Origin of the sequence: Demequina sp., from assembly GCF_047975725.1 — a bacterium.
In the GTDB taxonomy this organism is placed as follows: Bacteria; Actinomycetota; Actinomycetes; order Actinomycetales; family Demequinaceae; genus Demequina.
On record NZ_JBKEED010000013.1, the window covers coordinates 1 to 57,671 of the forward strand.

47 protein-coding genes, 1 tRNA gene and 1 pseudogene (1 of these 49 running past the window's edge) are annotated in these 57,671 nt (G+C 66.9%); 12 read left to right on the top strand and 37 right to left on the bottom strand.

Annotated elements, in window-relative coordinates:
* Window positions 1-2,309: pseudogene (locus tag ACK5NO_RS04500) on the top strand (hypothetical protein); the annotation flags it as partial.
* 242 nt (window positions 2,310-2,551) lie between these two features.
* Here the strand turns inward: ACK5NO_RS04500 and ACK5NO_RS04505 are convergent.
* On the bottom strand, window positions 2,552-3,403 hold the full coding sequence (locus ACK5NO_RS04505) for a L,D-transpeptidase family protein (RefSeq protein ID WP_416811477.1): 852 nt from the start codon (window positions 3,401-3,403) through the stop codon (window positions 2,552-2,554).
* Window positions 3,404-3,525: 122 nt separating this feature from the next.
* On the opposite strand from ACK5NO_RS04505, the gene ACK5NO_RS04510 reads away from it, so the two are divergent.
* Window positions 3,526-5,007: an NAD-dependent succinate-semialdehyde dehydrogenase gene (locus ACK5NO_RS04510; RefSeq protein WP_416811478.1), complete on the top strand. Its 1,482-nt coding sequence runs from the start codon at window positions 3,526-3,528 to the stop codon at window positions 5,005-5,007.
* Between the two features lie 30 nt (window positions 5,008-5,037).
* On the opposite strand, the gene ACK5NO_RS04515 is transcribed toward ACK5NO_RS04510, so the two are convergent.
* Together ACK5NO_RS04515 and ACK5NO_RS04520 are read right to left on the bottom strand one after the other, a co-directional pair.
* Complete coding sequence (locus tag ACK5NO_RS04515) at window positions 5,038-6,054, bottom strand: family 43 glycosylhydrolase (protein ID WP_416811479.1); 1,017 nt, start codon at window positions 6,052-6,054, stop codon at window positions 5,038-5,040.
* 118 nt (window positions 6,055-6,172) lie between these two features.
* Window positions 6,173-7,282 carry a tocopherol cyclase family protein gene (locus ACK5NO_RS04520; protein WP_416811480.1) on the bottom strand — a complete coding sequence of 370 codons (1,110 nt, stop codon included), beginning with the start codon at window positions 7,280-7,282 and terminating at the stop codon, window positions 6,173-6,175.
* A gap of 6 nt (window positions 7,283-7,288) precedes the next feature.
* On the opposite strand from ACK5NO_RS04520, the gene ACK5NO_RS04525 reads away from it, so the two are divergent.
* Window positions 7,289-7,516, top strand: coding sequence for an RNA-binding S4 domain-containing protein (locus ACK5NO_RS04525; RefSeq protein WP_416811481.1), 228 nt, complete (start codon window positions 7,289-7,291; stop codon window positions 7,514-7,516).
* 108 nt (window positions 7,517-7,624) lie between these two features.
* Here ACK5NO_RS04525 and ACK5NO_RS04530 read toward each other — a convergent pair.
* From ACK5NO_RS04530 to tmk, 4 genes are all read right to left on the bottom strand, one after another.
* Window positions 7,625-7,700 (bottom strand) — tRNA-Thr (locus tag ACK5NO_RS04530).
* 46 nt (window positions 7,701-7,746) lie between these two features.
* Window positions 7,747-9,285 carry an alpha/beta hydrolase gene (locus ACK5NO_RS04535; protein WP_416811482.1) on the bottom strand — a complete coding sequence of 513 codons (1,539 nt, stop codon included), beginning with the start codon at window positions 9,283-9,285 and terminating at the stop codon, window positions 7,747-7,749.
* Between the two features lie 107 nt (window positions 9,286-9,392).
* A complete protein-coding gene (locus tag ACK5NO_RS04540; RefSeq protein ID WP_416811483.1) occupies window positions 9,393-10,535 on the bottom strand; it encodes a DNA polymerase III subunit delta' in 1,143 nt (380 codons plus the stop codon).
* Window positions 10,532-11,272 (bottom strand): dTMP kinase, encoded by a 741-nt coding sequence (gene tmk / locus ACK5NO_RS04545; RefSeq protein WP_416811484.1) that lies wholly within the window; start codon window positions 11,270-11,272, stop codon window positions 10,532-10,534. Before tmk ends, ACK5NO_RS04540 begins: the two co-directional genes overlap by 4 nt.
* Window positions 11,273-11,432: 160 nt before the next feature.
* Here tmk and ACK5NO_RS04550 point away from each other — a divergent pair, with 160 nt between their 5' ends.
* The gene (locus ACK5NO_RS04550; protein WP_416811485.1) at window positions 11,433-12,113 is read left to right on the top strand and encodes an SGNH/GDSL hydrolase family protein; all 681 of its coding nucleotides are present in this window, start codon (window positions 11,433-11,435) and stop codon (window positions 12,111-12,113) included.
* A gap of 327 nt (window positions 12,114-12,440) precedes the next feature.
* On the opposite strand, the gene ACK5NO_RS04555 is transcribed toward ACK5NO_RS04550, so the two are convergent.
* The 4 genes from ACK5NO_RS04555 to topA form a co-directional block, all read right to left on the bottom strand.
* Window positions 12,441-13,433, bottom strand: coding sequence for a Gfo/Idh/MocA family protein (locus ACK5NO_RS04555; RefSeq protein ID WP_416811486.1), 993 nt, complete (start codon window positions 13,431-13,433; stop codon window positions 12,441-12,443).
* 46 nt (window positions 13,434-13,479) lie between these two features.
* Entirely contained in the window at window positions 13,480-14,838 is a 1,359-nt protein-coding gene (locus ACK5NO_RS04560) for a hypothetical protein (RefSeq protein WP_416811487.1), read from the bottom strand.
* On the bottom strand, window positions 14,835-15,368 hold the full coding sequence (locus ACK5NO_RS04565) for a SigE family RNA polymerase sigma factor (RefSeq protein ID WP_416811488.1): 534 nt from the start codon (window positions 15,366-15,368) through the stop codon (window positions 14,835-14,837). The genes ACK5NO_RS04560 and ACK5NO_RS04565 overlap by 4 nt, the downstream gene beginning before the upstream one ends.
* 165 nt (window positions 15,369-15,533) lie before the next feature.
* On the bottom strand, window positions 15,534-18,188 hold the full coding sequence (topA, locus tag ACK5NO_RS04570) for a type I DNA topoisomerase (protein WP_416811489.1): 2,655 nt from the start codon (window positions 18,186-18,188) through the stop codon (window positions 15,534-15,536).
* Between the two features lie 243 nt (window positions 18,189-18,431).
* On the opposite strand from topA, the gene ACK5NO_RS04575 reads away from it, so the two are divergent.
* On the top strand, window positions 18,432-19,265 hold the full coding sequence (locus ACK5NO_RS04575) for an inositol monophosphatase family protein (protein WP_416811490.1): 834 nt from the start codon (window positions 18,432-18,434) through the stop codon (window positions 19,263-19,265).
* 378 nt (window positions 19,266-19,643) lie between these two features.
* Here the strand turns inward: ACK5NO_RS04575 and ACK5NO_RS04580 are convergent, their stop codons facing one another.
* From ACK5NO_RS04580 to ACK5NO_RS04645, 14 genes are all read right to left on the bottom strand, one after another.
* Window positions 19,644-20,348 (bottom strand): hypothetical protein, encoded by a 705-nt coding sequence (locus ACK5NO_RS04580; protein ID WP_416811491.1) that lies wholly within the window; start codon window positions 20,346-20,348, stop codon window positions 19,644-19,646.
* A 280-nt stretch (window positions 20,349-20,628) separates the two neighbouring features.
* Window positions 20,629-22,224 (bottom strand): methyltransferase, encoded by a 1,596-nt coding sequence (locus tag ACK5NO_RS04585; protein WP_416811492.1) that lies wholly within the window; start codon window positions 22,222-22,224, stop codon window positions 20,629-20,631.
* 109 nt (window positions 22,225-22,333) lie between these two features.
* Entirely contained in the window at window positions 22,334-23,740 is a 1,407-nt protein-coding gene (locus tag ACK5NO_RS04590; RefSeq protein ID WP_416811493.1) for a M20/M25/M40 family metallo-hydrolase, read from the bottom strand.
* Entirely contained in the window at window positions 23,737-25,158 is a 1,422-nt protein-coding gene (locus ACK5NO_RS04595) for an MFS transporter (RefSeq protein WP_416811494.1), read from the bottom strand. Before ACK5NO_RS04595 ends, ACK5NO_RS04590 begins: the two co-directional genes overlap by 4 nt.
* 265 nt (window positions 25,159-25,423) lie before the next feature.
* Complete coding sequence (locus ACK5NO_RS04600) at window positions 25,424-25,894, bottom strand: hypothetical protein (protein WP_416811495.1); 471 nt, start codon at window positions 25,892-25,894, stop codon at window positions 25,424-25,426.
* Between the two features lie 325 nt (window positions 25,895-26,219).
* Window positions 26,220-28,157: an ATP-dependent nuclease gene (locus ACK5NO_RS04605; protein WP_416811496.1), complete on the bottom strand. Its 1,938-nt coding sequence runs from the start codon at window positions 28,155-28,157 to the stop codon at window positions 26,220-26,222.
* A gap of 72 nt (window positions 28,158-28,229) precedes the next feature.
* Window positions 28,230-29,849, bottom strand: a complete 1,620-nt coding sequence (locus ACK5NO_RS04610) for a DNA methyltransferase (RefSeq protein ID WP_416811497.1) — start codon at window positions 29,847-29,849, stop codon at window positions 28,230-28,232.
* Window positions 29,807-31,009, bottom strand: coding sequence for a type IIL restriction-modification enzyme MmeI (locus ACK5NO_RS04615; protein WP_416811498.1), 1,203 nt, complete (start codon window positions 31,007-31,009; stop codon window positions 29,807-29,809). Before ACK5NO_RS04615 ends, ACK5NO_RS04610 begins: the two co-directional genes overlap by 43 nt.
* Before the next feature lie 166 nt (window positions 31,010-31,175).
* Window positions 31,176-32,069, bottom strand: coding sequence for a hypothetical protein (locus ACK5NO_RS04620; protein WP_416811499.1), 894 nt, complete (start codon window positions 32,067-32,069; stop codon window positions 31,176-31,178).
* A gap of 49 nt (window positions 32,070-32,118) precedes the next feature.
* Window positions 32,119-32,940 carry a hypothetical protein gene (locus ACK5NO_RS04625; protein ID WP_416811500.1) on the bottom strand — a complete coding sequence of 274 codons (822 nt, stop codon included), beginning with the start codon at window positions 32,938-32,940 and terminating at the stop codon, window positions 32,119-32,121.
* Window positions 32,941-33,315: 375 nt separating this feature from the next.
* Complete coding sequence (locus ACK5NO_RS04630; protein ID WP_416811501.1) at window positions 33,316-33,756, bottom strand: hypothetical protein; 441 nt, start codon at window positions 33,754-33,756, stop codon at window positions 33,316-33,318.
* Window positions 33,753-34,208: a hypothetical protein gene (locus tag ACK5NO_RS04635; RefSeq protein ID WP_416811502.1), complete on the bottom strand. Its 456-nt coding sequence runs from the start codon at window positions 34,206-34,208 to the stop codon at window positions 33,753-33,755. Before ACK5NO_RS04635 ends, ACK5NO_RS04630 begins: the two co-directional genes overlap by 4 nt.
* Complete coding sequence (locus tag ACK5NO_RS04640) at window positions 34,195-34,671, bottom strand: hypothetical protein (RefSeq protein ID WP_416811503.1); 477 nt, start codon at window positions 34,669-34,671, stop codon at window positions 34,195-34,197. Before ACK5NO_RS04640 ends, ACK5NO_RS04635 begins: the two co-directional genes overlap by 14 nt.
* Window positions 34,671-35,111 carry a hypothetical protein gene (locus tag ACK5NO_RS04645; RefSeq protein ID WP_416811504.1) on the bottom strand — a complete coding sequence of 147 codons (441 nt, stop codon included), beginning with the start codon at window positions 35,109-35,111 and terminating at the stop codon, window positions 34,671-34,673. The genes ACK5NO_RS04640 and ACK5NO_RS04645 overlap by 1 nt, the downstream gene beginning before the upstream one ends.
* Before the next feature lie 3,377 nt (window positions 35,112-38,488).
* Between ACK5NO_RS04645 and ACK5NO_RS04650 the strand changes: the two genes are divergently transcribed.
* From ACK5NO_RS04650 to ACK5NO_RS04670, 5 genes are all read left to right on the top strand, one after another.
* Window positions 38,489-38,779 (top strand): hypothetical protein, encoded by a 291-nt coding sequence (locus ACK5NO_RS04650; RefSeq protein WP_416811505.1) that lies wholly within the window; start codon window positions 38,489-38,491, stop codon window positions 38,777-38,779.
* Window positions 38,780-38,940: 161 nt separating this feature from the next.
* Window positions 38,941-39,432 carry a hypothetical protein gene (locus tag ACK5NO_RS04655; protein WP_416811506.1) on the top strand — a complete coding sequence of 164 codons (492 nt, stop codon included), beginning with the start codon at window positions 38,941-38,943 and terminating at the stop codon, window positions 39,430-39,432.
* A 178-nt stretch (window positions 39,433-39,610) separates the two neighbouring features.
* On the top strand, window positions 39,611-40,558 hold the full coding sequence (locus ACK5NO_RS04660) for a peptidoglycan-binding domain-containing protein (protein ID WP_416811507.1): 948 nt from the start codon (window positions 39,611-39,613) through the stop codon (window positions 40,556-40,558).
* A 47-nt stretch (window positions 40,559-40,605) separates the two neighbouring features.
* A complete protein-coding gene (locus ACK5NO_RS04665; RefSeq protein ID WP_416811540.1) occupies window positions 40,606-41,196 on the top strand; it encodes an ABC transporter ATP-binding protein in 591 nt (196 codons plus the stop codon).
* A gap of 119 nt (window positions 41,197-41,315) precedes the next feature.
* Window positions 41,316-42,305, top strand: coding sequence for a hypothetical protein (locus ACK5NO_RS04670; protein WP_416811508.1), 990 nt, complete (start codon window positions 41,316-41,318; stop codon window positions 42,303-42,305).
* A gap of 583 nt (window positions 42,306-42,888) precedes the next feature.
* Here the strand turns inward: ACK5NO_RS04670 and ACK5NO_RS04675 are convergent.
* From ACK5NO_RS04675 to ACK5NO_RS04705, 7 genes are all read right to left on the bottom strand, one after another.
* Complete coding sequence (locus tag ACK5NO_RS04675; protein ID WP_416811509.1) at window positions 42,889-43,437, bottom strand: hypothetical protein; 549 nt, start codon at window positions 43,435-43,437, stop codon at window positions 42,889-42,891.
* Window positions 43,430-43,681, bottom strand: coding sequence for a hypothetical protein (locus tag ACK5NO_RS04680; RefSeq protein ID WP_416811510.1), 252 nt, complete (start codon window positions 43,679-43,681; stop codon window positions 43,430-43,432). The genes ACK5NO_RS04675 and ACK5NO_RS04680 overlap by 8 nt, the downstream gene beginning before the upstream one ends.
* On the bottom strand, window positions 43,681-45,765 hold the full coding sequence (locus ACK5NO_RS04685) for a hypothetical protein (protein ID WP_416811511.1): 2,085 nt from the start codon (window positions 45,763-45,765) through the stop codon (window positions 43,681-43,683). The genes ACK5NO_RS04680 and ACK5NO_RS04685 overlap by 1 nt, the downstream gene beginning before the upstream one ends.
* A gap of 151 nt (window positions 45,766-45,916) precedes the next feature.
* Window positions 45,917-47,695, bottom strand: a complete 1,779-nt coding sequence (locus ACK5NO_RS04690; protein ID WP_416811512.1) for a hypothetical protein — start codon at window positions 47,693-47,695, stop codon at window positions 45,917-45,919.
* The gene (locus ACK5NO_RS04695) at window positions 47,688-49,253 is read right to left on the bottom strand and encodes a hypothetical protein (RefSeq protein ID WP_416811513.1); all 1,566 of its coding nucleotides are present in this window, start codon (window positions 49,251-49,253) and stop codon (window positions 47,688-47,690) included. Before ACK5NO_RS04695 ends, ACK5NO_RS04690 begins: the two co-directional genes overlap by 8 nt.
* A gap of 9 nt (window positions 49,254-49,262) precedes the next feature.
* Window positions 49,263-49,451 (bottom strand): hypothetical protein, encoded by a 189-nt coding sequence (locus ACK5NO_RS04700; RefSeq protein ID WP_416811541.1) that lies wholly within the window; start codon window positions 49,449-49,451, stop codon window positions 49,263-49,265.
* 163 nt (window positions 49,452-49,614) lie between these two features.
* Window positions 49,615-51,909 carry a sodium-translocating pyrophosphatase gene (locus tag ACK5NO_RS04705; RefSeq protein ID WP_416811514.1) on the bottom strand — a complete coding sequence of 765 codons (2,295 nt, stop codon included), beginning with the start codon at window positions 51,907-51,909 and terminating at the stop codon, window positions 49,615-49,617.
* A 178-nt stretch (window positions 51,910-52,087) separates the two neighbouring features.
* On the opposite strand from ACK5NO_RS04705, the gene ACK5NO_RS04710 reads away from it, so the two are divergent.
* The gene (locus ACK5NO_RS04710; protein ID WP_416811515.1) at window positions 52,088-52,648 is read left to right on the top strand and encodes a sigma-70 family RNA polymerase sigma factor; all 561 of its coding nucleotides are present in this window, start codon (window positions 52,088-52,090) and stop codon (window positions 52,646-52,648) included.
* Window positions 52,645-54,489 (top strand): hypothetical protein, encoded by a 1,845-nt coding sequence (locus tag ACK5NO_RS04715; RefSeq protein WP_416811516.1) that lies wholly within the window; start codon window positions 52,645-52,647, stop codon window positions 54,487-54,489. The genes ACK5NO_RS04710 and ACK5NO_RS04715 overlap by 4 nt, the downstream gene beginning before the upstream one ends.
* A 244-nt stretch (window positions 54,490-54,733) precedes the next feature.
* On the opposite strand, the gene ACK5NO_RS04720 is transcribed toward ACK5NO_RS04715, so the two are convergent.
* The 5 genes from ACK5NO_RS04720 to ACK5NO_RS04740 form a co-directional block, all read right to left on the bottom strand.
* Complete coding sequence (locus tag ACK5NO_RS04720) at window positions 54,734-55,084, bottom strand: pilus assembly protein TadG-related protein (protein ID WP_416811517.1); 351 nt, start codon at window positions 55,082-55,084, stop codon at window positions 54,734-54,736.
* Window positions 55,081-55,383 (bottom strand): hypothetical protein, encoded by a 303-nt coding sequence (locus ACK5NO_RS04725; protein ID WP_416811518.1) that lies wholly within the window; start codon window positions 55,381-55,383, stop codon window positions 55,081-55,083. The genes ACK5NO_RS04720 and ACK5NO_RS04725 overlap by 4 nt, the downstream gene beginning before the upstream one ends.
* Before the next feature lie 23 nt (window positions 55,384-55,406).
* Window positions 55,407-55,574, bottom strand: coding sequence for a DUF4244 domain-containing protein (locus ACK5NO_RS04730; protein WP_416811519.1), 168 nt, complete (start codon window positions 55,572-55,574; stop codon window positions 55,407-55,409).
* A gap of 188 nt (window positions 55,575-55,762) precedes the next feature.
* Window positions 55,763-56,758, bottom strand: a complete 996-nt coding sequence (locus ACK5NO_RS04735) for a type II secretion system F family protein (protein ID WP_416811520.1) — start codon at window positions 56,756-56,758, stop codon at window positions 55,763-55,765.
* A protein-coding gene (locus ACK5NO_RS04740; RefSeq protein ID WP_416811521.1) for a TadA family conjugal transfer-associated ATPase crosses the window boundary here: on the bottom strand, window positions 56,755-57,671 show its 3' portion. 148 nt of this gene lie beyond the right edge of the window; 917 of the gene's 1,065 nt are visible here — the last part of the coding sequence; its start codon lies beyond the right edge, outside the window; it ends in the stop codon at window positions 56,755-56,757. The genes ACK5NO_RS04735 and ACK5NO_RS04740 overlap by 4 nt, the downstream gene beginning before the upstream one ends.

The following is a 57,671-nucleotide window of genomic DNA, read 5'->3' on the forward strand; positions in this document are numbered from 1 at the left end:
ACTTCATCTACGAAGGCACTGACGGCGACGAGGTCAACGAGTACTGCGCCAACCTGGTCCCCGACCAGTGCGGCGAAGTGCGCCAATTCCAAACAGACCGCTACGTGCTGAACTCCGACGAGGACATCGCCCTCTACGAGCGCATCAAGGCCGACGGCCTCAAGGGCTGGCCTGACATGCCCAACGAGGACGCCTCCATCTGGGACGGCTGGACCTTCTACATCCAGACGGTCGCAGAAGAATGCCCGCCACCGGACGTGTGTACCAACCTCGATGGGGACCAGACTGAGGTGCCCGAAGGTTGGACCGAGGTTGACGGCTACTGCTCCACCACCGTGTACGTGTGCTGGGAGATCCAGAAGAAGGTGAACCCCAGCCTGTTCTTCGGGCACAGCCAGCGCAGCGCCGTGTGGGGGCTGCCCACGTTCCCGCAGAACTTCGTCTTCCAAGGCGACGACAAGCAAGAGGTGATTGACCACTGCCTGGACATCGTCCCGCAGTGCGACACCTACTTGCAGTACCAAGTCGACCGCTACCTGCTGGATTCCACGGCAGACATCGAGCGCCTCGAGCGCATCAAGGCCAATGGCCTCCAGGGTGGAGGCTCCGGCTACAACCACGACGGGCCTATCTACGACGGGTGGCATGTCTACCTGCAGGTGGCCGGTGATGCTTGCCCAAAAGTCCCTGTCTGCGTCCTGGGGGCGCATGGGATCTTGTTCATTTCTCAGGTCCCCGCTGGCACTGAGCTAGGCGAGGGTCAATACCTGCCCCTCGACAACGGCTGGTGCTACGACGCTAAGTCTGGCAACACTGAGGTCTGTCACGCGGAGGAGGACGGCACGTTCACGTACGTCCCCACCGCATGGTGGACGGCCTATCGCACCGCGGCCAACCCCACGTGGACCCTCGGGTTCCCCTCTAGCCCCCACTTTGGGCACGAGGCGGACATCTTTGGGACCGTCACCGTGGGCGACACCGTGGTGATCGAGGGCCAAAACCTCGAAGGCACAGGCCAAGAACGGCTCGACAACGACTGCTACGTCCCCGTCAACGTCTGCTGGCTCGACCAGCAGGCGGAGGGCGGCCCGGCGTGGGTAGCCAAGGAGATCGACGTCGCTGCTCTTTCTGACAGTGACGTGCTGTGGACCGGGTTCCCGCAGGACTGCTTCAGCGTTCAGGGCGAGGTGGACATCTGCCACGCCACGGGCGATGACGGTGATCAATATGCGCGGCTTACCGTGATGTGGCAGGCCGTGTGGGACAGCGAGGCTGGCGAGAACGGTGACTGGGTGTTCCAGTTCACCGGTCACAACAGCCACGACGGTGACTTGTTCCCGCCGATCTCCGGCGTCGAGTACGGGATTCCGTACGCGTTCGCCGGGGCCGGCCCTGGGATCGAGATCTTCACCGAGGAGATGTGGGCGGACTTCTTGAAGTTCGACTGCATGACCCCGGTCGAGCCCACCAAGGCCCCCACGTCTACCCCGCTCACCTGCGAGGACCCCGAGGGCAGCCTGACCTACTCCGCCACCGTGGGAACCCGCCACGACGGCCTGCTGTTCTACCTGCAGAAGGTCGGTGACGATGGCGTGCCGGAGGTGTTCGGCCCGTTCAACGCTCACGATGTCGTGAACATCAGCAAGGACGGCCTGTCGCCAGGCACGTACCGAGTCTGGGCGGGTCCGGCAGCGCTGGACCTCACGGCGGCCACCATGTCGGTCGCAGATACCTCGCTGGTCGAGGTGGACCCGTACGAGTTCTACACGCACGAGTTCGTCATCACCGCCGCAGAGGAAGAGTGCGCGGACATTGAGCCCACGACAGTCGAGGCCGTATGTGAGGCGGGGGTGCCCCTGCTGAACTACAACGTGGTCCTCAACGACCCGCTGGGCGAAGTGACGCCGGAGCAAATCCGGATCTCCTTCTCCCGCACCATCGATGGCCAGGAATTCACCTGGTCCGCCGATCCCATCGCCGTGGAACCTGGCAGCACAGGTCCATGGACAGGGACGATGTACTGGCCCGGATACGAGGAGAACGAGGCCGGCGAGGCGATCGCCTTCCCCGGCTGGGAGCTCCTCGCTGACGGCACCTGGGAATCGGTGGGCAACGATCTGCTGGGCTGGACGCGTGGGGGCGCGACCATCACAGTCCAGCTGAACCCGACGACGGAGATCACCGGAACGGCCTACCCGGCCGCGACGTCGGCTTGCGAGCCAATCTCTGACTCGGTTCTGGGAGCCCCACCGCTCCCGACGGCGACGCCGGCTGTGCCGGTGGAGGGGGTCGCCACCTACGCGGGCTAGTCCCGTTCGGAACGCCCGTCCCGCGCAAGCGGGGCGGGCGTTCCGTCATGTCGGGCCGATGCACCCCCGCCGCCGTCTCCCCCGCTACGTCTCCCCACCGACCCCCCGGCCCCCGACCCACCGGCCCCGCCTTAGCGCGCCACAAGGACATGGTGGTCGGTTTTCGGGGGTGGCGTGAGCCCTGGCAGGCACTCACGTCCGCGATCAGGCCGCGACGGAACAGGGAGCGATGCCGGCGGCCGCTACTCGACGTAGACCGGGGTGCCGAGCGGTAGGCCTACGTCGGTCACCAGCTCGGTGATCACATCGTTGGGCAGCCGGATGCAGCCGCTCGACGCGAGCGTGCCGATCGAGTCGGGCTCGTTGGTGCCGTGGATGCCAATGACCGCGTCGCCGCCATTGAACGAGTCCAGCACCGGCGAATACCCCGACAGCCCATAGGCGTACGGACCGTAGACGCCATCAGGGTCGGGCGGCTGCAGCAGTTCGCGAATGTAGTAGACACCGCCGGGCGTGGGACGGTCTGAGCGCCCCACACCGATCTCGCTCTCGAGCACCACCTCGTCGCCCTGGTAGACGGTCATGGAGAATTCATCGAGCACGACCTCCACGCGGAAGTCGGTGCTGATGAGCTGCACCTCGTCAGCGGCGACCCAGCCGGTAGACCCGTTGGGGCGGATGGGCAGGTGGACGTTGACCCAGTCCCCCGCATCGGCTTCGACGAGGAACGTCAGCGGCGTCTGGTCGGGCACGGTGAGGACGTCCGCGGCCTCGATGGTCTGGGAAAGCGCACCGCCCGGGCCGTCGTAGACGTCGACGCTCGTATCGGTCGCGATGGCGATGGTCGCGGTCGTGGGGTGCACGGACGGCACAGCGCCGTCGTCCGGCGACGCGGTGGTGGTCGGAGCGCTGATCTTCGGCACGGGTGTGCCGCTGGCGATCACGTCGTCCTCAGGCGCGGGGTCGGACCCGCACCCGGCGAGCGCCGCGAGACCGACCATGGCGGCGACCGCGGCCACCCACCGCGCACGCAAGGGCGTACCCCGGCCGTGTGAATCTTGGTGGCGCATCGGCGCCCCACTCAGCAAGCGCATCGGCCCTCCCTCATGTGTGCTGGATCGAGTCTATCTGCGGGCGTTGCCCGCTGGAAGGATGGTCAGGGGACCTGGCGGCGTTGTCCCGTGAGATCTCCGCGAGTCCAGTCAAAGGAGTCCCCATGTCGCGCCTGACCGAGTCCCAAGCCGCCGTCGTGGACGGCGTCCCCGATGGCCTGCTCATCGGAGGGCAGTGGCGCGCGGCGAGCGACGGAGGCACCTTCGAGGTGGCCGATCCCGCGACCGGCGACACCCTCAAGACCGTCGCCGATGCGACCGGCACCGACGCGAAAGCCGCCCTCGACGCCGCCTGCGACGCGGGCCCCGAGTGGGCCGCGACCCCCGCCCGCGAGCGTGGCGAGATCCTGCGCCGCGCGTTCGACCTGCTCACCGCGCGCGCCGACGACTTCGCGTTGCTCATGACCCTCGAGATGGGTAAACCCCTCGACCAGTCCCGCGCGGAGGTCACGTACAGCGCGGAGTTTCTGCGCTGGTTCTCCGAGGAGGCGCCGCGCATCGCCGGGCGCTACGCCACCAATCCGGAGGGCACTGGCCGCGCTATCGTCTCGCAGCATCCGGTGGGCCCGTGCTACCTGATCACGCCGTGGAACTTCCCGCTCGCGATGGCGACCCGCAAGATCGCGCCCGCCCTCGCGGCGGGCTGCACCGTCGTGATCAAGCCCGCGTCCGCGACGCCGCTCACCACGCTCATGTTCGCCGCGCTGCTCGAGGAGGCAGGGCTGCCCGCGAAAGTACTGAATACGTTAACGACCTCCAACTCGAGCGCCGTGTCCGCACCGATTCTGGCCGACCCGCGCCTGCGCAAGCTGTCGTTCACGGGTTCCACCTCGGTGGGCGTGAGCCTGCTTGAGCAGGCCGCCCCGCGCGTGCTGCGCACCTCGATGGAGCTCGGCGGCAACGCACCGTTCGTCGTGTTCGAGGATGCCGACCTCGACGCGGCCGTCGACGGCGCGATCGCCGCCAAGTTCCGCAACATTGGGCAGGCGTGCACGGCCGCCAACCGGTTCATCGTGCACGCCTCGCTTGCCGACGAGTTCGCCGTGAGGGTGACGGAGGCAGTGGCGGTGATGCGCATCGGCCGTGGCACCGAGGACGGCGTCGAGATCGGGCCGCTCATCGACTCAGATGCCGTCAACAAGGCCGATGCGCTGGTCACCGACGCTGTCGCGCGCGGCGCCACACTGCTCGCCGGCGGTGGCCGGGCGGACGGGCCCGGCACCTTCTTTGCGCCTACCGTGCTGACCGGCGTTCCGACGAGCGCGGACCTGTGGCGCGAGGAGATCTTTGGCCCCGTGCTCGCGATCAGCACCTTCGAGGACGAGGACCAGGCCGTCGCGATGGCCAACGACACCGAGTTTGGCCTGGTCTCCTACGTGTTCACGCAGTCGCTTGAGCGCGGCCAGCGCATGATCGACCGGCTCGAGACCGGGATGATGGGCCTCAACACGGGCGTGGTCTCCAACGCCGCCGCTCCTTTTGGCGGCTGGAAGATGTCTGGCCTGGGCCGCGAGGGTGGGCTCGAGGGCATTCACGAGTACCTCGAGACCAAGTACACGCTCACGCCAGACCCGGCCGCCCGTTAAGGCGCGCCGGTTCCGGCAGCGAGCGCGAACCTAGCTGGCGAGACCCGCCGGAGGCAGCACCTCGGTGGACGTGGGCGCGGGCCGCTGCAACGCCACCGGAGTGCCCCACTGCGGCTCGCCGTCGACGAACGGCAGCACCTGCGCGCAGGCTTGACGGTTGGGCTCCCACAGCGGGTCGCCCACAATCTCGGTGTAGGTCCGTGCGTGATACACCAGCACCGTCTCGCCGTCGGGCGTGGTGGTGAAGGAGTTGTGGCCCGGGCCGTAGATCCCCACGGAGGGGTCGGAGGTGAACACCGGCTCGGGCGACTTGACCCACGAGGAGGGGTCGAGCAGGTCGGCGTCCTCGCTGGCGGTGAGCAGGCCCATCGCGTACTCGATGCCGGTGCCGGACGCGGAGTAGGTGAGGAACAGCCGGCCATCACGGATCAGCACCGAGGCGCCCTCGTTGACGGAGAAGACGCGGCACTCCCAGTCGAACTCGGGACGCGTGAGCAGCACGGCCGGCGTCGCGAGCGTCCAGGGGTTTTCCATGCGGGCGATGTACAAGTTGGAGTTGCCTTCGATGGCGAGGTCCTGCTGCGCCCACACCAGGTACTGGTCGCCGCGGTGCACAAAGCTCGTGGCGTCGAGCGCGAAGGACTCCCAGCCGGTGTCGACCTGGCCGCGCTCGACCCAGGTGCCGGTCAGCGGGTCGGCGTCAGTGCACTCGAGGCAGTAGACGCGGTGGTTGAAGGTCTCGGCGGTGCCGGGCTCGTCAGCGCTGGGGCCGCCCGTGGGCGAGGCCGCGTAGTAGATGTACCAGGCGTCGCCCACGCGGTGAATCTCGGGCGCCCAGATGAGCTGCGACTGCGGGCCGGTCTCGTGCTTGGTCCAGATGGTGACCTCGTCGGCGGCCTGGAGGTCCTCAAGGCGCTCCGCACGGCGCAGGACGATGCGGTCGTACAGCGGGTGAGATCCCGTGAAGTAGTACTGGCCGTCGACGCGCAGCACGCACGGGTCGGCGCGCTGCAGCACGATGGGGTTAGGGATCTGGTGGTCCGACATGTCGCCTCAGTCTCATCCTCGGCACCGTGTCACGGAACCGACTCTGGTCAATTTCCAACGATGTAAATCGTACCGGATGGGATGACGCGCTGGTCACCGCGGCTTCCAAAGTGCGCGGCTAGCGCCGCCCACTCATGGCAAGCAGCGCCTCAAGGTCGCCATGCACTTCGAGCCCCGCCGCCTCGCCCACGTCGTCGAGCACCACCCGCCCGTCCGGCGCGATCAACTCGAGATGAATGCGGGCGTCGAGGGTTTCCTCGACCCGGCGGTGCATCTGTGTACGCACGGGCGCGTGCAGCAGCCCGCCACGGCGGCGCTCAGCCTGCAAACGCAACACCGCGCCCGAGCGAGCACACATCTCCCAGGCGACATGCGCATCGTCCATCTCCAGGGCCGTGGTCCGCGCACCGGTATACGTCGCGAAGCGATGCAGCACCTGGCCGCCGTCGGGGTGCGGCCGGCGCACGCCGACGATGAAGCCACGAAAGCTCGTGCGACCCCACGGGATCGTCGCGATCGATGCCGACAGGCTCACGCCCGGGTGCGAGAAGTGGTTGCTCTGCATCCACACGTAGCCCTGCGGGAACGCGCGCCCCCAGTCCTTCTCGAGGTAGCCGCGCCCGCCGTCGAAGTTCAGTTCGCGCCCGCCAAGGGTCAACGTGCCTGCCAGATCGTGGCCGAACGAGACCAGCCCGTGATAGCACTCCATGACCGGCACCCAGCCGTACGGACCCATGATGCCGGGGCTGCGCCAGGTCACCGGCCACGGGTCCAGTGCGGTCGTGAAGCGCACTGCGCCGCGCAGGCCCGCTCCGGGGAGATCCACCTCGATCCCGTCCTCCCCAAAGCGGCTCGCGCCCACCGTCACGTCGAATCGCCGGGAGTTCGCCCAGAAGGCCGATGCGGGTTCAGTTTCGTACCACGACTCACCCGTCATACCGTCGAGTACCTGCACGAACGCCTCGTCGTGGCCGCCCGCGCCACCCCTGAAGATGCCGGGGATGATGGCGAGCCGTGCGCTCCGGTCGGCCGAGACGAGCTTGACGTACCAGCCCTCGAAGAACCCCGCGTCGCCCTGGTAGTCGCCGTGATAGCCATCCGGATGCCGGGTCGCGGCGAGGGTGTGCGCGGCGCGCGTGAGCGCCTGCTTCGCGCTTGCCCCCGCCTGGCCCAGGCCCATGCCGTCAATGTAGCCCGGCGCCGCATGCCATGCAGGGCCGGATAGCATGCAGGGATGGCTCGCACCGCTCCCATTGATGACGTTCCCGCTGGCGACGGCGTGATCCGCCTAGGGCAGTTCCTTCAGCTCGCCGGGCTCGTCGATTCCGGCGGCGAGGCCAAAGAGGCGATCCGTCAGGGCGAGGTGCTCGTCAACGACGAGGTCGACCTGCGCCGCGGGCGTCAGCTTCAGGTGGGCGACGTGGTGGCGTTCGCCGGACGCCGGGCGCGCGTCGCCGACTAAGCCAGCCAGCGCATCGGCCCTGTGCTGTTGCGCTGTGCTGTTGCGCTGTGCCGTTGCCCTGTGCCGTGGCATGAGAAGAGCCCGGCCCCTCGAAAGGGACCGGGCCACTGGAGCCGCCTAAGGGAATCGAACCCTTGACCTATTCATTACGAGTGAATCGCTCTGCCGACTGAGCTAAGGCGGCGCGCCCCCGAGCGGAACCCTGGGGTGCGAGTAGTCATCTTAGCGGGTCAGCACTCAGTTCCCGAATCGGGCATCTGACCGCCCACCAAGAAGCCATCCACAGCGTCGATGATGCACTGGTTGGAGCGGCCGTAGGCGGTGTGTCCCTCACCCTCGTACGTCAGCAGCGTCGAGCCCAGTCGCTCACTCAGCGACTGCGCCCAGGCGTAGGGAGTGGCAGGGTCGTTGGTGGTGCCGATCACGAGGATGTTGTCCCCCGCAGTGGCGGCTTGGTCGAGCGAGGTGATGTGCACATCGGCCGTCCATGGCCAGTTCTGGCAACCGGTACTGGAAGCAAACCACCAGCCGAACGTGGGCGAGGCCTCCTCCATGAGCGCCTTCGTCTCCTGGTAATCGGCCAAGTCCATGACGTCGGAGGTGTCCGCGTCCAGGCAGTTGATGGCCGTGAAGGCCACCTGCGAGTTCGACAGGTACTCGCCTGTGGAGTCACTGCGATCGAGGTAGAAGTTCGCCAAAAACAGCAGGATGCCGCCGGTGCTCTGCTCAATGACCTCCGCGAGACCCTGCTCGAGGTAGTCCCACGAACCCTCGTCGTACAGCGTCACGACGATGCCGTAGATCATCAAGTTGCCGTTGAGATCCAGGTTTGTGCCCGTGTAGTACGGCTCGGCCTTGGCGGTGTCGAGCAGGTCCTGGATGGTGGTGCGCGCCTGCTCGACATCGTTGCCGAGCGCGCATTCTTCCTTGCCCGTGCACCACTGCAAGAACGCGGTGAGCGCACTTTCAAAGCCCTCGGCCTGCTGCGCACCGACCTCGTCCCCCGGCAGCAGGAAGTCGACGGCGCCGTCGAGCACCAACCGCCCCACGTTCTCGGGGAACAGTTCCGCATAGGTCGCGCCCAACTGCGTGCCGTAGGAGAACCCCAGGTAATGGAGCTTGTCGTCGCCAAGGATGGCCCTCAGCACATCCATGTCCTTGGCGACGCTTGCCGTGTCGACGTTTTCCGCGACCCGCCCTGAGCCCGCTTGGCACAGTTCCGCGAACTCCGCGTTCAGGCGGTCCCATTCGTCGATGTCCGCTTGCGAAGTGATGGGACGGTCGGGCAAAAAGTACTCATCGATCTGGGCGCTCGTGCCGCAGGCGATGGCCGTCGACTCGCCCACGCCGCGCGGGTCAAAGCCCACAATGTCGTACGCGTCTACCAGTTCGTCGCCCGCCGAGGCCGCCAGCACCTCCGTGTAGTCCAGTCCCGAGGCGCCCGGCCCGCCGGGGTTGATCAGAAGCGAGCCAATCCGCGCGTCCTGGTCCCTCGCCGGGTATCGGTTGATCGCCACGCTGATGGTCGCCCCGTCGGGCTCCGACCAGTCCAGCGGGACCTGAACGGTGGCGCAATCGAGCTCACCGCACTGGCTCCACTCGACGTCTTGCTCGTAGACATCGATTCCTTGGGTATTCCCGGGGCTGGCCGTGCCGCCGGTCGACGGCGTGGCCGAGTCCTCCGGCGACACCTGGGTCTTCTCAGGCACGCATCCCACCAGCAGGACGGCGGCGGCGACAGCGGCCAGGGCACGGAGTCGAGTCGTCATGCCGCCACTCTATGCGCCCTCGTAGGGCCGATGCGCGAGTCGCCTTCCGCTCCACCCGTGGGCTTGCGCTCGGGTCGCGCTCGGGTCGCGCTCGGCTTGCGCTCGGGTCAGGCCGGGGTGCGCGGTCGCAACGCGAGCGCCATCGCCTCGAGCGCGAGCAGCGGCGCGACGTTGGAGGCGAGGCGTTCACGCGCCGTACCGAGAGCATCGAGGCAACGCATAGTGTCTGCGAGTGTCGAACGCCCCGCGAGGGACTCGAGGTGTCCCCGATGCGACTCGTTGACAAGCGGCGTGGCCGCCCCCACCTGCAGGCAGGCTACGTCCCGGTACAGCGACATGAGGTCCACGATCGCGCGGTCGAACACGTCGCGCTTGTGGCGGGTCGCGCGGCGCTTCTGGTCCTCTTCGAGCTGCTTGACCTGGGCGCGCAGTGCCGGAGGCAGCCGCCCTCCGTCGTCCGCGCCGAGCATGCGCAGCAACTCGTTGCGCTCCGCCACGTCGCGCTCGGCGGTCGCTGCCTTGGCGTCTTCTTCGGCAACGGCGGCGAGGTCGGCTGCTGCAAGCACAGCGTCGCCCACACCGCGAATCTCCGTCGCAAGCGCGAGCACCTGGTCGCGCCTGGCGCGAGCCTCTGGGTCGCGGGCCAGGCGCCGGGCGACACCAATATGGCTCTGCGCCGCGTACGCACACTGACGCGCCAGGTCCGGGGCAATGCCGTCGCGGTCCACGAGCAGCTGCGCGACCACCTCGGGGTCGGGCACCCGCAGGCTCACGTGGCGTGAGCGCGAACGGATGGTCACGACGATGTCCTCCGCGGCCGGCGCGCACAGCAGCCACACCGTGCGCGGGGGCGGCTCCTCGATGGACTTGAGCAGCACGTTCGAGGTGCGCTCCGTCATACGATCAGCGTCTTCGACAATGATGACGCGAGCCCTGCCCTCACTCGGCGAGGTCTGCGCGACCGCAATCAGCTCACGCACCTCGTCGATCGAGATGGTCACCTTCTCGGTGGCCAGCACGGTCACGTCCGCGTGGGTGCCGCTCAGCGCCGTCGTGCATGCGCGGCACGTCCCGCAGCCGCCCTCGAGGCACTGCAGCGCAGCCGCGAAGGCACGCGCGGCGTACGAGCGACCCGATCCGGGCGGGCCGGTAATGAGCCACGCATGCGTCATCGCGTCGGGGCTCGCGACCGCGGCCTTGAGCGGCGCGACCGCACGTTCCTGGCCGACGACCTCGTCCCACACGCTCACGGCGTACCCCAAGGCTCGGTGCGGAGTGGCTCGGTACGGAGTGGCTCGGTACTGAATGGCTCGGTGCGCAACTGCTCGGGCGAGGTGGAAGCGAGCCTTACCCGCGCATCGGCCGTGCCGACCTGAGCTGCCTCCATGGCGGCGCTCACAGCGGCGGCCACGTCGGCCTCGACCTCCTCGATGGTGCGCGCGGCGTCGATGACCGCGTAGCGCGCGGGCTCACGGGCGGCAAGGTCCAGGAAGGCCTGGCGAATGAGCGCCCCATGCTCCGCCGTCTCGCGTTCGACGCGGTCGAGTTCGCGCTCGAGCCTGCCCTTGGCGGGCGCCATGTCGAGCACAATCGTCAGGTGCGGCACGAGGCCCTCGGTGGCCCAGCGCGAGATGCGCTCGACCTCGTCGCCCAACCCGCGAGCTCCGCCCTGGTAAACGATCGACGAGTCGACGTAACGGTCCTGCACCACCACAGCGCCTCGCTCCAACGCGGGGCGCACCTTGGTGTGGATGTGATGCGCGCGGTCCGCGGCGTACAGCAGGGCCTCCGCGCGGGGTGCGACATGGTTGCCGTGCATGATCGCCTGACGCAGTTCTTTGCCCAGGTCCGTGCCGCCCGGTTCGCGCGTGGTGACCACCTCGAAGCCCCCGCCTGCGGGCGCGCGCAGCCGACCGGCGAGGCGCTCGACCTGCGTGGTCTTGCCCACGCCGTCGCCGCCCTCAAACACCACGAAGAAACCCGCCATGGCACCAAACTACCGGCAGCCGCTGACACCCCCCTTCCACGTCAAATGGATCCATTTGGCTTGTGAAGCGGCGGTGGCGCGGCGTGTTCCAGTGCAACACGCCACACGAGGCTGGCTTTCCCGCGCGCGCGGGGGTAGACCTGCAGGTGAGGGAGTGAGCATGAGGGCGCGCTGGGCACTGGTGGCGGTCGCGGCGATGATCGCCGGGCCGTTGTCGGCGTGCGCGGCCGAGTCCGAGCCCCCTACGGCCGTCTTTCTTGGGGACGCCCTCACCGCCGGGTCGTCGCTACCCGCAGAGCAAGGCAGCGACGACTGGGCGACGTTGGTCTCGCAGCAGTTTGGCTGGCGCGACGTTTACGCCGGGTGCGAGGGCTCGAGCTACACGATCGCAGGCGCCGACTGCGCAGCGACACTGCGCCAAAGCGTCGAGTTCGTGGTAGACGAGGACCCCGAGGTCATCGTCGTCTCAGGTGGCGTCGAGGACCTGGGCGCGACAGTCGGCGAGATCGAAGCGGCCGTCTACGCCACCTTTGCCACCTTGCGCGAGACGTTCCCCCAGGCACGGATCTACGCGGTGGGAGCCCTCCCCACGGACACTGCTGCGGTTGATGCGCTGGCCGCGGCGGACGTGGCCAAAGCTGGCGGCCAGGCGGCCCCAGACCTCGCAACCCTCAACGGGATCGTCGCGCAGCAGGCCGCCAAGGTGGATGCGATCTACGTGGACCTGGGCGACCCGCTCGATGACCGGCCCGGACTGCTCGCCACCGACGGCACCCCCACCGCCGACGGCCACGCGGTGATCGCCGAGCTCACCTCGAACGTCATCGGCGAGACCCAGTAGCCTCTCGGCCCCCGCCTCCCCCGGTTGATACCCGTCTCGACGCGATCTGAGCGGCCGGTGCGCCCCTGATACCCGTGTGGACGCGAAGCGAGCGCGCGTTCGCCAGCGCAACGGACACATCGGCCCGACGGAAGGTCTCCAGCGCCAATCTGCGCTCACGGGTATCAAGCGCGCGCTCACGCGCGCAAAGCCGTCCTGACGGGTATCAACAGGAGAAGACGGCGCCAGCGAGGGCCGCACCAGACAAGGCCGCGCCAGCGAGGGTCCCACCAGACAAGGCCGCACCAGAGACGGCGGCGTCAGCGAGCAGCGCCACCCGTCCGCCGCCTACTCGTTGGGGTACACCAGCCCGATCTGCGCGCGCACCTCGTCCATGGTCCGCATGATCTCGAGAGTCTGGTCCAGCGGCAGCAGCTCGGACTCTGTGCGGCCCTCGGCCACACCCCGTGCAAGCTCGGCTGCCTGGAACTGGAACCCGTTGGGCGCAGTCCCATCGAACTCCCGCACGGTGCCGTCAAGTCGCTTCACCACGAAGGTCGTGGGGTTGTAGAAGGTATCGGCCACCTCGATGCGCCCCTCGGTGCCGGAGATGACCGCGGCGTTGCTTGTGCGCGCCTCCATGGTGGTGTGAAGCGTCGCCTGCGCGCCGGGGTACTCGAACACCATCGACACCTGGCCATCAACGCCGGTGTCGCGCAGGCGTCCCACGGCCGTGATGCGCTCCGGCACCCCGAGCAGGTCGTGCGCAAAGGAGATCGGGTACACGCCCAGGTCGAGCAGCGCGCCGCCCGCGAGCTCGGGGCGCACCATGCGCTGCACATGCGTGAGTGCCTGGCCGTGGTTGGCCTCGAGTGACACGACCTCGCCGATCTCGCCGTTCGCGAGCGCCTCGCGCAACGCGGCCTGGTGCGGCAGGAACCGCGACCACATGGCCTCCTGGAGGTACACGCCCTTGGCGCGTGCGGCGTCGACGACGGTCTGGGCCTGCGCGGCATTCTGCGTGAACGCCTTCTCCACGAGCACGTGCTTGCCGGCCTCGATCGCCAACAGCGCGGGCCCGTGGTGGTCGTTGTGGGTGGTCGCGACGTACACAGCATCGACGTCGGGATCCGCGACCAGGTCCTCGTAGGAGTCGTACGCGCGTCCCGAGCCGACTTCCTCGACGAACGCCTGCGCCTTACCCGGTGTGCGCGATCCCACCGCGACGAGCGAGGAGGCGGTGTACTGCGTGATCGCCTCCGCCATCTTGTGGGCGATGCCACCGGCACCGAGGATTCCCCAGCGAAGGGCGGGCGCGGCCATGGGATCAGGAGTCGTCATTCCCCCACAGTAGCGACCGGCCGATGCGCCGGTCGCCCGCCGCCGCTCACTCGCCTTCGTCGAGTGCAGGGATTGACGGCACGCCCTCCACGATGGTGACCGGGTCAAGGTAGGCCACGCGGACCATGTCGCCGCGGTCCATCACCAGTTCCGCGCTGTAGACCCCTGGGCTCGCGAGCTCACTGCTGCCGCAGTCCCACACCTGGTTCAGTTCGAGGAACAAGCCCGGCTCATCGTGGGGAAGGTCGTCCCGCTCGGACCACTGTGCGGAAAACACCGTGGTCTCGCCCTCCGCGGTGAGCAGCAGCCAGGCGCTCACCCCGTCCATGTAGGCAAGCACGTCCTCGATCCCGCCTTGGGCGGCAGGCATGACGGGGATGGGGTAGCCGCCCACGAGCGCGTCGTCGCCATAGCCGTAGAGCCGTCCGGATTCGAGCCACGACGGCACGGGCGGACCTTGCTCGGCGTCGCCAGCCTCAGGTTGCGCGCCCACGCCCGCGAGGAACGCCTCGCACGTGACGCCGCCATCCCAGTCCGTCGTCGCCCAGGTCGAGCTCAGGTATCCCTGCTCGCCCAGGGCCGGAAGGAACGTTGTCTCCCTTGGGTCCGGGGTCTCGACCGCATCGGGCGTCTCGACCGCAGTGCCACCGTCCGTCGGGGCACCCGGCACGGCCTCGCCCAAGTAAACCCAGGTCTGCAACTCCGAATACTCGTAGGCCCAGTCGGCGCCCGGCGCCGCCTGCTCGACGGCCTGCTCGTCCACACCCTGCAGCACGAGCCACACGCCACCCGAGAGCTCCGGGATGGGCTCAACGTACGCGCAGTCTTCACCACGCGCCGGGTCATCCCCTCCCGAAGACAGGGCCCACCCACCCACGCTGAGCGACGTCCACTCGAGGTGCGGATCCGCGATGCCCGCGCTGACCTCATCGGCCACGAGCCACGCGTCGGCGCCCAGGTACCAGGGGTCTTCTCCCTCGGGAAGCACCACCACGGGCTCCACGCCCCACAACTCACCCGTCAGGGTTTCCGTGCCACCCGGGATCGACACCTGGTAGTGCACCAGGCCGTCACCGACTGCGCCGGCCGCGAGCGCATCGGCAAACGGAGCGCAGCCCGCCTGTTGCGGTGGCAGCACATAGGCGTCATAGAGATCGACGCCACTGGGGCTGATCACGGGGGCCGCCGGGTCCAGCGGTGCGCGCGTGCCCGGCAGTACCGACCACACGCCCACCGCGATGAGTGCCACACCCGCGACGGCTCCCGCGCCGCCCAACGCCCGAGCGCGTCGTCCACGCCTCACCCGGGCGCCCAGCGCATCGGCCACCTCGACCGAGGCGAGCCGCTCGCCCGAGCCAGCCGTCGCATCGGCCCCCAACCGTCCCAACTCGTCGTGAATGTTCATGGCCGACCCTCCGTCTCGATCACCGCGATGCGTTCGTGCTCGAACGCCTCGCTGCCCACCTCGGCCGCCAACCGGTCGAGCGCGTCCGAGAGGTAGCGCTTCACGGTCCCCTGCGCGAGGCCCATCGCCTGCGCGACGTCGGCGACCGTAAGGTCGTCGAAGTAGCGCAGCACCACGGCGGTGCGTTGGCGCGGGCTGAGCGCGGCGAGCGCAGTCGCGACCGCATCGGACGTCACGATCTGCTCGGCGACGTCCGGCTGCGTCTCGGGGGTGACCTGCGTGTGGATCACGCGGCGCCACAGCGTCTCGCGGCGCATGCAGTCGATGTGTAGCGACCGCATGGCCGCACGCACGTAGCCTTCAGCAGCTGCCGCGTTGGGGATCCGGCGGCGCTTGACAAACACCTTGACGAGCGCGTCTTGCACCAGATCCTCGGCGGCATGCTGCGAACCGGTCAGCAGGTACCCATAGGCGGCGAGCCGCCCCGACGCCCTCTCGAGCGTCGCCTGCAGCAAGTCATCAACGGCCACGGCCACCCCTTCCTCTCGCCATATGAACGGCTAGCTCCGAGAAAGGGTTGTGGCGCCTGGTCCCCACCCCCCGTTTCCCGTCAAATGGATCCATTTGACGGGAAGTGACACGCCCGTCGCGATGAAAATGGATCCATTTGACGGTGGGGAGGGCCGATGCGCCCGCTACTTCTTCTTGGGCGTCGCCTTCTTCGCGGCGGGCTTGCGTGCGGCTGGCTTGCGCTTCTTGGCGGGGCCCTTGGCGCGCTTGTCGGCGAGTAGCTCGACGGCACGCTCAGGCGTCATGTCGTCGATGGTCTCGTCACGCGGGATCGTCACGTTGGTCTCGCCGTCGGTGATGTACGCACCAAAGCGGCCGTCCTTGATGACGATGGGCTTCTCGCTCACGGGATCGGTGCCCAGCTCCTTGAGCGGCGGCGCCGCCTGACGGCCGCGCCCGCGCTTGGGCTGGGCGTAGATGGCCAGCGCCTCCTCGAGCGTGATGTCCAGCAACTGCTGCTCGGACTCGATGGTGCGAGAGTCCGTGCCCTTCTTGAGGTAAGGGCCGTAGCGGCCGTTCTGGGCGGTGATTTCCGCACCATCGGCCGGGTCCACCCCCACCACGCGCGGCAGGCTCATGAGCTTCAGCGCATCCTCGAGCGAGACCGTCTGAAGGTCCATGTCCTTGAACAGCGACGCGGTGCGCGGCTTGCCCTTGGCGTCCTCGGGCAGCACCTCGGTGACGTACGGGCCGTAGCGGCCACCCTTGGCGACCACGGGATAGCCCGACTCGGGGTGCGTGCCGAGCGTGCGCTCGTCGCCACCCTGGTTGGCGAACAACTCCTCGGCCTTGGCCACGGTCAGTTCGTCGGGGGCGAGGTCCTCGGGGATCGACGCTCGCTGCTGCTCGCCGTCCTTCTCGCGCTCGATGTACGGGCCGTAGCGACCGTTGCGAGCCGCGATGCCATCGCCGATCTCGAACGTGTTGACGGCGCGCGCATCGATCTCGCCCATGTTGTCGAGCAGTTCGCGCAGGCCCTCGGTCGGGGCGTTCGGGCCGCCAAAGTAGAACTCCTGGAGCCAGTCCTTCATCGAGCGCTCGCCGGAGGCGATGCGGTCGAGACCGGCCTCCATCTCCGCCGTGAAGCCGTAGTCCACGAGCGTGGGGAAGTACTCCTCCAGCAGGCCGACGATCGAGAACGCGAGCCACGTGGGCACCAGCGCCTTCTTGTCGATGCGCACGTACTCACGGTTGATGATGACGTCCACGGTCGACGCATACGTCGAGGGGCGACCAAGCTTGCGGTCCTCAAGTTCCTTGATCATCGCGCCCTGCGTGTAGCGCGGCGGCGGGTTGGTCGCGTGGATCAGCGGCTCAAGTCCGGCAGCATCCAGGCGGTCGCCCTGCGCCACCTGAGGCAGACGCTCATCGCCATCGGCGGGCTGCTTGCCGTCCTCGTCCTCGTAACGCGCCGCTTCCTTGGACTCGATGTACAGCGCCCGGAAGCCCGGCGCCGTGAGGATCGTGCCGGACTTCGAGAACTCGACGGCGTGCCCACCCGAGCTCTTCGCCCCGATCGTGATGGTCGAGGTGGTGCCCACCGCATCGGCCATCTGGGACGCGAGGGTGCGCTTCCAGATCATCTCGTACATGCGGAACTCTTCGCCGCGCAGCTTGGTGCGCAACTGGTCGGGCGTACGGAACTTGTCGCCCGCGGGGCGAATCGCCTCGTGTGCCTCCTGCGCGTTCGAATCGCTCGAGGCGTAGATGCGCGGGCTCAGCGGCACCGCATCGGGCCCAAAGAGATCAATCGCCTGCGCGCGTGCGGCACGGATCGCCTCACCCGACAGCGACGGCGAGTCCGAACGCATATAGGTGATGTAACCCTGCTGGTACAGCGCCTGCGCCACGTTCATGGCCTGCTTGGCACCCAGACCGAGCTTGCGGCTGGCCTCCTGGATCAGGCTCGACGTAATGAACGGCGCGGCCGGACGCTTCTTGTAGGGCTTCGAGGACACGTCGACCACGGAGAAGTCGGAGTGCTGCAGGCCGGACACCAGCGCGGCGGCCTCGCCCGCAGTGACGTGGTGAGCCTTGTCGCTCGTCAGCACGCCGCGATCGTCAAAGTCCTTGCCCGAGGCGACCCGCTTGCCGTCCACCTTGGTGAGACGCCCCACAAACGCGACACCCGCATCGGCCCCTGCGGTGGCAGTGAACGTCGCGGTGAGATCCCAGTACTCGGCCGAACGGAACGCCATGCGCTCACGCTCGCGGTCCACCACCAGGCGCAGCGCGACGGACTGCACGCGGCCCGCGCTCGAACCCTGACCCACCTTGCGGCGCATCACGTCCGACATGTCCCAGCCATACAGGCGGTCCAGAATGCGGCGGGTCTCCTGCGCCTCCACCAACTCCATGTCGATCTGACGGGGCGCCGCGAGCGCACGCTCAATGCCCTCGCGGGTGATCTCGTGGAAGGCCAGGCGCTTGACCGGAACCTTGGGCTTGAGCACCTCAAGCAGGTGCCACGCGATGGCCTCTCCCTCGCGGTCCTCATCTGTTGCGAGGTAGAGCTCGTCGGCTTCCTTGAGGGCACGCTTGAGGTCGGCGACCGTCTTCTTCTTGTCGCTCGTGACCTCGTAGTAGGGCTCAAAACCGTTGTCGACGTCCACGGCGTACTTGCCGATCGCGCCCTTCTTCTTTTCCGCGGGAAGGTCACGCGGGTTGGGAAGGTCCCGAATGTGCCCGATGGACGACACCACCTCGTAGTCCGCGCCAAGGTAGCCACCAATGGTCTTCGACTTGGTGGGTGACTCGACGATCACGAGCTTGCGGGTCATACAGTCCTACTTTCGTGGTGTGGTCCCGGCGGCCTTGCCCAGGGCGGGACGCTCACAGAATACATACGCCGCAACGGTTGTCTCGCGGGGGGCCCGGTCGGGTTCTGGTCCGTTCGCGCGTCCGTTCGCGCGCGGGCGCGCGCGAGGGCGGGCGGGGGTGCGTGCCCGCTTGCGGGCGCGGGCGCGCGCGAGGGCGCGCGACCCGTTCACCGACCCGCCACCCAACTCTGAGACGATGGCCGGGTGAACACCGTCGCTGTAGAGACCGCCATGCGCCAGATCGCCGACCAGGAGATCCGCCCCCGCTTCCGCGCCCTCGCCGAGGACGACATCTCCTCGAAGTCGAGCCCCAACGACCTGGTCACCGTCGCCGACGTCGAGGCCGAGCGTGCCCTCACGCCCCTGCTCAGCGCCATCGAGGACATCCCGGTCGTGGGCGAGGAGGCTACCGAGCTCAACCCCGCGTTGCCCGAGGTACTCGCCACCGCATCGGCCGCTTGGACGCTTGACCCCGTCGACGGCACCTGGAACTTTGCGCACGGCTCCCCCGAGTACGCGGTGATGGTCGCCCGCGTCGCGGGCGGTGACACCGATGCCGGTTGGATTCTCCACCCCGAGACCGGGGACCTGCTGCGCGGCGGCCGCGCCCTCGCGCCCGAGGTCGTCGCCGGCGATGGCACCGTCACCCCTATAGATACAGTGCACGACGCACCAGCCCGGCCCCTGTCGCAGTTGCGCGGCATGGCGACGCTGACGTTCGCGCCCGGGCCCGTCGCCGAGGGACTTGCGGGCCTCACCATGGACGTCAACGAGATCACGCCGCCACGAATGTGCGCCGGGTGGGACTACTGGGACCTCGTGACGGGCACACTCGACTTCCTCATGTACTTCCGGGCCAAGCCGTGGGACCACGCGCCGGGTGCAGCAATCGCCCGAGCGCTCGGATTCACCGTGCGTCACCTCGACGGCGCCGAGTACCGTCCCGGAGATCCCGGGCGTCCGTTCCTCGCGGCGCGGGCCCAGGAGTGGGACGCGCTCGCTGCGGCGATCACGGCGCGCGCGGGCGGCGCTTTCTAGCGGCACGTCTTCCCCTCCTTCCCTTCTCCTGCGCCGGCCAGCTTCGCGGTCGCCGGCCCCTTCCCCGGCTGCTAACCCCTCGCCCGGTTGCCAGCCCCTTCCCCGGTTGATACCCGTCACGACGCCTGTAACGCAGTGGGTGCGCGCCTGATACCCGTCAGTGCGTCTCGGGCGCTGGCACCCACCTTCGCCGCATGGCCGATGCGCCCGCCGCCTCCACGCGCGCGCCACCTGCCACTCTGTGGTCGACACGGGTATCTAGCGCGCGCCCATCGCGCCCAGGCCGTCGACACGGGTATCAACCGGGTGGGACAGGACTGAGCAACGCACAGCAAAGGAGGGCCCTCCGTAGAGAGCCCTCCGATGCAGCTGCGGCGATTAGGCCTTGACGGTCTCGTCCTCGTCGATGGACTCGATCGCCGGGGCCTCCTTGAGAACCTTGCGGTCGCCCGCCGTTGCCCAGATGATGCCCGCACCGGCGAGGATCAGCGTGAAGCCGAGTCCGCCAGCGATGGCCGCGACACCCAGACCCATGGTCAGCACGTTGGCAGTGACCGAGCCGACACCGAGCTCACCGATGAGCGCGTGAGCGGTGGCGGTCCAGGCCTCGGCGCGAGCAGGGCCCTCGAGGGGGTGCATGCGGTCGAAGTCGGCCCAGTACTTGCCGTCAGTGGCGACCTCGTAGGTGCCGGCCTCGAAGGTCTCGCCGTTGTACTCGACGTCCTCGTCGAGCACCACGGTGGTGGTGCCGTGAAGCGTGTGGTAGGCCACCAGACCCATCTGGTACATGTACTCAGAACCCGTGTTGACCAGGGGGTCGTTGGGGTCCAGTTCCCACGACTTGAGGTTGTAGCCCCAGTCGTTCTCGACCAGGTCGATAATGCCTTCGGCACCGGCAACCTCGCCGCGGTCAATGAGCTGACCCTCGTCGTTGTAGGTCAGCGTCACGTTCTGGGCCTCGGAGAACTTCGCGAGGGAGTTCGCGCCAGCCGCCACCTGCGTGTAGGCGAAGATGCCCACGCCGACGAATCCGACGCCGATGATGGCCAGTGCGATACCGAGCCACTTGAGTCGAGCAATCATGGTCTTTTTCCTTTCCCATCCGGGGTTGGTTACCGGCTGGTGAAAGACTCTCGACAGTCCTTTCTTACGTCTCGGGACTATGTACCCATCGGGGCCGTATAGCGCCAAATACCAGGTATGTCATCGATCTCAGTCGAGATAACGTTTTAATAACAATGGAGAAAGCGTAAAAACGAAGCCCCGCGGCCAGGACCTAGGTCACAAAAAACACCCCTGACGTTGGTCCTAGGTGATTTCCAGGGATGTTCCCGGCGCGACTGCGGCGCCAGCGTTCCAGACGCTAGGCCGTGAGGATGCCGTCCCTCACCAACTCGCGCACTGCGGGCACCAGCCCGCCGATCATGTCGCTCGCGGGCACGTCGAGCAGCACCGCGAGCGCGTGTGCGATCTGACCCACGGTGAGCTCGCCATCGCACGCCCCGACCAGCCCGGCCAACGCGGTGTCGGCCTTGACGGCTCGGCCAAACCCGCCTCCCTGCCGGATCAGGATGTGCTCGGGATCGGCCAGCAACGGCCGCCCATAGGTCTCCTTGGTGACATCGGGCGCGACCACCAGGGCGGTGTCGAGTACGGCCGCATCGGACGTCCCCACCAGCCAGTCGTGGGCGCGCAAGCCCGCCGCGAGCGTGGGGCCCAACGGCGCCGCAAGCGCCCCCTCGTGCTCCTCAAGCCGCCGCAACGTCGGCGCGCCCGAAGCCGGGCGGCGCAGCGTCACGATCCCGAAGCCCACCGCATCGGCACCCACGGCGTCGAACGAGCGCAGGTATGCCTCGTACGCGGTGGTGAAACCGGCCGGGTCGCGGTCCTGGGTGATGCCGGCGTCGCGCAGCCAGGTCTCGGCGTACTCCGCCGGGTCGAGCGCATCGCGCTGCACAATCCATGCGTCGAGCGGCACCTCAGACGCATCGAGGGCCTGCTCAAGCCGCGCACGCCAGTCGCCGTGGATCTCCCAGTTGCCCAGAAACTGCGCGACGCCCCCTGGCGCGAGCACGGATCCGACGCCACTGAGCAGCGACAGCACCACGCCGTCGCGCTCGAGCCCGCCGTCGCGGTATTCGAACGCGGGCGCCCCGGGAGGCGTGATCACGAACGGCGGGTTGGAGACCACCTGGTCAAACAGTTCGCCGACCACGGGCTCGAGCATCGACCCCTCGCGCAGGTCCCATGCGGTTCGTCCGGAGGGCCGATGCGCGTGCACCTCCCGCGCGGACGCCCGACCCTCGCTCGGCTCGCCCTCGCTCGGCTCGCCGGCTGCGTTCAGGCTTTCGTTGAACCGGGCATACTCCAATGCGCGCCGCGAGACATCGGTGGCAACCACCTCGCGTGCATGGAGCGACGCGTGGAGCGCCTGGATGCCGCAGCCGGTGCCCAGGTCGAGCACCCGGCCACGCGCGTCGCGCATCGTCACGGACGCGAGCATCGCGGAGGCTCCACCTACCCCCAGCACGTGGTCGGTGTGCACGGCTCGGCCGGTGAGGGCTTCGCCTTGGTCGGAGGCGATCCACCAATCCACCTGGCCGTCGTGGGTGGTCGCGGCATAGGGACGCAGGTCCACGAGGGAGCGCACCTCGTCGTCGGGGCCGGCGCCGGCGGTAGCCACCAGGCCACCACTCTCCAAGGCGGTCAGGCCCACGGAGGCAAGTGCCGCATCGGCCTGGCGCCGGGTGACGGTGTCGCCGAGCGAGAACAGGCGGCTCAGCACCGCTTCCCGGGCGTCACTGGCGCGGGCCTCGAGCGTCGCGGGCAGCACCTGCTCGCGGTCGAGCGCGCGCACGGCACGATCGCCCAGCACCTCGGTCACGGTGTCCACGGTCCAGCCGGCGAGGTCGGCGCGCAGCGCTTCGACGCTGGCCGCGTCAAGGGAGGGAGTGCTCATAGGAGTGAGGTTAAACGCCGCGACTACCCCGCTCCGCCCACCCCTCCCCGTCAAATGGATCCATTTGACGGGGAGAGGGGGCTACGAAACCCGTCAAATGGATCCATTTTCATCGTGAAGGAGGGCCCAGCGCGTCGCCAGTCAGCAAGGCGCGATAGAACGCCACACCACGCCCGAGCGACTCGATCGCGACGCGCTCGTTCGGGCCGTGGATTGCGGCGCGCTGGGCGCGATCCATGCGCAGCGGCGCAAACCGGTACACGGCCGGCGCAATGCGGGCCACGTGACGAGCGTCCGAGGCCGCGAGCATGACATACGGCACCGCGACCGCGTCCGGGTACGACTCGCCCACGGCCGCGACGAGTGCCTGCCACCGCTCGTCCTCCCCCGTGGGCGAGACCGGCGACGGCTCCGAGGACTCCACGACGCTCACGGCGACCCGTGGATCAGCGATGACGCGCGTCAGGTGATCGACGGCCTTCGCCACGGACGAGCCCACCGCGATGCGGCAATTCACCGTCGCGACGGCGCGCGTCGCGAGCACGTTCTGCGCTGGACTCCCTTCAAGCATCGTGATCGCCGCGGTGGTGCGCACCATCGCCGCAAGCTCCGGCCCCAGGCGCGGCAGCAGGCGCACCAGTACCCCGCTGAGCGAGCGTGCGCGCGACAGTGCCAGGCGCATCGGCCCTCGTAGATGAGGCGCAACCGTCTCGAACATCTCGATGCTGAGCGGGTGCAACGCGCCGGGGAACGGGTGCGATTCGACCGCCACGAGCGCGGCCGCGAGGATGCCGGGGGCGGACTGGCGCGGCGGCGTCGAGGCGTGCCCGCCGTCCGCCGTGACCGACAGTTCGATGGTCGCGATGCCCTTTTCCGAGGCCCCGATGACCGCCATGGGCGCCTTGAGACCAGGGAATGCGTCGACCGCCACCGCACCGCCCTCGTCGAGCACGAGCCACGGCTCGACGCCGCGCGACTCCAGCAGGTCCACGGCCGCGACGGCACTCGCGCCGTGCTGCTCTTCATCTGCCCCCAGCAGCACGTACAGGTCCCGCGCGGGGCGCCAGCCCTCGGCCAGGAGCGCGTCGAGTGCTTCGAGCAGCACGACCAGCGCGCCCTTGTCATCGAGCGCCCCGCGCCCGTGCACCCATCCGTCGGCGATGACGCCATCAAATGGCGCGTGCTCCCAGCCCTCCGCGCGCCAGTCGGCCGGCACGGGGACCACGTCTTGGTGCGCCATGAGCACCACAGGCCGTTCGGCGACGGCTCCAGGGATGCGCATCAGCAGGCCAGCGCGTCCCACGGTCTCTACGGTCGCCACGTCAAATACCTGGGAGTAAGCCGCCTCCAGCATGGCACGCAGCGCATCGAAGGTCGCCTGGTCGGCCTCCGAGAGCGGCCCCGCCGGCGGCGTGACCGTCGCGACCCTGATGGCCTGCGCGAGGTGGTCGGCGGCGCTCTGCGCCACCTCGTGGTCGGGCGGGTTCTGCCCGGCCGATGCGCGACGCCACTTCATGCTCTCTCCTCACCAGAGACGGGGCTGGGCTCGGGAGCCGGGGACGGCGGCTGGTCGAGCACGCCTGCCTCGGCGACCAGTGCATCGGCGCTAGAGGTGAAGGCGACCTTGGGCACCGCGAACAGGAAGAACATCGCGACCACGGCAGTGCCGCCACAGATGGCCCACACGGTGATGTAACCGGACAGCGACGCGGCGGTCGATTCGCCGCCGCCGCCACCGACGCCCGCGGCACCGGCCACCCCGGTCGCGAGCGCGATCGCGAACGCCGATGACGCGAAGGCGCCGCCGATAGTCTTGGTGGTGTTGGTCAGGCCCGTGGCGACGCCCGTGTGCTGGGCGGGAGCGGCAGCAGCGGCCGCGGCGGGGAGCGCCGCCACGAGCGCGCCCGAGCCCAGCCCGGCGATCACCATGCACGTGACCACTTGCGCGACTCCGTCATGGAAGGGGATCAGCGACAGATAGCCCAAAGCAACGAGCGCCGTCGCCCCGATGAGCACGATGCGGGGCGTGGTCAGGGTCGAGACGCGCGAGAACACGCCTGCACCCACCAGCAACGAGAACACGTAGGCGCCAATGAGGTACGACGCGGTCGCGGACGTCAGGCCGAGCCCGTAACCCACCTCCGCCGGATTGGTGCGCGCGAACGTCGACAGCGGCCCCTGCGCGCCCAGCACGCTCACGCCAAAGAGAGCGGCGGTGACAATGACGGGCCACAGCGCGGGACTGCGCATCATCTCCATGTCGACCAGGGGGTGCTCCGTGCGCTGCTCGACCTTGACGAACACGCCCAGCAGCACCACGCCCAGCGCGACCATGCCCACGACCCACAGGGTGATGCCGTCGACGCGGACCAGCGACAGGCCGCCCATGATCGCGAGCAGCGCGATCGTCAGGATCGACGCGCCGGTCGAGTCGATGGTGCCGCCGCCGCGCACGCCGGGGTCGGGCACCTTCAGCAGCACGACGATGAGCGCGATCGAGACCAGCACCGCGGGCACGCACAGGGTGGCCCACAGCGGCAGCATGCTGCCCAGTTGCCCGCCCGCGAGGGCACCAATGATCGCGCCGGCCTGGAGCGCGACCACGATGGTGCCCGCTCCCTTGCGCGTGAGCGCCGCGGAGTTGGGCTGTTGCCGCGCGCGAGCGAAGATGATCGCGACGTTGAGCGGCAACCACACCACGTAGAAGCCCTGGAGCGCCCACGCGGCGGTGAACAGCGGGAAGGTGGGAGCGACGGCGAGCGCGAAGCTCGCGATCATCGTGACCACCAGGGAGCCGATCAGCACTCGGCGGTGGCCGAGCATGTCGCCCAAGCGCGCGAGCACCGGCACCACGATGGAGCTGAGGAGCAGTTGCGCGGCCTCGTAGTCCCGACTAAATAGCGTGATTCGGAAAGCGGAGTGAAACGGGGCCATCCGAGACGGTGCACTGTCCGCCTGACCACGACGACAAACACTCGGTGCTGAACGGGCACAGGGTGTCCGGGCCCCTACCAGTCCGATGAGGGATCGCTCACCCGGAAGCCGCCTCCGGTCCGGTCCCCTTCTCGCAATTCCCAGTTTCGGGCATTGCCAAGTCAGTCGGGGGGCTCGATGCGCAGGCACCGAACCCGGAACTTGCGCCCACGCCGCATCGCGCGACCAGACCAGGCAGCGCGACGAAGCACGACCGGCCGGGTTTTCAGTCGTCACTTCGGTCTGACCCCAGGGCGCGCTCCGGTGCTGCGGCGACGATCTCTCCGGCGACCTCGATCGGCTGAGCACCCTCCCGCAGGCGATCTGCGATGCGCCTCGCCACACCCCGAGCCTCTTCGCGCTGTCTCGCGAATCTAGGTAGGAGCGCTTGGTTGTCTTCGTCGAGCATGTAGTGAGCGATGAACTGCTCGTGATGAAAGAACCACTCCCCGGACTCTGGATCAGTGCTGTTCACGCGCATCACGACCGCGGGCGCGTCCAGCCCGTAGGAGCGCGCTTGGACCAGGTTCGGGTCGAGAAGCAGCAGTGCGTCGTCGGACGTGACCACCATATGACCGGTGTCACGGCCGCCTTGGCGAAGGTCCTCAGTCATCGACAGCGCATCCGCGGACAGCACCGAACGAGCCTTGGGGCCCATGAAGAACTGGTCACCAGTGCTCGTGTTCCGGACGATCACAGATACTGGACGCGCCCGGAGCGGTATCCGCAGCTCGTCGCCGATCGCCACCATGACGGCGGCAGCTCCCGCACAGTCGGGCGAGTCACCAAAAAGGTGCGTTACCGTGAGCGCAACGTCATGCAGGCGCTGCCTAGCGTCGTCGCGTGCGGTCTCCGCCGCCGCGTTCCTCTCTGCCCTAAGTCTCTGTGCTTTGCCCACCTGATGCACGGTACGCGATCGGCGCTTGGCGGCTAGGTTGCGGTTCCCAATCTCTCAACCAGACCAGTACTCGGTGCCGAACTCGACCGGCTACCCGCAGAGGCCACCGCCCGAGGCGCGGGAACTATGGATGCGTGGCGTTGATCTTTCGCGCGAGCGCTTCGAAGTTGTCCAACGTTGCGTCAGATAGGTTGTCGACGCGCGCGGGATCGCGCAAGAGAACCTCAGCCGGACGCCAGTGGTCAAACTTGGGCTCGCCGGCATCCTCAAATCGCTTGAGGATGCGTTCATGGTGGCCCGACAAGTCCGCTTCCTTCACTTGCTTATCGAACGCGGCGTTGTAGAGCGCAAGGTAGTCCTCGACGGCGAACAGATCCTCAATGTCGGCGTGCTTCTGAGCCAGCACAGAGCTCACGAGAACGACGCGATCGCTGTCGATCTTGTTCGCGTTCATCGCCGCTTCCACCTTGCCGACTCCCTCGGTGCCGGAATCGAGCAACACAGTTACCGATACCTTGCGGCCGAGCAGCGAGACAAAGGTTGGCACGTTTGATGAGCCACCTGCCGGCAGGATGCGCCAGCGCTCGTCAACACCCTCACGTCCGAGAGTTTGCAGTCGACGGCTAACCAGGTCGAGGTATGCGAGATCGGACGGCCCTTCGACCAGAAGGTTGCGCTCCCCGATGAAGAGGTTCTGCGTCAAGTCGTAGCCGAGCGCCGCTTGGAGCGGGAAGGCACTGTCTTCCCCGACCTCAAGGGCTTCCGAAGTCGTGACTGAACCGATGTCATCGCCGCGGTCCTCAACCACTCTCACCCGCTCAATCTGGTCGACCATGAACGGTGAGTGGGTCGTGTAAAGGACCTGGCCCGCCGCCGCGAGCCTCTCGTTAATGAACCGCAAGAAGTCTTTCTGGGCTTTCGCGTGAAGAGTCAGGCCCGGCTCGTCGAGCAATACGACTACGTTCTGCTCACGAGCCTCAAACTCGCTGAACGCTGCGAGGAACGAGAAGAACCATCGGTACCCCGATGAGCGGCGCGAAAAGTTGTTGGTGAAGTCGTGCTTGCGATCCTCCACGCGGAAGTTTAGGTAGCGCACAACGCTGTGCTGGCCACGCTGGTCGGTGACTGTTTGCGGCTCAGTCACAATCTTGATGCGCAACTCCGGGTTGGTGCTCCAGTACTCCTTCATCTCCCTAGAGAGATCGTTCGACACCGACTCGAGTTCTGCAGTGCTGGACTCGAAGTTGGAGTCCGTCATGGAGTTCACGTCGGTATTCGCAAGCTTGAGAAGCGCTCGAGCCGTCTGCGCCGGGGAAGCGCCTGGGTGCTCGTCCGCATCAGTCTTGAGTTCAGCGACGTCGACTCGACCCTCAAGGCTCTGATAATCCGTAAACAAGAAGAACTTAGGCAACAACGAGCGGACGGTCGACCTCGCGACAGCGCCCACACCGCCGGCCTTCCCGAGGAAGCCGTCGATACGAGCGAAAACCTCGCTACTCGGTGTCCCCGAGACCTCTTTGTCTACGCCCTCCTTTTCCGAGGACGCCCCTTCTGCCGCTGCACCGGATTCTTCGGCAACCAACTCATCAAGGGCAGACTTGAGCGAGGCAATCGTCTCGTGAGCTTTTGCAAGAGCTTTGGCGTCACGATGGCCGTCGAGAACGTTTCGGACAAACCGCCGTTCATCGACTTCGACGTCGACCCAGAACGTGTCGTCGTAGCGTCTACCGACTTCAACCGTCTCCGACGTGGCGACACCTTCGCCCAGCGCAGCCGCCAGTGCTTCGAGATCGGCAGCGTCGAGCTCGAAGGTCGCTTCGATCGGAGAGACCTTCTGCAGATCTTCGCTTCGGCTGTCTCGGCTGCGGCGCCAGCGTGGGTAGTCGTCGAGTTCGACAAACTTGTCGCCGTAGACCGGATTGAGCCGATAGAGCGCGTCGAGCATCGTTGACTTGCCCGACTCGTTCATACCGACCAACGCGGTGACATCCTCTTCCACCGAGACCTCGGTGGAGTTCAGCACGTTCCTGTACCGCGACACCCGGAATGACTTCAGCCTCATGGTCCGATCCCTCGTTCCCCCGCTTGGTAACTGACGTGCAACTGACCTTACTCGGCGACTCTGACGCGACCGCTACCGCCGACGCCGCCTGCCGGTGACAGCGAGCTGTTCAGCGGCGATGAGCCTCTGATACGACGCGAAGAGCGATGTCAACCGGGCCTCATCGCTCACCGCGCCTGTGAGGCCGAACACCGCGTCGACAGCCTTGTCGAGACGTCGGTGTGCCGCGATCAGGGCTGGATCCATGGCAAGCGCGTTGTAATGGTCGGCGAGGGACCTGCCAGGGCGTTGCTCGCGAGCGACCAGCACTCCGGAGCCTCCAGCCACGATCGCTTCTCGCTGCGAGTCAGTCACTCGGGGAAGGGGAAAGGTGTTCCAGACAACCGTGTTCGAGAAGCTAGGGTCCGACTTGAGCCGACCCCCTACAGTCTTCTGCCAAAGTATGAAGGCTGAACTCGAGAGGATTGCGAAGGCGAATCCGTCGGGGTCAGTGCAGGTGTAAACCTTGTCGCCAGCGATAACTTCAGGTCCAAGGTGGGCGCACGTAGCCCAGCGCCGCGACTCGGCAAACACCTTCGGGATGCCGACGTACGGAACCTTCGGTTGCGCGCGTTGGCCGAACAGGTGCGGCGTCGCGGCCATCTCGCGCGTTGACTCCGCGCGGCTCTGGAGCCTCTCGAACCGCACCGCGTCAAGTCGGGCGCGCAGAACCCGAGAGCGCCCAACGTCCGCAGGGTCGAGATCCTCAAGCCACAGGCACCACCGAGGTGCATCGTTGATGAGCTCGCGCCCCATCAAGAACCGTCGAAGGTACTTCGCCGCGACGGGGTCTGCGGCGACTTCCGCGTGTTCGTCTGGCCCAACTATGAGATGCCCGCCGTCGCGGGGCATGGATCCCATCGTCACTCGCGGCAGATGCGACCCAATCGGCTCTCGCCGCTGCTCAACGAGGACGTTGGCGGCGTCTGCCAGGTAGGCGTTGATCGACCGCGCGACCTCAACTCGCTTGGGCTCACCACGCCCCGCCTCGTAGGTGAAGAGCTGGCTCTGGCGGCGGGGATGCCTGTCCATGCCGACGATGACGCAGTGCACCGCAGCAGCGTCGGGGGCTTCTGAGGTCCACACGAAGGTCCGGTGCGCGAACTTGATGCGCCAGCCCGCACCGAACAACGGGCCAAACAGTGCGGGCACTGGCTCACCCTGCGTGATGGAGTTCGTCGACACGAAAGCGAACTCGCCGTCATAACCGGGTCGGGAGAACAACTGGATCGCCTTCGCGTACCAGGCGGTGACGTAGTCGAGGCGGCCGATGTCCTTGCGTCCCCACACCATGCGGAGCTCGTCGGCCTGCCCCAGGGTTCGCGAAGCATGCCCAAGGAACGGTGGATTGCCTAGCACGTATAGGTGGTCGCTCGGCTCAACGACGTTGCCCCAGTCGGTGGCAATGGCGTTGCCCACGTAGATGGTGTCAACTTTGTTTAGGGGCAGAGTCTCTGGTCCCTTGCCTAGTGCGAGTTCCATCGCCTGGTTGGCCTGGTGCTCGACTAGGTGCAGCGCGGTTCGCGCGATCTGCGCGGGCCACTCCTCGATCTCGATGCCATGGAAGTGCTCGAGTGTGACGGCTAGGTCGCCCTCGTCGAACATGAGCGTCATCTCGGAGCCGCGCGAGCCGAGCTCCTGGAGCCGAAGCACGACATCGAGCTCGAGTTTGCGCATCTCACGGTATACACGACGAGGAAGTTGCCGCATCCTGCAGCAGGGTCGAGAAAGCGCATGTCGGCCATGTCGCGCCGCAGCGCGCGCAACCGAGCGGCGTCATGGTGCCCGTCGGTGAACCTCTGACGGAGTTCGTCAAGGAACATCGGACCGATCAGCTTGAGGATGTTCGTCTCGGTCGTGTAGTGCTCTCCGAGGTCCCGCCGCGCCTTGGCGTCCTTCACTGCCTGAAAGAGCGAGCCAAAGATGGCTGGCGAGATGTCGGCCCAGTTGAAGGCGCAGCAGTCGATGAGCGTCTCGCGCATCGCCTCGGTGAACGACGGGATGCTGAGGGTCTCCTCGAAGATGCCGCCATTGACGTAGGGGAACCGCATGACAAGCTCGTCGAGATTGCGGTTGCGGCTTTCGACCGGTCGCGCCATCGCCTGGTACAGCACCGCCAGCTGCGCGCCCAGGTCGGAACCATCCGCACTTGTGCGCGTCTCGATGAATTCGAGAAACAGGTCACGCTCCCAGACAGCGGAATCGTCGGCGTAGAGCGCGAACAGGGTCCGCACCATGAAGATCGACGCTTCATGATCGGTGTAGCCGGAGCCCTCGAGCTGCTCCCACAGGTCGGCCATCAACTGGGCCGCCTTGATCGACGCGGCCTCCTGGGCCTGCGATCCGAAGCGGCGGACCCCGTAGCCGGCGAAGAAGGCCAACGCGTCGACCGTGGCGGGCAGGTCCTCGAGTGCGAACTCGATCGCCGGGCCGGCCTCCGTGTTCAGTTCGAGGAGCCGGAAGCGCTTGAAGTCGGACGTTAAGACATAGCGAGGCATCTCCGCGTCGTTCAACGAGTCGAGGTAGTCCAGCGCCTGCTGTTCGGCGGCGACGAGATCGCGCCCCGCGGACTTCATCTCGATCACGGCGAGCCCAGGTACGAGAGCGTCGATGAAGCCCTGCCCCGCAGTCGACGAGCGGGCGGCACGCATCTCATAGATCGCGGCGCGCGTCTCAGTGATCCCGAAGACCCCGAGGAGGTCTCGGATGAAGGACTGAGCCTGACCGCGCTCGTACCCCTCCTCGTCACGCCAGTCCCGCACAAACGAGGCGGCGTTGGACCTAATGGCCTGCATCGACAGCGGCTTCGACATGACCCGAGGCTAGCGGGACGTCGACACTGCGGGCCGGGTGGCTCACCTGCGACGCCCATCACGACAGCACGAATGGTGACACCGGAGTGGGCCCTTTGGGTCGACCATCACCGGGTCACTGAGTCGTGGCTCCGCTGCTAGAACCATATGGACAGGGACAGGTTCCTTACATGCCAAGGTATTGCTTGGCGATACCGACAAGCATGCTCGCTGCGACGTCCACCCCGATACTTCCGGCGACGTTGACGGCGCCTCCGCGGAGTCGCTTCAGGAAGTCGGAGACACGATCGCCGTCGATTCTGCCTTCGTCGACCAGCGCCTCCGCAAATGCGTTTACGTCCGCCTGGTCGCTGAGCACCTCGGCTACCGCTGCGCGCAGCGCGTCAGCGTCACCTGGCGCCAAGGTGGTGGACTGATTGATGTGAGCGCCTGTCGCGATGTTCGTTCCGTCGCCGTAGATGTTGTGTGTGATGTGAAACACGGCCGCTTGAAGCTCTGGGCTCCCGCCGACGGTCGGACCGCCTAGGGAGCCGGCGTCGGGATTCGACTCCTGGAGTGCCAATGCGAACTCGAGTGCCTTCGTCCTGATCACATCAATCAGTCCCCGCAGACTCTGCCGGGTGATGACGTTGTGTGCCTTGTAAAGCGAGAAGAACTCGATCCTGAAGATCCCTGAGTTCTCGTACTGTTGCACCGCTGATGCCGGCCACTCGCGGCCGGGATCATGCTCGCCTGCCTGTTCGGCGAAGGCTTGCAGCTCAAGCACTGGCTCACGCAGCTCGACGGAGAACATTTCCCCCATGCCCGCAGGCGCAAGGGTCAGTTGGTGTTTGGTGAACGATCGCATGGGGCCGGCAAAGGTTCCCATCACTGGTGTGCGCATCTTGCGATACGTGGGGAGCACGGCGGCGTCGTCGTAGCCGTTCAACTCCTGACGCACCCACGCGATGGCGTCCTGTGCGTGGAGGCGATGCGCCACTACCTGCACCTTGCGCAGCAGGTCGGGCGTCGCAACTGAAGAGTCAGTCGCCGCGTCGATGATCTCGTCGAGGAGAGTCATGACGCCACAGTAGCGGCGCACCCAGACACCCGGGCCGGCGTTCCCAGAGTCACTCTCGGGACTGCTCGAGGGTCTCGCCGCGCCCTCCGACGACATCGTGGGCTGACGCGCGTCCGAGTGCCCACTGTAGGCCGAGGTTCTCCTGCGCGTGCCGGCGTACCTCGGGATCAGGATCATGAGCCAAGGACTCCAACGCCTCCCATGGCGTGCGCGGGTGTAACGCCGCGGCCAGGCGCACAGCGCCGTCCAAGTCCCGTGCACACTGCCCGAGCGCTTGTGCGACGTGGCTTGTGGCGTGCCCGTTCTCGATGAGCGCACGCTGGACCGACATGCGATCGTCGAGCGCTAGGCGGCGGACGGCGATCAAGGGAACGTTCGGGTGTCCAGCCACGGCAATGCGCGTTGCAATATCGGAGTGCGTCGCCCAGTTGGCGAGGTCATCCTCGATGGCGCAGCTGCAGCTGGCAGCCGCGACTCGGCGCTGATCTGCACTGAGCAGTGGTCGCAGGTGGTCGCTCGAGTGTCCGTATGCGCTAGTCAAGGCCGTGTCCGTATCTCTGGATGTTCGCGGTTTCGCGCCGCTACAAATGGTGCCGGGCGGGCGGCTCGTCGTTAGCTGACGTGTGGCTCGCGCTCTTGGGGCGGCGCGCGTTGGAAGAGCTTGCGACCCAGGACTGAGGTAGGCCCGCGCTGACTGAAAAAGTCTCAGCTGTGCGGTCACGACGTCCACGGAGCACGGAACTCCCTTGCGGCTCTCGGGCGGGAACCAAGTCTGCTCCGAGTCCGCCCTGCGCGATCGGTCGCATGACCTGTGGTCGTCGCTCGAACACTGCCTTGTCATGCCCGTGACGGGCGCTATCGTCGGCGCCATGGATGCAGTCACACGAGTCTGCGAAGTCTGCGGTCGCACCGAGGACCTCACGGACCAGCAGGCGTTTGATGCAGGCTGGGATTACCCGCCCCATGTCGGAGTTTGGGGCATAGTCTCACCGCGCACTTGCGGGGACTGCGGCGTTGAGGCGACGCTGTGGTGGGCGTTGCAGACTCGCGAGATCGATTCGGCGGATGAGTCGTCATGGCCGCTGCGCCATCGCAACTCGCTCGCGCGGATCCTCGCCGAACGACCTGGTCCTCCCGCGTAGCGGGGAGAGGCAACAGCAGAAGGCAGTGGGGCGGATTCCTGCACTGGCCGGGTGCTGCACCATGACTTCGGCGACATCAACCAGCACGCACCGCTTCCCGCTCATCAATGAACTGTTCCAAATGGCGCGTCATTGAACGATCCCAGCACGTCGTCCAGCCAGCCGGGTACCGTGGCGTGTTGGAGGAGCTCTCGGCACGGACTGGTGTGGAGCCAGTAGATCGGCCGTCGGCCCGCAGTGCGGTCTGGAGATAGCAGCATGTGCTGCGACCCGACGCGCACAGTCCACGGCTGGACATCCATGTAGTCGATCGCATCGCCCGCGATGTACTCCTCGCCATCCCAAGCCACTTCTTCGGCCTGCAACCACAGCAACCGCCGCCAGTGACTGTCGAGCCGAAGCGGTGTGGAGTCGCCTCCGGCGAGCCGTAGGTAGCGCGGTTCCGAGGTGCGGGAGTCAATCCAGTACACGCTGCTGGACTTCAACGAGCGGACCTCGTACAGCGCAGGCTCGGCCCGCAAATCGAACGCTACCGGCGTGCTCACCAAGTCTCGACTCCATAGCGTGCGATCTTGTCTTGGGGGCTGATCGCGAGGTCATCATCCGCTGGCGGTACCTCGAGTCGGTCGATTGCGGCGGTCAAGCGTGGCTGCCAGGGAAACGCGAAAGTGCTTCCGTCGGGGTTGTGGTCCCTACAGGCCATCAGCGGACGGGCTCCTACACGTATGACCCACTGGGGCGTGTCATCCCAGTCAATGGCCTCTGGCGCCAGTGGGACGCCGTCGCGTTCACCGAATGGCAGGGACACGAGGTCGGTCAATTCCACCCACCGGCCGTCGGTCTCATCGAATTCGGTGGCGTACTGAAAGAGGTTGGGGTTGGCTCGCAGCACGCGCGGCCGCGCGAAGCGGGTGTCGACGTAGTACGAGACAGGCGACGAACTCACGACGAGGTACAGCCCGGGCTCGTCCATGACGTTGACCTCAGTGATCGTCATGGCACTCACTCCGATCGCTCGTGACCGGACCGGTGGACAGGGGCGTCGCGCCCTGCGACGTCGAAGACTTGAACTCTCGACCGGGCGGGAACACCGCCGCGGGCCATTCCTGCGCAGGCACCTCAGAGTTGAAGGTCCAGTCGATGGCGTAGAGGCGCTCCGCGACGGGCAGGTCGATGGTGCGGACGTCATTGCCGTCGGCCACGAAGATCGTGTGTGCCAGCGCCACTCGCAAGACAGCTGGCGTCTCCTGGGCATCGTTGTCGGGTCCAGACATCACCCATAGGAGCGGTGCCCGCAGCCCCTCGAACCCATTGGCTGCCCCGTCGGGTGGAACGAGGTGAACGTGATCGCGGCCAATCGACGACAGCTCGAACTCGATCGTGGTTCCGTCTTCGCACTCCATGGCGAACGTGCCATGCGCATTGCGCACCCGCACGGTTGTCAACTCGTATTCCTCCATCACGCCTCTCCCTTCTGAATCCACGCCACCTCGGCCACCGCACCGGTGTCCGCATCGGGCGTGAGCTGGACGAGCTCCGCGCAGGTGGCCTGGCCTAGCCACTGGTCGTGTCCACGCCACACCACCCACGCCGTGGGGCTGTACAGCCTCACCCGACTTACCTTGATGTCGCCCTCGGTCCGGTCGGCCATGGAAATGGGCTGGCCCAGGATCGTGTGGGTCGCAGGCGCCGACGTGACCCACAGCAGGGGCCACCACGACCCGTGCCATGGCTTGCCGCCTTCCACTCGCGGCGGCATGAAGGCAACCAGGCCGTGGTCGAGATCGCGCAGATCGACATACACGTCACCGCCTACGACGGAACGAACACGGAACACACCCACGTCGCTGTGCAAGTTCAGCACCGTCCGGTACTCCCGCTCCGGGCGTCGGCCCGTCATGACGCACCAACCCAGTCAGGGACCTCGTCGAGACACTCAATCCGCGCCGCTCGAGTCGACAACAATCCGTGCAGTGGACCGCGGTCCGGATGCATGTCGGGCGTTCCGAACACCTGCTGACTACCTTCGGCGAGTGTCCATTCCTCAATCGAACTCCCGGGCCGCGCGCGACCCCACGGGCTCAACCCGTCGAAGCCCGCATGCAGACACCACAGTCCCGCGAGCGGCTGCCAGGCAGCATCGAAGCGGTTGGTGTAAGAGATCGCCGAGCGGGCCCGAAAGTACCGTGCGCACGGACGTCCACCGCGCGCATCGACGACATACCGCGTGCCCGACGCAGTGTGGACGACGAACACCATCGGGCACTCAAGAACCTGGATAGCCGTCCGCGACGTCATGCGCCCGGCCCGTCCATGTCGTCGGCCGCACGAGCGCAGGAGCTGGGCCGAGGTGCAGGCGTCTTGTCTTCGAGCGACGCGATGTGCTCTAGGACGCACTGCACGCAGAACCCGTTGATGAGCGCACTGCCTCCCACCAACGCGTACGCGAACTTGTGCCGCGACCCGACCCGAAGTTCCCAACAGGAGACGTCCGAGACGTCAACTTCCTCAGGTGCGAGCTCTCGACCATCGCATACGAGCGTCGGTCCAGATTCCGCCGCTCTCAGCTCAAGCCACAAGTTGTCGTGCTCGCTACGCATCGTGACTCCCGCGCCGCGTTGCCGCACGACAAGAGGCACCTGCCCACGCTGGTCTGGGTGGTACACCGTCGACGACTCAGTAGACAACGACCAATGGCACCTGGAAAAAGGATCCTGCAAGTCAACCTTGCTGTCGTTCTCGCGATTCACGCTACACCTCCCATCGCTTGCCATCAAGACATTTGTCTCGACCCTGAAGGAGAGGATAGACAGTGCACCCAAATCTTGCAACACGCTGTTTAGCAGGTATCTTATCCCACACGCGTCCTCATTCGTCTATTGTCTAGAACTCTTTATAGAACGTCTTCAATAACTCAAACTAGAAATCTTTCTAGAACTCTTCACGTCGACCAGACGCGAGCCACATATACCCACCTGAATCGTGTCCGCAAAGCGGGTGGCACGCCTGTGGGTCCACGCAACCTTCAGAACGGCGGCCGCGACTCACCTAGGCGCGGACAGTCGGATCGGGACAACGTCCCCGCGGCGCTCCGGCCCTTCGCGCTGTGTCCCAAGGCGGGACAACTCAAACATGCACTCCCACGAGGGCCTCACTCACCGCGTCGTCCCTCGGGGGGACAGGTGGGATGCCGAGCGTGGCTCAAGTAGGGACAGCACCGCGCTAGGAGTGGTCCACGTTGGGCCAACGGGTTACAAGCACGAGTGCGCAACGCCGCCGTCTCTGTTGATCGGCGCAGATGCGCGCCGGGAACCAAGCGGCGTCCTGGGACTTCGCGCGCCGCACCGACCTGTGCGGCCACACGGCTCGCCCTGGACTTGGGGTTGCGCCAGGGATGCTCGCGACAAGCATCGAGCCGCTCTCCGCGCATTGCACGCGCGAGTTGCGGGGGCGCCTCTCTCGCGTTCTGCGCCGGAACGGCCTCTTCTTGCTACGTGTACGGGCACCAACCGCACGCGATGTCTCAGGAACAACCTTCCAATCATGGAGCCCATGAGCCCTCCGAAGGCGCGGTGGTCCTTCATGATGGCCGGTTCCCGAGCCCGCTCGGATCGCGTCACGTACGTCGTCTTGGCGTCGGCCAACCCGGGTGCCCAAGAGGCGGTTCGGATGCCGTGCACCGTGGGCTGCCCGCAAATAGGTCCCGACATCAAGATTCCACGCCTCTAGAGACGATGTCTCCGCACCGATCTAGCGGCAGCCTCCGGCGACATGTAGTCTTCGCCGCAAGCGCGATGCTCAAATGAATCGCGCGATGCTCAAATGAATCGGGGGACCGATGCTGACTGGTATCGAGGGTGGCGTCTTTGTCGGGCCATCGCTAGGTTTGCCGCTCGTTGTGGTGGTGGTAGGGGCCATCGTGGGGCTCTTGGTATGGGACATTCTCCGTGGTCCGGTGCGCGGACTGCCGAAGTGGGTCTGGATTGTGGTCGTCGTCGTGTTCTTCCCGCTAGGGGGGCTCGTGTACCTCTTGTGGGGCAGGAACCGGAAGGTCGTCCGTGCGGGTAATGGCCAAGGCCCGCGATCGTCTGAGGGGCCTCGACCGCCCGCCGAAGGTTAGAGGTTTGGACTCTCAGCCTGTCGCCGCGGACGGTGGACCCCAGGCGGGCAGCGTCTCCACCGGCCCTGCAGTTCTTGTCTGAGCCGCAGTAGGTGCCGGACAGGTTCGCGATAGTGCGCGCTCTAGATACGAGAACGGCTGGCACGGCGGACGCCAACGCGGGCACAGGTAAATTTGAAGCGGGGTTTCACCGTGAGCCATACGGGCGCGCCAGACGGCACGCGAACGAGCGAACACATCCTGCCGTCGACGTCCGATTGAGCCAGGGGCCAAGTCCTGATCGTGGCTCTGCGAGTTGGCCTCTACCGAGCCGCAGTCGCGCCGACTCCTCCGTAGGCGTAACTCGTATGGAAACTCCCGAACGAGAGAGCGAGAGTGGACCTGCGAATTACCAGCGCTCTCTACAGCTGTAGTCCCGTTCAAGACCGTGTGTCTCGCGCGCGAACCGAGAACCACGCCCTGGCTCGAGCGGGCTGTAGTGCGCAACACAGGCCAACGGAGCAGCGCCGCCGAACAGGCAGAAGGCCTAGGCGGTCGCACGGTGTCCCACTGGCCAGAAGCCCTCGGCGCGCTTGGCAGTCCGACAGTTTGGCTCCAGCAGTGTGACGCGATTCGCTCGCCCAGGTGCGAAGCCTTACGTGATCGCGGCAGCTCAGCCACGAGTGCCGGCGGGCGGGTGCTCTCGCACTCGCACCGGGCATGGAGGTCGGCTCGTGCTGCAGGATGCAGCCGCACCCGCTACGACGTGCACGCCAAACCGACCCGGAGGTGCCGCTGGCGCGCCATCGGAGCCGATGACGGCCGAGCAGCACTCGCACGCAGCTCCTTACCTTTAGAGCGGCTCAATCTCGTTGGCTCGCGATCCCATCCTCAATTGCACACGCTTGCTCGGGTGTTCGTAGGTCAAAGCACCCTTGACCGCCCTGGTAGTGCCCACTACGGTGAGACGCGCACAGTTCTATTCAACCGGCATTACTCATCAAACAGGGGTGGAAACGATGATGTCAAAGTTGCGGAAAGCAGTTGTGGCGCTCTGTCTTGCGGGCGCGACACTCGGCCTGGTAGTGAGCCCGGCGAGCGCTTCGGCCCAAGGTTGCTCTTGGGCACCCGGCGCGTCCGCGTCGCACAACTGCCAGCGGATCTATGGAGCGGGCACCGTGCAATATCAATGGTCAGTCTGGTACGACGCAGGACTGACGACGAGCAACATCTGCGGCGAAGATTGGAAGATCCGGTGGACGCCCGACGGCAAGTCGCAGACCACTCGCGCCTACTACACGTCGAACAGTTCCTGCAGGCTCCCGTACTACAACAAGGGGTACGTCTGGAGCTTCTCGGGTTCTGACAAGAACTTCAAGCACAACTCGACCGCCTGCTCGACCACCAAGTGGGAGGACTACAACTACTGGGCTTCCTACACCTGCCACACGATCAAGAAGGTGTTCTAGGCATGGTCCTTCGCCGTGCCGCGGCAGGGCCTCTTGGGCTCGCCGCGGCGGGGCTACCTGTCGCCATAGCGCTCCTCTCGGGCTGTTCGACGGAGAGTTCTGGCCCCGCCCCGACAACGGCAAGCGGAGCACTTGAGTGGGTCGGATACACAATCGATTCAGTGCCCCCACAGCAGGCGGAGTTCTTTCAGGACAACCAGATCACCTTTGAAGAGTATCGACAAAGCGTATTGAGTGTCCGAAGTTGTGTCTCTGAGACCGGGCTCTTCTCCGATGTGGGCGAGATTGAGCAAGACGGTTTCGGTCAACTCAGTTTCTACGTTGAGTACCAGGCACCCGAGGACGCCGGCGCCAATGAGACCGAGGCTTGGGACAATGCCTACGAGAGTTGCAACAGCGAGTACGGCGATCACACGGCCAGCGCGTATGTGGTGCTCAATGCTCCTTCAGTTGAAGAACAGGAAGCACTCCGTCCGCAGCTAGTGACTTGCCTTCAGACTGCGGGAGTGAACATCGAAACAGATGCTTCTCGCGACGACATTCGTGACGCGTTTACGTCACTCGCAACTGGAAGCGAGTCGGTCAAGCAGAGCGCCCAGGAGTGCGGTGCGCAGTTCCCGCGGTTCTTCCTTGAGATGCCGGCCAAGAAGTGATACCCCAAGCAAGAGTCCAGGTTGGCTCTGGGTGGAAACGTAGAGCCGATGGTTGCCAGACGAGCCTCCGCAACGGCGAGTTGAAGTGACCGTGAGTCGGTCGCGCCTGCGTGTCGCAGGGTCGACCTTGTTCGCTGCGGTGGCGCTGTTCCTGCCATTGATCGCCGCAGGGACCCTCGTGTATGCCAAGTCCCTCGAATCACCACTCTTATCCAACGAGCCTGTGGAACCGGTCTACGGCCCTGTGGAGGCGGTCCAGGTACTCCGTGAGGCTGCTGCGAGGGTTTCTGTGGTGGAGGGGGAGTCTGTCACGCCGATCGTCAACATGGGTGGCACCCTCACGTCGATGCGAGTCGAAGCGAGCGACCACGTCGAAGCGGGAACCGTCGTCGCGAAGATCGACGGACGTGAGGTCGTTGCTTACACATCCGACGAACCGCTCTACCGAGACATCTCGCGAGGTCTGCAGGGTGATGACGTGGTAACAGCGCAAGAGTTCCTCGTTGCGCTCGGCTACTACGCCGCGAGTCCCGACGGTGTCTTCGGCGCAAGCACTGCGGCTGCAGTCTCGGCCTTCAACCGAGAGCATGGTTGGGGCAACAATAACGACGTACTTGCACTAGGCTCGTTGGTCTGGATTGGCGCCGAAGGGCTGACAGTTCGCGAGACTCTAGGTGTCGTAGGGACGACGGTGGCGCCGGGCAGTGAGTTGTTCTCTTCGATAGCCGAACCGGCCACTGTGGCCGTCGCGGACGTGCCCGAACTCCCACCTACCGGTCCCGCGGCTCTAACCGTGAACGGTGTGACTGTTCCGTATGAACTCGGTTCACGGACCGTCCAAGATGTCGAGAGCGTATCGGCCGTAGTCTCTGCGATGGCGGGGGCACTTGAATCGGTGGGCACAGTGACTCTGAGCGAACCTGCCGTTCAGGGCTCCGTGCCTTCCTCTGCTGTCGTCAATGATCCAGCGGGACGGACGTGTGTCTTCACCGAACAGCGCGGTGGGGTGCTGATCGTGAGTCCCACCGCCGACACGATGGGTTCCGTAGCTGTAGGAGAGGAACTCGTTGGGCGGAGCGTCCTGATCAACCCCCGCGAAGTCCGTGGGGACCTGGATTGCGAGTAGTAGTCGAGGGGTTGGGTTACCGCTACGCGGGCAGCGATACCGAAGTATTGCGGGACATCCACTTCTCGGTCCCTGTTGGGGGCAGCGTAGCGATCGTTGGACCATCCGGCTCGGGTAAGACGACTCTTCTCTCCCTCATAGGCGGCCTCTTGGCGCCTCAGCGCGGAGTTAGCTACTGCACGGATAGGCACGGCGAGCGGCACTCCATCGCGGCGCACGCCACGTGGGTGCTTCAAACTGTTTCTCTTCTCCCCGAGCGCACAGTGGTCGACAATGTAGCGATCGGAGCGTACTCGAGCGGCGCGTCTCGGGACGAGGCAACGAAAAGGTCGCGGGCGTGCTTGAAGGAAGTCGGTCTGGATCACCGCGCGTCCGAGCCAGCTCGGATACTCTCTGGTGGAGAAGCGCAGCGAGTGGCGATTGCGCGGGCACTTGCGTCGCGACGGCCCATACTGCTGGCCGACGAGCCAACCGGACAACTCGACGCAACCACGTCGGGTGTCGTCCTGGATGCGATGATGGCTAGTAGCCTCGCGCCTACAGTCGTGGTCGTCACGCATGACCCTGCCGTCGCAGCCCGTTGTAGCTTAGTCGTTGAGTTGCGCGACGGCCAGGTGTACGAGCGAGCGCGGGCGTGAGAGCGAGCGCCTGGCCAGCAGGGCTGGCAATGCGAGAAGGCTTCGCTACCGCACGGGCCGGTCGTTGGAACACCTTGCTACTCACGATTGTCGTAGCGTGGTGCGTCGCTCTTGGGGCCGTGGATGCCTCGACTGTCACGCAACTAGCGGAGCGCGAGGCCGAATGGGTGCGAGCTGGTGGAACGGTTTATGTGGCGGTCGGCGCGGTTAAGGACGGCGTGACCCAACCGATCCCCGCAGGCAAATGCGAACGGCTTGCGACTTTCGACGGAATCGATGGTGCATTCGCGATGGAACGTACCGATCATGGAGTGTCCCTCTCCTATGTACTCGGGGGACGAGCCTCGTTCTACCGAGTGTCACCCGGCGTCTTCGGTTTCCTTGACATCCCCCAAGTGCCGTCGCCGACTGTCATTGCGACAGCGGCCTTCGCTGAGAGAACCGGCATCGCCACTTCTGACCAGGTGAGGCTCGTAGAATGGCTCTCGCCCAGTACAGCATCGCTACCTTCCAGTCCCCTCACCGTGCGCATCGCGGATACTTCCGCGATCGGTGACGAGTATGACGGCGCGGTATTGGTCCCGAATGCGCTCGCGGAGGACGCGGACCTGTGTTTTGTTCGCACGGCCGCGACGACATTCGCGAGTGTCGGCGCTTTTCTTCCGCAGTACTTGTCGCACGACGGCGATCCGGCAATAGTTTCGTCGCGGCTCTTTGCGTCGGAGTACGACGAAGACTACTCGACTGCCTTTCTCGAGCGGCTAACGCGCTGGATGTGGATCGGGGGAGGTCTCTTCATTGGCTTCATCTGGATGCTGTTGCAGTGGTTCCGGCGTTCACATGTTGCGATCTACTCGACGTTCGGAATGGGCGTGTCGTCGCGCGCCATCTTGCAGTTTTCCGAGTGGGCACGCATAGCCCTTGTCGGTGCAGCTGCCGGATGGGCATTAGGAATCACGATTGCGCTCGCCTCAGGTGCACGCGTCGACCAGGCGCTGGCCCAGGTGTCGTACCATGCTGCACTGACCACTCTGCTCAGTTCGTTGGTGGTGGCCGTTGTCGGATTTCGACCCGCCGGATCGCTCCTCGATGATCTCAAGGATCGCTGATCAGCCCTACGCGGACGGCTCTCGTCGTACTCCGGAGTGATGCCGCTGCCTCTCGAACTAAGGCGACGCACGCCGGATGTGCCACGTCCCACCGCGGCGGAAGGCAAGCAGCTCGTCGTCCGGCTTGTGGTGGACTGCCCGCCGTGAACTCCGAACACTGAAAGGGAGCGCAAGCGACTGTGTCTGGCGCCGGTCCTTCGATAGCGGCCCCGAGGCTCTCCAAGTCGGGCCTGCGTCATCAAGTGCTCGATCCAGGAGAGTGAGTACTGCTGCGAGCTCTCACGGTGAGCCGGGATCTCTCCGAGGCTCGCGCGGTGCCACGAAAACCCCCTTGGGCGCACCCACGGTCGACCGCACTTCCGAAGACCTGCCTGCGTTTCGAAGAGACTCTAACCGGCTTCTGCCCAGGCGCGTCGTCCCCGCAGTCACTGCCCGAAGACCAAGGCTCTATGGAACCAGCAGGGTCTGCAGCAGTCGAACTCACAGCGGCAGGTGGCGCGTAGCAAACAGAGGGGGCTATGGAGATCGCGAGTTCTGCATCGATGCCAAGTCGGGTCAAGGCGAGTGTCCGCAATCCTGCCAGTCACAAGTCATCGTCGCGAACTACGCGTAGCGCCCGCGTGTGCGCCGGGAGCCTCGCGACCTCATAGGCATGGAGCGCATCGATCGCCTCCTGCATCGCCTTCACAGCGGCATCCCGGTCAGACTTGAGGTTGTCACGCGCCTTGAACGCCGCATCGATTCGCCCCTGGGCGCGCGCCAACTCCAACTTCACAACGTGCACCTCGCGAACAAAGCGCTCAGCGGCAGCCTTCCACCTGTCGCCCCGGTCAAGCCTGTCCTGCGACTGCCCCCTGAGGCGCTCGACCTCGGCTTCGAGTTCCTCGATGCGACCGGTGAGTTCAACCTCGCGGGCGGTGAGGCCTGCACCTGCAGCGGCGCGGACGGCCTCAGTGAACGCGTCCCGCTCTGGTGCGTACTGGCGGTTGAGCCAGTTGATCGATACTTCAGCTTCATCCGCCAGACCCCTAACGCTCGTGACACCAACCCTGATGCGTTCGGGGGTGCCCGCGAGGATGCGCGCCTGCGCCGCCCGTATGCGGCGCACGACGTTCGAGTCCCGCTCAACCATGCGTGACCTCCCTCGAGCCGGACCATGAAGCGCCGACGTCACGATTCGAGACCTTGCACAGCACCAGCAGGCGCTCCGTCAGCTTGTCCACCCCCTTGGCGAGCAGGCTGCGAACCTGCGCGGCCCGGCGGTACGCGTGATGGCAGGCATCCCAGAAGAGCTCTCGGGCGCGACCCTCGGTGCGATCCGACTGCACGATGGGCTCGCCACAGCGCTCGCACCCGCCGGGGCTGTCGGTAGTCATCAGCGACCGCCTCCCTGGTTGACCTGCGCGATGGGCAGCACGCGACGCCCCGCCCAATGCGCGTCGGCCATCGCCTGATGCCGGTCGGCCGACTGGCCGAGTCGCACCTGCCTGGGGAACGGCACCATGGGACTGTTCGCCTCGGCACGGAAGCGCTGAGCCTCAGCCTCGGCCGCCTTTGCGTCCTCGTCTGTGCGCACGAGACAGTCGCAACCGGGAACACAGCCTTCGAGGTCGGGCCCTTCCGGTCCTCCTTGGCACTTCCCCTGACCGTCGTACAGGCACATGGCGAACTGGCGAGGGTTGTTGAAGACCCGGCCCTCGCCGTGGTCCTCGACGTGCTCCTCCACGAGCCGCTTGACCCTCGACTCCTTGGGTTCGTAGGTCGCGCGGAACGGCTCCAGAACGCCGAGCAGCCGGTCCGCGGCGGGGCCGCTCACGCCGCCACCGGCGACGAGCGACCGATCGATCTCCGCGAGCATCTCGGCATGATCGGCTTTCCGCTCCGGGGACATCCCGTACGTCGGGCCCACTGCAGACATATCGGAGTATCCGCTGCGACCCAGACCACGCTCCGCGTGACCGAGCGTTAGCATGCTGGCGAACTCGCCGCCTGGCCGGCGCTGTGTGTAGACGTCGAAGGACCGACGGAGCTGACGCGGACGCAGCCGCCGCTGCGGGTCGTCGGGGTCCTCGATCCGGACGGGATGAAGTAGTCGGCCCTGCACGCGATCGCCGTTGATGTAGGCGATCACATCATCGATTCTCTGTTCCGCGGCACTTGCGCTCCAGCACATGCCGCTGTAGTCGCCACGCCCCTGGGTCGCGGTGCTGGCCGGAAACAGCCACGGCTCCTCCACCGCCTGGTTCTGACCCAGCGACTGCAGGAGTTTGACGGCGTCGACCACGATCTCCACCGCCTGCCAGTCTTTGGGATCGCCGTCCATTGCCCTGTTCTTCCAGGTGCGTCCGTGCAGGTAGTGCGCGCGAATCCCGCCCTCCTCCTCAGGGGCGACCTCCTTGAGGCAGTCCAAGGGCAGGGTTCCGATCTCCTGCGGCCTCGCGCTTGTGCCGCACCCGATTAACACATATGCGGCCACGTAGACACTCTTGATGACCGGTGCGGAGAGATGGGACCACTGGGAGTAGGGCATGAGATCGCACCAGTCGATGGCGTCGCACCACGGCCGTCCATCGACTCCCGAGCCCGTGATCGGCTGCGCCACAGGGCACGGGATGATCGCAACGGGCCACTCGCTCGCGTGCGCCTTCCGCTGCTTCGTGGACCCCCGGTACACGTTGCGCTGCAGCGCCTGCATCGTGAAGCCACTCACGTAGGCGAGGTAGGCGAATAAGATCTCGTTCTCCCACCTCGCAGCTCGATGTCGCGGCAGCGCCCCATGCTCTTCGATGAAGCCCTCGAGCCAGGCACGGATCTCGCCATTGTCACCGTCGCGACACTCACCGAGCCGGTCGAGCACCTCGGCGCGAGCTGCAACGATGTCCGGGCCAGCCTCACGGATCAAGCACCGGCACCACGCGAGCAGCGGGTCGAGCATCTTCTCAGGGATGACCTCGGTACGAGACCCCTTGGCCTTGCCCGACAACGCCCTGGGCTCACGGAATCCATCAGCCCACGACGGCACCGGAAGTCGGTCCTCCTCGGGCAGCCATGGGGCCAAGTCTGCGATGCGAGTGAGGTGACGACGCATCTCGATCCTCCACACGTCGGGACGCTTGGGCCGATCCTCATGTCGGTACTGGTCCAGCATGCCGGGCGTGAAGTCGCGCAGGTGCTCCAGTCCCTGCGCTTCGCCCCACGCGAGCAAGTCGCGGAGGGCCTGGAGCACCTTCCTCAAAGTGGCGGGACTCATGAACGGCTCCGCCTGCGCGCCTGGTCGTTGCAGGGATGCCGGGTGAAGGCCGCGGTTGATGAGGAGGTAGGCGACACGTCGCACGGTCTGAGCGACCTCGTCGGGGCGCTGGTGGTTCTTCGGGAAGAGGAACCCGATGGACACAGGCGACACGCCGTGCTGGCGACCGAGCGCGTCGAGCTGCCACCGCTCGTCTCCGTACCGGGGCATCTCTGCAGCAGGGTCGAATACTCGGTGCGCCTCGATGGCGTCCGCATCGGCTGCAGGCTCCTGCCATGCCCCGTCCCTCTCAGGAGCACCAACCCCAGGCGATGGGGCGTGGTCGGGTAGGACGTGCGGTAGAGCCCTGGTAGCAGTGCCGTCAAGCATCGTATTCACCCTTCAGGAGTCGTCGGACCTCGCTCTTGTCGTCCCGCGATGCTGTCCGCGCCGTGCGCTTGATGTCGTCGTCGTCGAACCGCACTTCGGTTCTCAGGAAGCCATCCAGGCGGAGGAAGTGGGGTCGGTACGACTCCCACACCCGTGCAGTGAACGCGGATCGGCGATCCTCCAAGGCCTGCCACAGGTACGCCAGACGCGGCAGGTGACGGCGGGTCACCACCGCGTTGGGGCAGGCTAGGCAGGCCATGAAGGACTCCGTGCACGGCGCACCAGTGATGGGGTTGTGAGTGATGTCCTGGCACGCCACCGTAGCGGTGTCGCTCTTGCCTGAGAGCACCTCAGGACTCGCATCGGCAATAGGAGTGATCCCCAGATGGAAGCGCTCAGCCGAGGCGTCGAACCCCATCTGGGCTCCCTGAGCGTGGACGCGCTGGGCCGCCTTCATCGCCTCAGGGTTGTTGCGCATGTAGTCGTTGACGAACGTACTCAGCGTGTTGTTGATGGGACCCACGTTGATGACCGTCTCGACGGTGCGGTGCAGGACCTGGAAGTTGAGTCCGGAAACGCTAGCCGGCACCCACGTCTCGTTCGCGCGCTTGCGCGCCGCGTACGCGGCGGGCGCACCCCAAGAGACCTCGCCCACCACGCGTCGGCGTTCGGCTTCATCGCCTGGTTTCCCCAACTTCGCCGCATAGATGATCAAGTGATCGCTCGTCACGCCCTGCAGCCGCGCAGACTCGCGGATCGGATGGGTAGCACGCGTGATCAGAGACACCCACGATGCGCTGCTCGCCTCGGTGCCCGACTCGAACAGAGCCGTGTAGTGAGCACGACTCGGGCCTCGTCGAGGCTTGCTCGTCGACATCGTCAGGTAGTCGGCCTCGTCGCCCGCGCCTGCGGCACGCGAGGTGACCCGCAAGGTGGTGATGTCGCTCAGGTTCCACCCCTCGCTACACATGACCAGCGTGATCATCGCAAGCGCCTCATTCGCCGTAGGAGCGATCCAGTTGAGGGGGCGTCCTGGCGAGTTCGCCAACTCACCAGAGCGGCGGTAGTAACTCCACCGCCCCCTGTTCATGCCCTCTCCGCCTGTTAGCACTTCGTACATCGACGCCTGCAGACGCTCTAACGAGCCAGCCCCGTAGTCTCCCCACGAACCAAGGTCCGCCCCTGCAAGTGCCATCTCGTAGTTGCGCTCGATGCGCTCGACTGCGCTCTCCACGACCTGCTGAGCGGCCACCTGCAGCTCGTAGAACTCCTCCCTCGTGAGGAAGTCTCGAGAGCCGCTGTCGATCACGGCGTGAAGCTGCTTGGACCACCGCAGGAATCCGCGAGCGCTGCCGGGCAGTTCGGGCACGAGCTCCATCCACGACTTGAACGATCGCTCGTAGAGCGCTCCTGTCGATTCCTTCCAGCCACGTTCGGCAGCGAGCGCCTCGAGCACACCATCAAGGACCGTATCCTTCACCTGCCTGAAGTCAGTGACACCCGAGGCGTCTAGGGCTCCGAGGAGCACCCGCGCCTTTCCAAGGTCCCCCTTGACCGTGTCAGGGCTACCCCATACGCCGCTCCGAGTCTTCAGATGGAAGGCCGCAAGGGCCTGCTTCCGCAGAGTCTCACTGCCCGGCCAGCCTGAGACATCGATGATCCTCGGCTTGGTCTCGCCCGTAGCGATCCACTCCACGGTCATCGCGTCGAGGTTCAGGCGCTCCTGGACGACGGGAACGGGCGAGTTCCTCGCCCGGGATGCCTTAGCCACCGTCACCCTCCTTGCCTACGAACACGGTGCCCGTATCGAGCACGAGGTCGGCCCCAGCAGTCATCCTCGCGATGACCTCTGACAACTCGCCGGTGAACCCCTCGCCGAGCAGCTCGCCCACCCACAGCGTCTGGACGGGCTTGAGGTAGGTCTTCCTCGTCGTCTCCACATCTGCGTGACCCAAGAGGTCCCGCACAACGTCGAACGCGCCCTTGTACCGTTCCTCGTCGTACTTCTCCGGCTTGGCGCCCGAGCGCTCGTCGATGCGACGGTGAAGCGCCAACAACTGCCACAGCGCGAACGTGAAGCGCAGGCTGTGCTGGCTCAAGTTCGGGATGTCCTCGGAGGTCATCCCGAGCGCTTCGCACTGATCGAACACACGATCGTTGGCGCGCTCGAAGATCTTCTCGATACCTGACGTCGACATCGGCAGTCCATCGTCGTTAAGCCACAGCATCAAGGGCTCCAAGCGGCCCTGCTCGTCGCGGATGAACATGCCCCGACGGTCATCACCAGTCAGCGGCTCAAAGGAGCCGGAGCGGCCGTACTCTGCCCTCCAGCGACGCCTGCGCCCCTTGCCCTCGAAGGTCACGACCCGGACGTCATGCCGGCGAGCGAAGTCGTCGTACCGCTCGTGCTTCTTGGCTCGCGCGACCGCCTTCGCTCGCTCCCCGGAGACATAGCGCTCAACGCTGTGCAGGCCGATCTGCGACGGGGTGTAGATCCGGCTGTTGCCGAACTTCGCGACACCTTCGGGGAGTCGGACGTTGCCGGACATGGCGGGGAGCTCGATGGTCAGCAGCGTCGATTGCTCCCGCGCTCGAAGCGCCGTCGTGACCATGAAGTTCACGTAGGCGACGTCCCTCTGGCGGTTCCTGCCGCCCTTCCACGAGTCATCGCGCTCGCCCGCCCGAATCGCATTGCCATCACGCACCGCCACACAGCCCTGCAGGCCGACGTCGCGCCACAACTGGAAGGTGCCGGGGGTCGCCCAACGGACGCGCGGGGGGCTCGACTTGACGGTGATCGTGTTGCTCTCGCTGCCTTGCTGTCGAGAGGCGCGCTCCGGGATCGGCGAGTGTTCGACCAGGCGCTTCCTCTCGGCCCATCCGTACAGGTCGCGCAGTACCGACAGCGTGTCAGTGCCGAAGGTGGCCTCGCTGATCACTCCGCCGTCGGGATGGAACCTGGACTCTGTGCGGTACGCCTTGAAGCTCCAGAAGTGCCAGTCCTGCACCCCGGCCCAGTCGTCAACGCCGACCTCGGGGTGCGACAACCACTCCAGCCAATGCGTTAGCGCCCTGGCCCGGTTCAGCCTCGTCTTCGAGAGCACATCGCCCATGCCGTAGGCGAAGAACTCCACGAGCCGGTCATCGATCTCCAGCGATGGCGAGACGATGATCGGATGCCCGTCGCGGAGGAGCATCTCCTTCTCGCGCTTCGGCAGGTCCGCGATCGCGTCGAGCTCTTCGAGCCAGCCCTCCTGAGCGCTGCGTTGGTGATCGACTTGGACCACCAACCAGTCTGATCCGGGGACGTTCTCAGCATCTGCGGGCATCTGAGCAGGCTAAGCGTGAATCACTCCACTGTCTAGACTAATCATGAACCAGTTGACGTCGGCATCGTGGATATCCAGGTGGCGCGCGATGTCCGTGAGCAGCGGCGTGTAGTAGCCCTGGAGCACACCTGACGTGCCCTCGACCACCACCAACGCGCCCACGACTCCACCCGCGAGGGCGTTGCGGGAACGAATCATGCGCTCATGCTCCCACCTGCTCCCCCGTCAAATGGATCCATTTGACGGGCGCGGAGGGCACCGAAGCCCGAGAAAATGGATCCTTTTGACGGGGAAAGGGGGCTACGAAACCCGTCAAATGGATCCATTTTCATCATGGAGGTCGTGGAGGTCGTGGAGGGTGTCAGGCGTTCTCCGCCACCGCCGCCTCGTCGGCCGCGTACTCGATGCCCGCAGCGTGCGAGCGTCGGGACGCCCCCGCCACCGCCACGACCGCGACGGTCGCCGCGATGAGCGCAATGCCCCAGCGCAGCCACGGGTTGGCGCCGTCGCCGTAGCTCAGCAACACCACCGCGGGAGCGATGAGCAGCGCTACCAGGTTCATCACCTTGATGAGCGGGTTGATCGCGGGGCCAGCGGTGTCCTTGAAGGGGTCGCCGATCGTGTCGCCAATGACCGTGGCCTCGTGGGCGGGCGAGTACTTGCCGCCGTGGTGGCCGTCCTCGATGATCTTCTTCGCGTTGTCCCACGATCCGCCGGAGTTGGCCAGGAACACGGCCATCAGGACGCCGGTGCCGATCGCCCCCGCAAGGAAACCGGCCAAGGCGCCCACACCCAACGCGAAGCCCACGAAGATGGGCGCCATCGCGGCCAGCAGGCCCGGCGTCGCGAGCTCGCGCAGCGAGTCACGGGTGCAGATATCCACGACCCTGCCGTACTCGGGGCGCTCCTTGCCGGTCATGATGCCGGGGTGCTCGCGGAACTGGCGGCGCACCTCGAACACGATCGCGCCAGCGGCGCGCGTCACCGCGTCGATCGCGAGCCCGGAGAACAGGAACACCGTCGCGCCACCGATGATGATGCCCACGAGCGTGAGCGGGTTGATCACGGCGTAAGAGAAGTCAGCGGCCGATGCGGCGGCATCCTCGAGCGCATGCGTCACCGCATCGGAGTACGAGCCAAACAGCGCGGTCGCGGCGAGCACGGCCGTCGCGATCGCGATGCCCTTCGTGATCGCCTTGGTGGTGTTGCCCACGGCGTCGAGGTCGGTGAGCGTCTGGGCCGCCTCCTCGTCGACCTCGCCGGACATCTCGGCGATTCCCTGGGCGTTGTCGCTGACCGGCCCGAAGGTATCCATCGCGACAATCACGCCCACGGTCGTGAGCAGGCCGCAGCCCGCGAGCGCGACCAGGAACAGCGCCATCGCGACCGAGCCGCCGGCCACGAAGAACAGCACGACCACGGCGCCCGCGATGACGGTCGCCGTGTACACGGCAGACTCGAGCCCCACGCCGATGCCCGACAACACCACGGTCGCCGCGCCCGTGCGCGAGGTCTCCGCGACGCGCTGGGTGGGCCGCTTGGCCGTGTCGGTGAAGTACCCGGTGAGCCACAGGATCAGTCCCGCGAGCCCGATACCCACGAACACCGCGACGGTGGCCATGACGCGCGGGTCGCCGGACTCGTCGGCAATCAGGTCGGTGCCGACCTCGGCAAAGGAGGAAGGCAGGTACACGAACGCAGCGACGGCGGCGAGCACGGCGCCGATGGCCGCGGAGATGTAGAAGCCGCGGTTGATGGCGGCTAGCCCGGGCTCGCCCCCACGCACCTTGGTGATGAACACGCCCACCGCGGCCACGATCGCGCCGATCGCGGTGACGATCAGCGGGAACACCAGGCCCTGCTCCCCCATGGCGGCCTTGCCCAAGATCAGCGCGGCCACCAAGGTCACGGCGTACGACTCGAACAGGTCGGCGGCCATGCCGGCGCAGTCGCCCACGTTGTCGCCCACGTTGTCGGCGATGGTCGCGGCGTTGCGAGGGTCGTCCTCAGGAATGTGCTGCTCGACCTTGCCGACCAAGTCGGCACCCACATCGGCCGCCTTGGTGAAGATGCCGCCGCCCACACGCATGAACATCGCGAGTAGCGCCGCACCAAAGCCAAATCCCTCGAGCACCGCTGCGGCGTCCCCGCGATACAGGAACACCACCGCTGCCGCCCCCGCGAGCCCAAGGCCCACGACGGACATGCCCACGGCGCCTCCCGTGCGGAAGGCGATGCGCGCGCCCTCGGCGCGGCCGCCGGGCTGGGTGGCAGCGAACGCCACGCGCACGTTGGCCCGCACCGCAAGCCACATGCCCATGTAGCCGATGGTCGCGGAGAAGCCCGCCCCTAGCAGGAAGAACACCGAACGGCCGATGCGCACGCCGGCATCCCCCGGCAACAGGAACAGCAGCGCGAAGACGATCGCGGCGAACAGCACCAGGGTGCGCATCTGGCGGCCCAAGTACGCCGAGGCGCCCTCTTGAACCGCGCCCGCGATCTCCTTCATCTTGGGCGTGCCGTCCGCGGCCTTGAGCACCTGTTGGCGCAACACAAAGGAGAAGATCAGGGCGGCGGCGGCGATGGCGCCAATCACCGCGACGATGGTCAAGCTCGAGCCACCCAGGTTGATTTCGGTCGTGACTGCGGTTGTCATTCGTCCTCCCCGACGAGACCGACCTCGCCCGACGTCGTTGTCGAGCACAGGTATGCCGGTCACTCTAGGGGACGATGGCCTGGCTGGCGCGGTGTGACCCAACGTTTGCGCGACCTTGTGCGTCGTGCATGCGAAGACGATCCAAGCCCAGAACCGATCAGCGGTGACCGGAGGGGAAATGGCTGACTGGCAAGACACCATGGAGCAGTTGGTGCGCAATCGTGAGCGCGCGTTGCTGTCGTACGCCTATCTGGTGTGTGGCGACCCGGTGCAGGCGCAGGACCTGGTGCAGGACGCCCTGGTGCGCACGTTCGCCAGGGAGCGCAAGGGCCTCACGGCCGTCAAGGCCGAGGGGTACGTGCGCCGCGCGATCACCACCGTCTACGTCGACCAGTACCGCCGCAAGCAACGCTGGCAGCGCGTGCAGCACCTGTTCCGTCCTGACGTCCTCGCTCCGGATCGGCTCGGGCAGGTCGAGGCATCCTCCGAGGTGGCCGATGCACTGGCCACCTTGCCGCCGCGCGTGCGGGCTTGCGTGGTCCTCAGGTTTTTCGATGACCTCACCGTGCCGCAGATCGCCCGCCAGTTGGGGCTCGCGGATGGCTCCGTCAAGCGCTATCTCAGCGACGGGTTGGGGCAGTTGGAACTGGCACTCGGACCTCTCGAGGACGCACAGATGGCCGATGCGGAACACACCTCCGTGGATTCGCGTCACTCACAGAAGGGCAACCGCTCATGAAGCTCTCGGATGCACTGAGGGGCGCGGCCGACCGCGCTCCCGTCGAGGACGGTCTGATCTCCGTGTCCTCCGTGTCCTCCAAGGTTCGCCGCCAGCGCGCGGTGCGGACCGGATCGGCCGGCCTGGTGGGCGCGGGCGCGTGTGCGCTGCTCGTCTTTGCGGCGATGGGTCCGCTCAGTTCGCCCGGCACCGCCCGCGACGAAGCGACCGTGGGAGGACTGGCCGAGGGCGAGATGGACGCGGCGCTCGAAGACTCTGCTGGGGCCGCGGCCGACGGCGCCGCGGGCCTGTCCCGCCCCGCCGAGCAGTGGTCGTGCGGCGCCACCTTTGACGCCAACGACGGCACCTGGTCGTGGGGCGACACCACCGGCGCCACCTTCGACGCCGCCGAGCCCGCGTGGGACGGCGAGGCCTGGCAGTTGCCCAGCACCCTGACGGCCCAGCGCGCCATCGACCTGGTCTCCTCCCCCGACTACGTCGTGGTGTGGGACGGGATCATCGTGGGCCGCCTGATCCACGAGGACCCGATCCCCTACGGCCCCGCCGACGAGCCGCTGGCGCCGTCCGACGGCGAATACGCGAGGCTCGACCCCGCGACGGATGCCGGCTCGATCTCGCAGGACACCACGCTGGAAGCGGTCAACTGCTGGGACGGCGAGCCGCTGCCCGCGGGCAAGTACGAGGTTCACCAGGCGTGGACCCTTGCCTATGCCGCGACGGCCACACCCGAGCCGACGGAGTCCGCGCCCGAGCCCTCGACCGCGGCGTCGACGGGCACAGTCACCGAGGGCTCGGAGGACGACGCCGCTGCGGGAGGCGGTACCGACGGTTCCGAAGGCTCCGCGCAGGCGTGGTTCCGGGTAGCTGCCGCGCCCGTGGGACTCGTCATCGATGGCGACCCCGTGGACGACCCGTTCGGCGACTACCTGGGCGGCGACACCCCGGGCGAGCCAGTGCCTCTGCCTGAGCCCGTGGATCCCGTCGAACCCACCCTCCCGGACGGCGCACTAACGACCGACCTCGCCCGCGAGTTGTACGAGGCCGCCCTCGTCCGCGGCCCCTGGGACATGGCCGAGGGATCCCAACGGTGGATCAAGGTCAACGACTCACGTGAGGCCAGCCCCGACGGCGCTTGGGAGTACCAGTACTACGGCTGCACGTGGGGTGACGGTCGAGACGGCGGGTTCCCCACGCAGTCGGCTGACATGGGCTTGCTCGACGTGAGTGCGAAGGTGCCGGCGTCCCTCTCGGTGAGCTACGGCTACGTCGTCGACGGTAACCCGTTGGCGACCACATCTGTCACCAACGTCTCCGAGTACGCCATCCCGGGCTACTGGTACGGCGACAACGTCCAGCTCGCCTTGGTACGCGACGGCGTGGTGGCAGCGGAAATCTACCCCGAGACGATCTCAAGCGGCACGGGCGGGGTGATGGAGCCCGCGTGGGGCGAGACGGCCGTCATGCCCGACGGTGACTACTGGCTGAGCCCCGGCGCGACGAGCAAGGGCGAAGGGCTGCTACGCAACGCGAACTCGTGCAGCGGCGACGGGTCAGGGGTCCAGCCGGGCACCTACACACTCCTCGCCCAGGTCAGCCTCTACATGGATGGGGCATCCACCGTCGCCTACGGCGGCGCCGTGGACGACATGAGCGTCCTCGAGCGCGAGGCAAGCACCCTCGACTCGCTCACGGGAGCCGTCGACACGCCGTCGGCGTGGAGCGAACTCACCATCGGCGACGCGGCCGAGCCCGCACCGGACACCGCCATCGCCTACGAGGAGAACTACGACTGGATCGAGTTCCAGGTGTGGACATCGCTGGGCACCATCACGGTGCGATAAACCCTGGGGGGTACCGCTGGGCGTGGGCTCCTGACCAGAGCCCACGCCCAGCGCCATGTCACGCACATCAGAAACCGCATTCCCCCGTGCACCGAGTTGTGGCACGATGGCGCCAGGAGCACGGTCGATGATGATTCGGACGCGGCTCAGCCAGACCCCCGGGGGCGGCGTGACCCCCTCAGCCGCGCCGCCTCCGGGCCTGTCTGGCCGCATGGGCAAGCACGCGGCTCGGCAAGCACACGGCCTAGCCAGACCACTGGGGCCCCGCCACCGCTGTCGCACTGACGCCCTGCGCGCCCACCACCTCAACGGTCACCACGGCCCCCGCCGCCGTACACCGCGACACCCGCACGTCAGCCATGGCCGCGTAGGCCCGCGCTTGCGCGCAACCCTGCGCCCTCGCGTCGCCTCCCATCGCGAGCGCACCACGGGCCACATGCGCGCCCGCGAGGGCGGCAGTGTCGGCAGCGTGTTGCGCGCTGACCCGTGCCTGCACGTGGGCCGCACCGGACATGACAGCGATCCCCAGCATCACGGCCGCCACCACGATGGCGAGCGCCAGGACGCTACCCGAACCCGCATCGGCCCCTCTCACGAGGTCACCAACGCGGTCGAGCGTGCCCGTGGCGCAGGCAGCCACGGCACCGATTCGAGGCTGACCACCACTGTCACGGCGGCGCCATCTGCCGCGTGCGCTACCTGAACCGTTGCTCCCGGCAGCGCCTGTGCAATGGCCTCTCGCGCGGCCGGCTCGCCCTCCACGGCCGCGATGCGCGAGCCCAGCGCGGCGGCGTCGGCGGCCGCCACCCCGTCGCCCGCCCAGGCCACCGCCACCATCACCATCCCGACCACGAGCGCGACCGCGGGCAGCGCCGCCGCCAGCTCGACGGACACCGACCCACGGTCGCGCCCCCTGCTCATCCGAACGCCGAGCGCAGGATGTTGGCCAGCAGTTCGCGCACCTCATCCGAGCGAATCAGCGCGATGAGCACGCCCGCGAACGCTGCCGCAGCAACCGTCACAAGCGCATACTCCGTGGTGGCCATGCCATCGTCCTGCTTCAGGATCCGTCGCAGGCGTTCCATGGTGTCTCCCTTCCGCCCCTGGCCCGGTGCCAGCGGCGATCCCCAGCCTGCGAGGCTCGCGCTCGCTCCGCACGGGCGGGCATCCACAACAGGGGACACACCGGCCAACCCGGTGGCCTGGGGATGCGCTGTCACTTCCGCAGGGCCGATGCGCCCACCGCCTGGCATGGCCTGGCACCACCGCCGTTTCACGGCAGCTCCGTCCCCGTGAGTAGCCCGAGGTCGCCGATCCCGGCGCCCGCCACGACCGCAATCAGGAGCGGCACCACCCCTACCAGCACGAACGCCGGCAGCAGGCACAACGCCAGGGGCAGGGTGAGCCTCACCCCCAGTTCGCCGGCCGCGCGTTGAATGTCGCGTCGCTGCTCACGGTCCAGCCTGGTCATCGCGGCACGCAGGCCAAACCGGGCGGGAGCCCCGGCCTGGGCAGCGAGCGCGAGCGGCCCGGCGAGGGCGTGTGTCAGCGGGTGGCTCGCATGGGCAGGGCGCCCTGCCGCGAGTGCCAGCAGAGCCGTCGACGATGCGGGGTCCACCACCACCGCGACGCGCTCGCACGCCGTCGCCACGGGCAGGCCCGCACCCAGCGCCGCCTCGACCAGTGCGAGCACCACCGCTGGCGGCACGGCACCGCCACCCCGTTTGCCCGGCGACGGTCCGCCGATGCTCGCGCGTGCCACCATGCGCGCCATCCACCCACTGCCCGCCCAGGTCATGGCCGCCGCCACGGCAAGCAGCCCCCAGCCGGCCGGGGACGTCGCAAGCAAGCGCAAGGCTGCCGGGTCAACGGCCGCCGCGAGGCCCGCACCGATCAGCGGCAGCCACCGCAAGATGCGGGCGCTCATGCGCGGTCCGGCGAGCGCGGCTTCGGCAGCGTCCTGGGCGGAGCGCACCACCGCGAGCGCGCCATCGATGGCGCCGAGCACGCTCACCAGCGGCGCCCCCGTGTCGCGCGCGAGCAGGCAGGCTGCGCGCACGGCGTCGGCGCTGGGCGGGTGGGCGCTCAGCGGCGGCTCGGACGCGATCGGGATCCCCTCCGCGTCGACGGGCACCCCGAGCACTCGCCAGGCGCGGTCGGGGTCCAGGCCTGCGTGCAGCAAAGCCGTCGCATCGGCCAGCACAGCCGACGGGTCGGGCGCCGACTCCGGCCGTGCTCGCGCCGTACGGGAAAACAGCGGCCTCGTCACGATGCCGCCCTCGACGGCCCGGCCCACGGCTGACGCGCCACGCCAACACCAGCACCAGCACCCGCACCCTCCAGCAGCGCCGCGAGCACACCGTGGCCAGGGCCCGGCAACATGGTCCCGTCCCGCGCGAGCACCAGAGCCGGTCGCACCGCCAACGCTCCGCCGTCGTCCACGAGGACCGCCACCTCGGTGAGCCGCCGTCCGGCGGGCGTGCGCGCGACGTGCACCACGGCGTCGAAGGCCGCGAGCGCCTGCGCGTGGACGGCCCGCTCCGGCATCCCCGCGAGAGCGCCGAGCGTCGCGAGCCGCGTGGGCACGTGCGCGGGCGAGCTCGCATGGAGCGTCGTCATGGAGCCCGGATGCCCGGTGTTGAAAGCGGCGAGCACATCGAGCACCTCGGCGCCGCGGCATTCCCCGAGCACCACCCGGTCAGGGCGCATCCTGAGCGCCTCGCGGACCAGTTGCGCGAGCCCCACGGCACCCACGCCCTCGATGTTGGGGCGGCGCTCCACCAAGCGCACCAGGTGCGGATGAGCGGGCGCAATCTCGCCGGCCTCCTCAATCACCACAATGCGCTCGCGATGGTCGACGAGCGACAGCAACGCCGCCATCAGAGTGGTCTTGCCGCTGCCCGTCGAGCCCGTCACGAGCAACGACGCACGGCGAGCCACCAGCGCCTCAAGCACCTGCCGGGCACGCAGATCGAGCGCCCCGCCGGCCGCCAGATCGTCGAGCGTCAGCGCACGCTCACGTACAAGCCTCAAGGAGATCGCCGCGCACTCCGGCACCACGGGCGGGAGCACGGCGTGCAGGCGGGTCCCATCGGGCAAGCGCGCATCCACCACGGGGCTCGCGTCGTCGAGCCTCCTGCCCCCCGCGGAGGCGAGCCGCACTGCCAACGCACGCACCGCAT

Excerpts from the sequence above, each read along its gene's own strand:
- ACK5NO_RS04515 (WP_416811479.1), bottom strand. The coding sequence starts at position 6,054 with ATGTCGGACCACCAGATCCCTAACCCCATCGTGCTGCAGCGCGCCGAC.
- ACK5NO_RS04700 (WP_416811541.1), bottom strand. The coding sequence starts at position 49,451 with ATGATTCGTTCCCGCAACGCCCTCGCGGGTGGAGTCGTGGGCGCGTTG.
- ACK5NO_RS04535 (WP_416811482.1), bottom strand. The coding sequence starts at position 9,285 with ATGACGACTCGACTCCGTGCCCTGGCCGCTGTCGCCGCCGCCGTCCTG.
- ACK5NO_RS04550 (WP_416811485.1), top strand. The coding sequence starts at position 11,433 with ATGAGGGCGCGCTGGGCACTGGTGGCGGTCGCGGCGATGATCGCCGGG.
- ACK5NO_RS04510 (WP_416811478.1), top strand. The coding sequence starts at position 3,526 with ATGTCGCGCCTGACCGAGTCCCAAGCCGCCGTCGTGGACGGCGTCCCC.
- ACK5NO_RS04680 (WP_416811510.1), bottom strand. The coding sequence starts at position 43,681 with ATGACTACCGACAGCCCCGGCGGGTGCGAGCGCTGTGGCGAGCCCATC.
- ACK5NO_RS04640 (WP_416811503.1), bottom strand. The coding sequence starts at position 34,671 with ATGGAGGAATACGAGTTGACAACCGTGCGGGTGCGCAATGCGCATGGC.
- ACK5NO_RS04705 (WP_416811514.1), bottom strand. The coding sequence starts at position 51,909 with ATGACAACCGCAGTCACGACCGAAATCAACCTGGGTGGCTCGAGCTTG.
- ACK5NO_RS04645 (WP_416811504.1), bottom strand. The coding sequence starts at position 35,111 with ATGACGGGCCGACGCCCGGAGCGGGAGTACCGGACGGTGCTGAACTTG.
- ACK5NO_RS04695 (WP_416811513.1), bottom strand. The coding sequence starts at position 49,253 with ATGCCCGCAGATGCTGAGAACGTCCCCGGATCAGACTGGTTGGTGGTC.
- ACK5NO_RS04585 (WP_416811492.1), bottom strand. The coding sequence starts at position 22,224 with ATGAGCACTCCCTCCCTTGACGCGGCCAGCGTCGAAGCGCTGCGCGCC.
- ACK5NO_RS04580 (WP_416811491.1), bottom strand. The coding sequence starts at position 20,348 with ATGATTGCTCGACTCAAGTGGCTCGGTATCGCACTGGCCATCATCGGC.
- ACK5NO_RS04675 (WP_416811509.1), bottom strand. The coding sequence starts at position 43,437 with ATGGTTGAGCGGGACTCGAACGTCGTGCGCCGCATACGGGCGGCGCAG.
- ACK5NO_RS04555 (WP_416811486.1), bottom strand. The coding sequence starts at position 13,433 with ATGACGACTCCTGATCCCATGGCCGCGCCCGCCCTTCGCTGGGGAATC.
- ACK5NO_RS04520 (WP_416811480.1), bottom strand. The coding sequence starts at position 7,282 with ATGCTATCCGGCCCTGCATGGCATGCGGCGCCGGGCTACATTGACGGC.
- ACK5NO_RS04715 (WP_416811516.1), top strand. The coding sequence starts at position 52,645 with ATGAAGCTCTCGGATGCACTGAGGGGCGCGGCCGACCGCGCTCCCGTC.
- ACK5NO_RS04625 (WP_416811500.1), bottom strand. The coding sequence starts at position 32,940 with ATGGCGCCGACGATAGCGCCCGTCACGGGCATGACAAGGCAGTGTTCG.
- ACK5NO_RS04635 (WP_416811502.1), bottom strand. The coding sequence starts at position 34,208 with ATGACGATCACTGAGGTCAACGTCATGGACGAGCCCGGGCTGTACCTC.
- ACK5NO_RS04685 (WP_416811511.1), bottom strand. The coding sequence starts at position 45,765 with ATGCCCCGGTACGGAGACGAGCGGTGGCAGCTCGACGCGCTCGGTCGC.
- ACK5NO_RS04525 (WP_416811481.1), top strand. The coding sequence starts at position 7,289 with ATGGCTCGCACCGCTCCCATTGATGACGTTCCCGCTGGCGACGGCGTG.
- ACK5NO_RS04505 (WP_416811477.1), bottom strand. The coding sequence starts at position 3,403 with ATGCGCTTGCTGAGTGGGGCGCCGATGCGCCACCAAGATTCACACGGC.
- ACK5NO_RS04595 (WP_416811494.1), bottom strand. The coding sequence starts at position 25,158 with ATGGCCCCGTTTCACTCCGCTTTCCGAATCACGCTATTTAGTCGGGAC.
- ACK5NO_RS04615 (WP_416811498.1), bottom strand. The coding sequence starts at position 31,009 with ATGTCGAAGCCGCTGTCGATGCAGGCCATTAGGTCCAACGCCGCCTCG.
- ACK5NO_RS04590 (WP_416811493.1), bottom strand. The coding sequence starts at position 23,740 with ATGAAGTGGCGTCGCGCATCGGCCGGGCAGAACCCGCCCGACCACGAG.
- ACK5NO_RS04620 (WP_416811499.1), bottom strand. The coding sequence starts at position 32,069 with ATGACTCTCCTCGACGAGATCATCGACGCGGCGACTGACTCTTCAGTT.
- ACK5NO_RS04730 (WP_416811519.1), bottom strand. The coding sequence starts at position 55,574 with ATGGAACGCCTGCGACGGATCCTGAAGCAGGACGATGGCATGGCCACC.
- ACK5NO_RS04605 (WP_416811496.1), bottom strand. The coding sequence starts at position 28,157 with ATGAGGCTGAAGTCATTCCGGGTGTCGCGGTACAGGAACGTGCTGAAC.
- topA (WP_416811489.1), bottom strand. The coding sequence starts at position 18,188 with ATGACCCGCAAGCTCGTGATCGTCGAGTCACCCACCAAGTCGAAGACC.
- ACK5NO_RS04710 (WP_416811515.1), top strand. The coding sequence starts at position 52,088 with ATGGCTGACTGGCAAGACACCATGGAGCAGTTGGTGCGCAATCGTGAG.
- ACK5NO_RS04560 (WP_416811487.1), bottom strand. The coding sequence starts at position 14,838 with ATGAACATTCACGACGAGTTGGGACGGTTGGGGGCCGATGCGACGGCT.
- tmk (WP_416811484.1), bottom strand. The coding sequence starts at position 11,272 with ATGGCGGGTTTCTTCGTGGTGTTTGAGGGCGGCGACGGCGTGGGCAAG.